Source organism: Agrobacterium sp. CG160-95, from assembly GCF_053521725.1.
Map to the genome: position 1 here is coordinate 1,049,908 of NZ_JBNWDU010000001.1, position 57,015 is coordinate 1,106,922.

Below are 57,015 nucleotides of genomic sequence, written 5' to 3' on the forward strand. Positions count from 1 at the left end.
AGGGCCGCTGGCATGACCAGCGGCCCTTTCATTTGGAACCACGGGATATTCTCAGAACTCGGTCCAGTCGTCCTGTGCCAGCGCGTTTGCGCCGCTGGTTCTTGGGCGGGAACGTTGGGTCGCAGCAGAGCGGCCCGATGCCTGTGACGGGGCGACAGGCGCACGCATTGCCGCCGCGGTGGCGCGCAATTGCTGGCTTGACTGGCTGGAATGACCGCCGGATACCGAGAAGCCGGCAACGAGCGATTTCAGCGTTTCCGCCTCGCTGTTCAGCGTCACGCTTGCCGCCGTTGTTTCTTCCACCATGGCAGCATTCTGCTGGGTGACCTGGTCCATCTGAGTGACGGCGGAGTTGATCTCCTTGAGACCGACCGCCTGCTCGCTGGCGGAGGCCGAAATCTGCCGTATCAGCTGGTTGATCTGCAGAACCTGATCGGCAATCTTTCTCATCGTCTCGCCGGCCTTGCCGACCAGCTGGACGCCCTCGCCCACCTGCCTTGCGGAGGTGTTGATCAGACCTTTGATCTCCTTCGCAGCCGTCGCGGAACGTTGCGCCAGTTCACGTACTTCCTGCGCGACGACGGCAAAACCCTTGCCAGCCTCGCCCGCACGGGCAGCTTCCACACCGGCATTCAGCGCCAGAAGGTTGGTCTGGAAAGCGATTTCGTCGATTACCCCGATGATGCGGGAGATTTCCGCCGAGGATTGAGCGATGCCTTCCATGGAACTGACGGCCTGCTGCACGACCTCGCCCGACTTGCCGGCGTCGTCGCAGGCGTTGCTGACAGCTGTCGCCGCCTGCGCTGCGTTTTCCGCACTGGAATTGACCTGCGCCGTCAGCTGGTTGAGGGCGGCAGCGGTTTCTTCCAGGCTTGCAGCCTGCTGTTCCGTGCGGTGGGAGAGATCGCTCGCAGCGCGGGTGATCTCGCCGGTGCCGTTGCCGATGCTGGCAACGGTTCCGTTGACGGTGGAAACGGTTTCCTCGAGGCTGGCGAGCGCCGAGTTGAAGTCGTTGCGCAGCTTTGCATATTCACCGGGGAACTGGTCCTCGATGCGATAGGTCAGATTGCCCTGCGAGAGCGCATTGAGACCTGCACCGAGTACGCTCACGATATGTTGCTGCATCCGGCTGTTCTCATTGCGCTCGGATTCGGACCTTTGGCGCTCCGTTTCCGCATTGCCACGCTGCACGGCGGCATCCGCTTCCATTTCGCGGATACCGGCAAGCTTCGCACGGAAGCCTTCCAGAGCCGTTGCCACCGCGCCCGTCTCATCCCTGCGGTCCTGTCCGGAAACCGGCACATCGTAACGACCGTCGCTCAGTGTTTTCACATCGGAGACCAGCGAGGCGAGCGGATTGCGGACGAAATAGCGGACGGAGAAATAGAGCGCGGCAATAACCGCCGCAAGAATGACGATCGCCCCGAGGATCATCAGATAAGTCTGTTCCTGCACCGGCGCGTTCAACGCCTGATGCGGGATATCCACCAGAACCACCCAGGTGGCATTGAGGCCCGGAACCGCAAACGGATAGACAAGGCGGTTATAGGGCGCGTCGGTATCAAGACCGAGATTTTCGATCAGGCCCTGCTTGCCGGATGTGATCGCCGCCTGAACGGTGCTTGCACCCTCTCCGTCATAGGCCTTCATGTTCTGCTCGGGCGTCGGCGGTACCAGCCATTGGCCGCCCTGCGAAATGAGTGTCACACGGCCGGTTTCGAAAGGATGCAGCGCCTGCAGCTTCTGCGACAGAGCTGCCAGAGAGATATCGACCCCCGCCACACCAATCATCTTACCATCAGACATGACGGGATAGGCAAGCGAGGTCATTGTGGTGGGCACTTCCGTGCCTTCGGCCAGATAGGGCTGGGTAATGGCGCCTTTGCCGGATTTGGCAGCGAGCGAATACCACTCCGCCGCATAGTCGTTCTTGAAGGTCGAAAACTGGATGTCGCCTTTCTGGGTCTTCGACCAGTAGGGGGCAAATGCACCCGTTGCATTGGTGCCGAGATCGAGCCTGTTGGCGATCTCGGTGGTCTGTCCGTCGAAAAGGCCCAGCTGCTCACAGAACCAGCTTCCGAAAGCGAAAGCATTCTGCTCGACATTGGCCTTGAGGATGTTGACGATGCCGGGGCGGTCCATCGATTTCGCCTGGTGCGCACGGCCGATGATACCGGCCATGGAGCGGGCAGCGCTGCCGAGTTCACCGACATCTGCGGCGATGACGTTGGCGATGGCGCGTGCCTCGGTGTTCGCCTGATCCATGGTCAGCGAATGGACACGGTCGCTGGTCTGGGAAATGAGGAAGGAATTCGATGCGACAAGGACCGTGGTGATTGCACAGCCGGTTACAAGGATCAGCTTGGTCGCAAGCGACTTCACTTTGAAATTGAACATTTTGGCCTCGATCAAATCGCCGGCCAAAAAGGCTGGCGTCAACGGATGAGAAATCTCCGTCATGGAGGCCCGCCCGCTTGGGGGCAGTGCGCTGCAACGCGACGAGGGGAAATTAGAATATCTTTGCTAATTAACCCCTAAAATTCCCCCGTCGCATCAAGCCGAAATCAGTGCTCGTAATAGGCGGATACGATGTTCCATGCATCGTCGGCGGTTTCGGCGAAATGTAGCAGCTCCATATCTTCGGGTGCAATTGTTCCGAAGTCCGCGAGGAATTCGAAATTGACGACGGAGCGCCAGAATTTCTCCCCGAAGAGAATGAGCGGGATGGGCGCCATGCGCTTCGTCTGGATCAGCGTCAGCGTCTCGAACAGTTCATCGAGCGTGCCGAAACCGCCGGGGAAGATCACCACGGCCTTGGCCCGCATCAGGAAATGCATCTTGCGGATGGCGAAATAGTGGAAGTTGAAGCTCAGCTCCGGCGTGACATAGGGGTTGGGCGCCTGCTCATGCGGCAGAACGATGTTGAGGCCGATGGACGGGCCTCCGACATCGGCTGCGCCGCGATTGCCTGCTTCCATCACGCCGGGACCACCGCCAGTGACCACGACATATTCCAGATGGTCCGATTTCGCGCCGTAGTCGGTGCAGAGCCGGGCGAACTTGCGCGCCTCCTCGTAATAAACCGAGGATTGCTCCAGATTGCGTTTCTGCGTCTCGTTGCGGGCCGCCCAAGCCTCCCCGCCGGGCTCGGGAATGCGCGCGCCGCCGAACATGACGACGGTGGACTTGATGCCCCGCTCGGTCAGCGCCATTTCCGTCTTCAGAAGTTCGAGTTGAAGCCTGACGGGGCGCAACTCCTCGCGGCAGAGAAAATCCATATCCGCGTAGGCAAGCCGGTAGGATGGGGAATCCGACTGCGGTGTTTTGGGAATGACATCGGCCTGCTGCTTGTCCGCAGAGCTACGCTTCAACGGGTCCCACACCCCATCCTTGCGCCGCAATTTGCCGTTTTTCAGTCGTGTCATTTCCAAGCCTTTCGTCTGGTGCGCCAAATCACCCAAATCACATTGACGCCTTTCCAACACTCCCTTAGATCAAATGACCAGAGCCTTCCAGCGGCGCGGGACCTTCCGTGGCCACGAACACACGCGACATTCAAGGAATTTTCCATGAGCCTTCCGGATCTCACCTCTCTCGAAACCACCATCGAAACAGCCTTCGACAACCGTGACGGTGTGAACGTATCGACAAAGGGCGAGGTTCGCGACGCGGTGAACACATCTCTTCAACTTCTCGACAGCGGCAAGGTCCGCGTTGCCGAAAAGCAGGCGGACGGGAACTGGAAAGTGAACCAATGGCTGAAAAAGGCCGTGCTCCTCTCCTTCCGTCTGAACGACATGGAAATCGTCACCGGCGGCCCCGGTGAATCCACCTGGTGGGACAAGGTGCCGTCGAAATTCGAGAACTGGGGTGAAAACCAGTTCCGCGCTGCGGGCTTCCGCGCAGTGCCTAACGCCGTCGTGCGCCGCTCGGCCTATGTGGCCAAGAACGTGGTGCTGATGCCTTCCTTCGTCAATCTCGGCGCCTATGTCGATGAAGGCACGATGGTCGACACCTGGGCGACGGTCGGCTCCTGCGCGCAGATCGGCAAGAACGTGCATCTGTCCGGCGGCGTTGGCATCGGCGGCGTTTTGGAGCCTCTTCAGGCCGGCCCGACCATCATCGAGGACAATTGCTTCATCGGTGCCCGTTCGGAAGTCGTAGAAGGCTGCATCGTGCGCGAAGGCGCCGTTCTCGGCATGGGCGTCTTCATCGGCAAGTCGACCAAGATCGTCGATCGCGCCACCGGCGAGATCACCTATGGCGAAGTGCCACCCTATTCCGTCGTCGTTGCCGGCACCATGCCGGGCAAGCCGTTCCCGAACGGCGAGCCGGGCCCGAGCCTTTATTGCGCCGTCATCGTCAAGCGCGTCGATGAAAAGACCCGCTCCAAGACCGGCATCAACGAGCTTCTGCGCGACTGATAAAAGCTGATACCATGACCACGACCGATCCCGTTGCCAATCTCGCCGCCCTCATCCGTTGCCCTTCGGTGACACCCGCCGAAGGTGGCGCGCTATCGCTGCTAGACACCCTGCTTTCACCGCTTGGCTTTGCGGTGGAAAAGATGGTGGCGACGGAAGCGGGAACGCCTGACGTTGAAAACCTCTACGCCCGGCTTGGCACGGAAGGTCCGCACCTGATGTTTGCGGGCCATACCGATGTCGTTCCGGTGGGCGACGAGGCGGCATGGAGCCATCCGCCCTTTGCCGCTGAAATTGCCGGCGGCGAAATGTTCGGCCGTGGTGCGGTGGACATGAAGGGCGGCATTGCCTGTTTCGTTGCTGCCATTGCCCGCTACATCGAGAAACACGGAAAACCGAAAGGTTCCGTTTCTTTCCTGATCACCGGTGACGAGGAAGGCCCCTCGATCAACGGCACCTCCAAGTTGCTGGAATGGGCCGCCGCCAAAGGCGAGACATGGGATGCCTGCGTGGTTGGTGAACCGACCAACCCCGACCAGCTGGGCGATATGATCAAGATCGGCCGCCGGGGGTCGATTTCGGGCCGCATCACCGTGCATGGCGTGCAGGGTCATGCCGCATATCCGCATCTGGCCGACAACCCCATTCGCGGGCTGCTGCAACTGACCCACGCGCTGATGCATCCGCCCTTCGATCACGGCACGGACGACTTCCAGCCGTCTAATCTGGAAGTGACGACCATCGACACCGGCAATGCCGCCACAAATGTCATTCCGGCGCGGGCGACGGCGTCGTTCAACATCCGTTTCAACGACAGCTGGACGGTGGAGAGCCTGCGGGCGGAAATCATCCGCCGCCTCGATGCCGCCGCTGCCGAGGGAGAACTTCGTCCCGACCGCAGCCCGGTCAAATATGAGATCGTCTGGGCGGACCGTCCGGCTCACGTTTTCCTGACACGGAACAATGCGCTCATCTCATCGCTTTCCGGCGCCGTGGAAGCCGTGACAGGCAAGGAGCCCAAGCTTTCGACCACCGGCGGCACGTCGGATGCGCGTTTCATCAAGGATTATTGCCCCGTCGTGGAATTCGGCCTCGTCGGGCAGACCATGCATATGGTCGATGAGCGTGTGGAAGTCGCCGATCTGGAGACGCTGACACGCATCTACGAGACCTTCATCGAACGCTGGTTCTCCCATGCCGACGGCAAGTGAAGTAAGGCTCTATCTGAGAGGCCTCTGGCTGCTGCTGCTCGGCGACCACACCGGCGCGCGTTATCTGGATCTTTCCGAGCGCGGCATGTGGCGGTCCTTCTACTCCGCCCTCTGGTGCCTGCCGGCCATGCTGGTGTCCTGGCTGTGGCTGCGCGCTGCGTTCCTGGCAAGCTATCCGCCCGGAACAGGAACGGGGTTCATCTTCTTTTTCCGCCTTGCGATGGTCGAGGCTATCTGCTGGATCGTGCCGCTGCTGTTGATCGGCATGCTGCTGTTCGCCTTTGGCGCACGGGAAAAATTCACCGCACTGGTCACCACCATGAACTGGCTGTCGCTGCCATTTTCCTATGCCTATGCGGTTCTGATCCTGATCGCGTTTTTTCTGCCGCCCTTGCAGGGGCTGATCGCCATCCTCTGGCTGGCACTGCTGCTGTCGCTGGTCTTCGCTTTTTCGCGGATCGTGCGCTTCTTCATCCGCGACCAGTCGTTGCTTGTCTCGGCGATCGTCATGACCCTGCTGGTGCCGGGCATGCTTCTGTCCGAGGCGCTGCAACGTTTTCTCGGCGTTTATCCGGCCTGAGAAACGAGACGGACTTCAGTCTGTGTCTTCGACCGTCTCGACCTTTGAATAGACCCGCGGCGGAATGACGTCGGGATAATCAACCTGCATGAAATAGAGACCATCCGGCGGCGCGACGGGGCCGCAAGCTTTGCGATCCCGTGCTTCCAGTGCCGCGCGCACGTCTTCCGGTGTCATGCTGCCTTCACCGGCCATTTTCAGCGTTCCGGCAAAAGAGCGTATCTGGTTGTGGAGAAAGCTCTGCGCGGTGGCGCGTATCTCGATAAGATCGCCATTGCGCGTCACATCCAGCCGGTCGAGCGTTCTGACCGGGCTGGTCGCCTGACAATGAACCGAGCGGAAAGTGGTAAAATCGTGCCGGCCGACGAGCATCTGTGCAGCTTCATGCATGCGTTCGTGGTCCAGATCTTTCGATACCCACCATGCGCGCTTGTGCTCGAGTGCCAGCCGCGCTTTCCGGCAAATGATGCGGTACAGATAATGGCGGCGAAGCGCGGAGAAGCGCGCGTCGAAATCCTCGGTCACCGCCGTTACGTCGATAACCGAGACGGCCTCTTTCGCCATGGCCAGATGGGCGTTGAGAGCATTGCGAAGCTTATATGGCGCCCAATCGCGGGAAAGATCGACATGGGCTACCTGTCCCACGGCATGCACGCCGGAATCGGTGCGGCCAGCGCCGCGAATCGACACAGTCTCGCCGGTCAGCGACCGGACGGCAGCTTCAAGCGCGCCCTGAACCGAAGGGCCGTTGTCCTGTCTCTGCCAGCCGAAGTAAGGCGTACCGTCATATTCGACGGTCATGCGGAAACGCGGCATCAGCCGAGCCTCGTTCTGGCGGGAACGGGTGTGCCACGAACGAAATCGGCAGCCGACAGCGGCTTGCCACCTGCCTTCTGCAAACGGGTAAGCCGCACCGCGCCACTGCCGCAGGCGATGGTCAGGGCGTCATCGAGCACAGCGCCTGCTTCGCCCATACCGCTCGCCAGTTCTGACGCCAGAACCTTGACGCGCTCGGCCTTACCGCCGATTTCCATTTCCAGCCAGGCGCCGGGGAAAGGCGAAAGGCCGCGGATATGGTTATGGACGTCCTGTGCCGGCCGGGAAAAATTAATCCGGGTCTCGCCCTTGTCGATTTTCGAGGCATAAACGACGCCTTCTTCCGGCTGCGCAACGAGAGGAAGATCGTCTGCTTCCAGCTTGTCCATCGCCTGCCGCATCAGCCGCGCGCCTGTCAGCATCAGGCTGTCGTGCAATTCACCTGCCGTGGTATTCTCACCGATCGTGACCTTGGCGGTCAGCGCCACCGGGCCGGTATCGAGCCCCTTTTCCATTTTCATGACCATCATGCCCGTCTCGGCATCGCCAGCCATGATCGCCCGCTGAATGGGAGCAGCGCCGCGCCAGCGCGGCAGCAACGAGGCGTGGCCGTTATAGCAGCCAAGACGCGTACCGCTCAGGATCGCCTCGGGCAATAGCAGCCCATAGGCAACGACAACAGCGACATCGGCGTTGAATTCCCTGAATTGCTGCCGGTCTCCCTCGGCCTTGAAATTTACCGGCGTCAGCACGGGCAGACCCAGCAGTTCGGCCGCCTGATGCACCGGCGATTTCTGCAGATCGAGGCCACGGCGACCGCCTGGACGCGGCGGCTGCGTATAAACGGCAACGACCTCGTGACCAGCCTCCACCAATGCACGCAGCGTGGGAACGGAAAAATCCGGCGTGCCCATGAAAATGATGCGAAGAGCCATATCGCCCCCTGCCCTCTATGCCGGTCCGTCTAAATATTTAAGACGAATCAGACCTTAGCGCGGGCTGCTTTGGTGAATTTCTTGATGACCATTTCTCGCTTCAGGCGCGAAATATGGTCGATGAACAGAATGCCGTTCAGGTGGTCGATCTCATGCTGCAGACACGTCGCCAGAAGTCCGTCCGCATCGACCGTCTGCTGCTTGCCGTCACGATCGACATATCGCACTGTCAGGGATGCGGGACGCTCTACCTCGGCATAATAATCGGGAATGGAGAGACACCCTTCCTCATATGCCGAGACGTCGTCCGACACTTTGAGGATTTCCGGATTGATGAAGACGACCGGCTTTTTCTCCTCGTCCTCGCGCGAAACGTCGATCACCAGCATGCGGCGCGGCACGCCCACCTGAATGGCGGCAAGGCCGATACCCGGCGCATCATACATGGTTTCAAGCATATCGTCGGCAAGGCGCAACACTTCGGCATCCACCTGTTCGATGGGCCTTGATTGCTGGCGCAGCACGGGATCGGGCAAAATGATAAGCGGTTTGATAGTCATGGCTTCCCATAACGTATCTCTTGCGCTGAGGAAATAAAAAATACGCGGTCGAAATGAGACCTTCGCCTGGTTTTGCCCGACTCAATTCCGCCGCATGAATGTTCTTGTTTTGATCTTACGAATCACTGGAAATCTGGTAGATTTAGCCATGAGTATCGATTTCTCTTTTCTCCTCGATCCCGCCTTGCGGGCCGGCTCCGTCGACATCAGCTTCGGCGGGCTTCTTGCGGCTCTCGTTTTCGGCCTTTCCGCTTTCTGGATGGTCACGAAAAGTCGTGGGAAAAAAGCGGAAGCCGATGGTGAAATTTCCGATCTGTTGAAGACCCAGTCGGAACTGCACGGCCGGATCGCGGCGATGGCCGAGACGCTCGGCACGCGCCAGAGCGAGATGGGCCAGACGATCAACCAGCGCCTCGACGGCATGTCGCAGCGGCTGGGCGAGACGCTGACCGAGCAGACCCGGTCGACGCACGAGAATCTAAGCCGCCTGCAGGAGCGGCTTGCGGTTATCGATGCCGCGCAGGGTAATATTCAGGATCTGGCAAAGGACGTGGTCGGGCTTCAGGCGATCCTCTCCAACAAGCAGACGCGCGGCGCTTTCGGGCAGGCGCGCATGGAAGCGCTGATCGCCGATGCGCTTCCCGCCGGGGCCTTTCAGCTTCAGCCCACGCTTTCGAATGGCTACCGACCGGACTGCATCATCAGGATGCCGAATAACGCCCCGTCCCTCGTCATCGATGCCAAGTTTCCGCTGGAGGCGTGGAATGCGCTGAAGGCGGATGAAACGCCCGAGGGCAAACGGGCTGCGACCCAGCAGTTCCGCCGCGATATGGAAGTGCATATTCGCGACGTGGCGGAGAAATATCTGATACGCGGCGAAACGCAGGATACGGCCTTCATCTTCGTGCCGTCGGAATCGATCTTCGCCGATATTCACCAGCATTTCGAATATCTCGTGCAGCGTGCCCATCGCGCCCGTGTCGTCATTGTCTCGCCATCGCTTTTGATGCTGTCGGTGCAGGTTATCCAGTCGGTGCTGAAGGACCAGCGCATGCGCGAGCAGGCGCACCTCATTCAGGGTGAAGTCGCGCTTCTCATGGATGACGTGCGGCGGCTGGACGACCGGACGCGCAAGCTGCAAGCCCATTTCGGGCTGGCGCAGAAAGATGTCGACATGATGCTGATCTCCTCCGACAAGGTGCTGGCGCGTGGCCAGAAGATCGAGGGACTCGATTTTTCGCCGACGGAAAAGGAGACCTCCCATAGCGAAATCGAGCAGGCGCGACGCTTTGCAGAGAACAGGGCAGGAACGGCCAAGTTGCGGGTGGTTGACGACGAGTGATCCCCTCGGGCAAAGTCGCCGCCTTGCTTTGAATTTCATACGGACATGCCCTGATGATTACTGTTTTCGGCTCCATCAACATGGATCTCGTCGCCACCGCCAAACGCCTGCCCAAACCCGGTGAAACCGTGACGGGAGAGACCTTTTCCACGGCGGCCGGCGGAAAGGGAGCCAATCAGGCGCTTGCCGCACGGCGCGCAGGTGCAACGGTCAAAATGGCGGGCGCTACGGGTGATGACACCTTTGCCGCGCCAGCGCTGACATTGCTGCGCGATGCCGGCACCGATCTATCGCTCGTCAAGACCGCGCCCGGCCCCACGGGAACCGCCGTAATCCTGATCGGTGAAGGCGGGGAGAACATGATCTCGGTCATTCCCGCCGCCAATGGCGAAGTTTCCGCATCCGACGCCGCAAGAGCCGTGGCGGAGATGGCAGCGGGCGATATTCTGATGCTTCAGTTCGAGGTGCCCGCACCCTCAATCGAAGCAGCACTGACGGCCGCGAAGGCTAAACGCATCACCACTATCATCAATACCGCGCCGCTGACCGCGGACGGGCCGCGCCTTGCCAGCCTTGCCGATATCGTCATCGCCAATGAGACCGAGTTCGAACTGCTGATCGGCAAAAATGGACTTTCAGCCTCCGAACGGGAAAATGAACTCAAATCCCTGCATGAGCAGACCGGCCAGACATTGATCGTGACGCTTGGTGCTGATGGCGTGATCGCCATTCGCAACGGCAAGGTCTTCAAGGCGTCCGGTCTCAAGATCGAGCCGGTCGATACTGTTGGCGCTGGCGATACATTCTGCGGTTATCTCGCCGCCAGCCTCGATCAGGGTATGGATTTCGAAAAGGCGCTGAAGCGCGCCGCAGTCGCAGGCTCGCTCGCCTGCACCCGCGCCGGCGCACAGCCTTCCATTCCGGTTGCTGCCGAAGTGGACGCGAATATCTGACGGTTCGAGCTGTTAAATGCGAATGAAAGTGAGATAGGCCGAGCTGCGGCCTTCTCTTTTCGCCTTGTTCTCATAACGCGTGCCCGGCCAGTTGGCATAGGGGGTGTGCCAGTCCTCGGCACTTGCCGCCGTCCACTCGAAACCGCCGTGGCGGGCGCAATGCTGTAGCGTCCAGTTGACGTAGGTATCGATATCGGAAGCAAAGCAGAACTTGCCACCGGGTTTCAGGACGCGATGGAAACGGGCAAGATTGACGTCGGAAACGAAACGGCGCTTCCAGTGCTTCTTCTTCGGCCAAGGATCGGGATAGAGAAGATCGATGTGATCGATCGACCCATCCGGCAGCCAATCCAGCAATTGCGTCGCGTCATCATCGTAAAGGCGGATATTCATCAACTCGCCTTCACGCACGCTTGCCAGCAGCTTGGCCATGGAATTGACGAAGGGCTCGACGCCGATAAAGCCGGTCTCAGGATTTTCAACCGCGCGGTGGACAAGGTGCTCGCCGCCGCCGAAACCGATTTCCAGACGCACCGATTTCACATCCGCCGGAAAGAGAGCGACGAGATTTTTCGGAGGCGCGCTTTCCAGATCGATTTTCAGCAAAGGCAGCAGGTTTTCGATCGTATCGATCTGCTGATTGCGCAGGGGCTTGCCCTTGCGTCTGCCAAAAAACGCTTCCGTTGCGCGCGAACGCCGCTCTTCCGTCATGTCATACTCTCAAGAACAAATAGACTAAACCCGCACAGGGCCACTTGAATGGCACTATGCGGGTTACAAATGGTGCAACCGGTATCTCTCAATCCCCGTCGAATGACAAGGCTTAGAACAAGTCCCCGCATTTTCCGGACGTAAAATCGCTACGCAATTTTACTGGAAATGCTTCAAGCGCTCAAAGCTTCCTTGAGCGGCTTCACCAGATCGAGCTTCTCCCAGGAGAAGGAACCGTCACGGCCCGCCTTGCGACCGAAATGGCCGTAGGAAGATGTTTTGGCATAGATCGGCTTGTTGAGATCGAGATGACGGCGAATGCCCGACGGCGACAGATCCATGACCTTGCGGATGGCGCCTTCGACCTGATCTTCGCTGACCTTGCCGGTACCGTGCAGATCGACATAAATCGACAGAGGCTGGGCGATGCCGATCGCGTAGGAAATCTGAATGGTGCAGCGCTCGGCCAGACCGGCAGCCACCACGTTCTTGGCCAGATAGCGGGCAGCATAGGCCGCGGAACGGTCGACCTTGGTCGTGTCCTTGCCGGAGAATGCACCGCCGCCATGGGGGGCAGCACCGCCATAGGTGTCCACGATGATTTTGCGGCCGGTCAGACCCGCATCGCCATCGGGACCACCGATGACGAATTTGCCCGTCGGGTTGATATACCACTGGCAATCATCGGCGATCTTCAGGTCACCCAGCGCTTCGCGGATATAAGGTTCGACAACTTCGCGAACCTTCTTCGAATCCCAGCTGGCATCGAGATGCTGCGTGGACAAAACGATGGATACGGCTTCCGAAGCCTTGCCGTCGACGTAACGAACCGTCACCTGGCTCTTGGCGTCGGGACCGAGTTTCGCAGCTTCGCCTTCGCCGCTTTTACGGGCGGTCGCGAGCAGCTGCAGAATACGGTGGGAATAATAGATCGGAGCCGGCATCAGGTCCGGCGTTTCCTTGCAGGCGTAACCGAACATGATGCCCTGGTCGCCAGCACCCTCGTCGCCCTGCTTGTCGGAGGCGTTGTCCACGCCCTGCGCGATATCCGCCGACTGCGGATGCAGGAGAACGTCGATCTTCGCCGTCTTCCAGTGGAAACCATCCTGCTCGTAGCCGATGTCGCGGATCGCCTTGCGGGCAGCCGACTTGAACTTCGAGGGATTGATGACCGGGTGGCCGGCAGCATCCTTGAGAACCTTGCCGTCCTTGTCCTTTTTCAGCAGGGTATCGGGAACCCGAACCTCACCGGCGATAATGACACGGTTCGTCGTCGCAAGCGTTTCGCATGCGATGCGCACGGTCCAGGGGTCGACACCCGTCTTGGATGCCTCACGATAGATGAGATCCACGATTTCATCGGAAATACGATCACAAACCTTGTCCGGATGACCTTCGGCCACGGACTCGCTGGTGAACAGGTAATTGGCACGCATGCGGGATTCCCCTCAAAGAACGGTCTTCGAGTTTGTTAGTCATTTCGGCCATGAAAGACAAGGACACAACCACATAAATATATCTTTATGTGAGAATTCCTTTCTAATTGGGCACAAAAAAACGGCCCTTGCGGACCGTTGAGTGTCCAGCGCCGTACGCTGGAAAATAAAGCAGTCGCCTGCGAGTGCTACTCAGCATCCCCTTCGGCGGCGAGCGACTTCACGAGATCAACGAGGCGGCGGCGAACCTTCGGGTCGGCGATCTTCACGAAAGCGCGGTTCAGTTGCAAGCCTTCGGCAGACGACAGGAAATCCACCACGTAATTGGAACTCGATGCTTCTGCCATGCCCGTCGTGCCGACGGCCTGATCACCCGGCGCGTCCTCGAAGAAGAAGGAAACCGGCACATTCAGAATCGCGGAAATATTCTGCAGGCGGCTGGCGCCCACGCGGTTCGTGCCCTTTTCATACTTCTGAATTTGCTGAAAGGTAATTCCGAGGCTTTCACCCAGCTTTTCCTGGCTCATGCCCAGCATGGTTCTGCGAAGACGAATTCGGCTTCCGACATGAATGTCGATGGGGTTAGGCTTTTTCTTATTTTCGGTCATCATGCGGTCCTGACACTCGGAAAGGGTTGATATCTCGTTTCATTGCTTATTCGAAGAAATGAGCTGGTATTTCGACAGCGTCTAAACTTGTTTTACGACTGACGTATTCACTATGCAATTGTAGGGGTTCCCGGTCAATTCTGGCGCCGGGCAAAACGCCAGGCAGAAAATACCGAAACGGTCAGCATGATAGAAAAAATCAACCAGAAATACGTCCGATGTATGTCGTAAGTAACAGCGTCTTTTGACCCACCACTCAAGGTGGCGTCAACAATTCCGACCCGGCCGTAATCCAACCCGGCAATAATACGACCATAGGGATCTATAACGGCTGAAATTCCGGTATTAGCGCCGCGAATCACCGGCACTCCCGTTTCAACGGCCCGTACTCTTGCCTGCAGAAAATGCTGATAAGGGCCGGGTGTATCGCCGAACCAGCCATCATTCGTGACGTTCAGGATCGCTGCGGCGCCCGCCAGACCAGGGGTCATCTCTTCGGGAAAAATGATCTCATAGCAGATCAGGGGATAGAGGGTTTTACCGGAAGGAAGCGTCAAAGGCGTGCGCGAAGACGCGGCTGAAAAGCCGCCCGGCAGGCTGATGACATTATTGATGCCGAATCCCCGTAGAATATCTTCGAAAGGGACATATTCTCCAAAGGGTGTCAGATGGACCTTGTCGGTCGCGCCGATGATCTCGCCCTGACTGTCAATCGCATAGACCGAATTGTAGTAACGCGGAGGCCGGCCGGCACCGGCATCTTCCATTCTGACCGCACCGGTAAACAGGACCTGCCCATCTTCAAGCGTCTTGGCGATTTCCGCCAGAGCGTCCGGGTTTTGCGTCAGGATGAAAGGCACGGAGGTCTCCGGCCAAACGATGATATCTGGGCGTTTTTTTCCTTCGCCGGGCGGCAGGCCCGTCAAGCGCAGATGCTCGCTGAAAATCTCGGCCCTGTCTGCATTCAGCATCTTGCGGGACTGGTCGATCGACGGCTGCACGATCCTCACGGTCAGCGCGTCCGCAGGTGTCTCCAACGGTGTCTGAAGGCGGTAAAAGCCATAACCAAAATGGCCAGCTAGCAGCAGGCTCGCCGCAATGAGACCCGGCCACATGCCTTTTTTCGTGCCGATCAAGGCAGGCGAGGCGAAGATGAAGACGGCAAGCGTGGTGATACCAAAAAGACCAAGCAGATGCGCCGACTGCATCATGATCGGTACAGGCATGATGCCATAACCGATGGCGTTCCAGGGAAAGCCAGTTGCTATGAAGCTGCGGAGCCATTCCAAAAGGCCGAATGCGGCCGCAAGTGCGGCGATACGGCCGAGACCGTCCGACCAGACGATATTGGCGGCCGCGACCGCAAAACCGTAAAACACGGCGAGAACAGCCGGAAGGCCGAGGATGGCGAGCGGTAGCGCCCAGGCGAACTCGTCAGCTTCCAACAGGAGCGCATTACCCAGCCACCACAGGCCCGCCACGAAATAACCAAGACCGAAACACCAACCGATGCCGAAAGCGGGCATGATACGGCTGAAGATGCCGCCGCCCGGCTTGCCGGTGCAGCCATCGACCAACCAGACAAGCAGGGTGAAAGACAAAAAAAGCGCCGCGAAAAAGCCAACCGGAGGTAAGGCCAGCGCTCCAACCGCGCCTGCGGCAATCGCCATCACTGCGCGGCTTTTGCCGCCGGCCAGCATTACCCTGCCTGCAAGACGCTCCATGCCATCTCCGTTTAATGCCCACCCGGAAAAGCCCAACCCCGGCATGGCCGCGCAAAGGAATTTCCCTTTAGACTCGACGTAAAGGAAAAAAGATTCGCAGTCCACAGAAGGGATGGTCGCCGGAGCACCTTGCGTCCTTTTGGACTCTTGATGACGCGTTCAAGGAGCGGAGGCGACGGGGAGCATCCCGTCGCCCACCTCAGTCAGCGTTTTGCTGGTGGGTGATGAGGCGAACATCCGGCGCGGGCAGCGGAATAACCTCATCGGCATCGGCATCGCCCGGCGCGCGGTCATCCTGCCCTTCCGAGCCATGATCGCGGACGATACGGACACCCTTGATACGCCTTGTATCCGCATCGAGAATCTGGAACTCGAAACCAGGTACGGCCCTGACCACTTCACCCTTGGCCGGAATGCGGCCGAGTGCGAAGAATATCAGGCCGCCGAGCGTATCGATTTCTTCAAGATGTTCGCGGACATCGAATTCCGGTCCGATTGCCTCGGCAAGCTCTGTAAGCTCTGCGCGGGCATCCGCCACCAGCACGTCGGCGGACAAACGCGAAAACATCGTCTCGTCCTTGTCGTGCTCGTCATCAATGTCACCCACGACCATCTCGACGATGTCCTCATGGCTGACGAGACCGTCCGTGCCACCATATTCGTCGATCACCAGGGCAAGCTGTGTTCTCTGTGCCTGCATGGTCTTCAAAAGATCGGAGGCCAGCATGGAGGGGGGTGCAAAAAGAATTTTACGCACCAGTCCGGCATCGGCGACAGTCTGTTCCAGATCCACCCGTGCCAGGTCAAAATTCGGTCGCGGCGAGCGCGGAGCCTTCGCCTCGCCATAGGCAACGCCACGCGATCCCACCCGGCGTTTGTTGCGCGCCTGCTTGGCGACATAGGCCAGCAGATCGCGAATGTGGATCATGCCCTTCGGATTATCCAGCGTCTCATCGTAGACCGGCATGCGGGAGCGCCCGGTTTCCTCAAAGAGGATCAGAGCTTCGCCGATGGTCATATTCTGGTCGAGACCGTCGATATCCACGCGTGGGATCATGATATCTTCGACCCGAACCTCCCGGAAACGCAGGATATTGTTCAGCATCGCCCGCTCTTCGGGCGAAAAGGCGGCACCGATTTCGGTGTCGTCCATCAGCGCGTCGGTCAAATCCTCGCGCAGGCGCTCGCCCTGTGACGGTTTCAGCAACCGTCCAATGCGTGACCAGATCGTCGATCTCGGCTTTGCATTGGAGTCGTTCCGTAAATGACTACTGCCCTCCTCCGAGGAGGACTGCTCGCCGTTTTCTCTGCCCTCATTGGCAGGTCGTGCAGAATGTTCGTTCATGGCTCCAGACAATATTCAAAGCGGTTCCTGTCCCGCATAAGGATCAGATAGGCCAAGCACCGCCAAAATGCGAGTCTCAAGCGACTCCATTTCTTCCGCCTCCTCCTCATCCATGTGGTCATAACCGAACAGGTGCAGGAACCCATGAACAAGAAGATGGGTCAGATGATCCTCGAAACTCTTCTCAAGTTCAAGAGCCTCGCGTTCAACCGTCTCGCGCGCGATGACGATATCGCCCAGCATCGGGCCGGGCATGCCGCCCGGTTCCAGCGGAAAAGCGGGGAAAGACAAGACATTGGTTGCCTTGTCCTTGTCGCGCCATTCGGCATTGATTTCCCGGATATTTTCATCGTCGGTAAAGACCAGCGACAGTTCCACCGGCATTTTCGGGAAGGGTTGGTTCTCTTCCCGCTTCAAAAAATCAACCGCTGCATCCAGCGCCTTGGTGGCGAAGGCAAGAAGGTCCTCTTCCGAGGACCAGCCTTCGGCCTCGACGCTGATTTGAATATCCAGAGCTGTCATTGTCTTGCGTCAGTTGCCCTTCAGGAGGCTTTCATCCGGCACCGCCGTGTGGGATTCGTACGCCCGCACGATGCGCGCCACCATCGGATGGCGCACGACGTCCACATCCTTGAAGCGCACGACGGATACACCTTCCACATCGGTGAGGATTTGCAGGGCCTCGACAAGGCCCGACTTCACGCCGCGCGGAAGGTCCACCTGGCTTGGGTCGCCGGTCACGATCATGCGGCCTTTCTCACCGAGACGGGTGAGGAACATTTTCATCTGCATGGTCGTGGTGTTCTGGGCTTCGTCCAGAATGACGGCGGCGTTGGCAAGCGTGCGTCCGCGCATGAAGGCCAGTGGCGCAATTTCGATGACGCCCGCCTGAATGGCGCGCTCCACCTTGTCACCCGGCATCATGTCGTAAAGCGCGTCGTAAAGCGGGCGCAGATAAGGATCGACCTTCTCCTTCATGTCGCCCGGCAGGAAGCCAAGGCGTTCGCCCGCTTCTACTGCGGGACGCGAGAGGATGATTCGGTCGACCGCACCGCGCTCCAGAAGTTGTGCTGCATGCGCCACGGCAAGATAGGTCTTGCCGGTGCCGGCGGGGCCGACGCCGAAAACCAGTTCGGACTGCTCCAGCGCCCGCATGTAGACATCCTGGGTGGGCGTTCGGGCAGCGACGGTCTTCTTGCGCGTGGAAATCTGCGCCATGGAGATCTTCGCCTTGCGCTCCATCGTCGGCAAGGTCAGCTGGTCATCTGCCGCCATGGCCATGCGGATCGCGCCTTCCACATCGGAAACCTCGGCAGTTCCGCCCTTGAGCAGACGCTCGTAAAGGAAATCCAGCGCCCGGCGAGCCTGATTGGTGGCAACGACATCGCCGGTGATGGCAACGGAATTGCCGCGCGGGCGCGCATCGATGTTGAGGCGTTGTTCCAGCAATTTGAGGTTCTGATCGAACTGACCGAATAGCTCTCCCGCTATCCTGTTATTCTCGAACGTGAGGACGAAGTGATTGGCGTCGGTCGCGGCTTGGCGTGGCTGGCGCGATGAAGGTGATACCAATTCATGTGCGTTCAAGCGGTCAGGCTCCTGTCCCAATCAGTGTCGGCTCCTCACTCTAACTCTCTGCCACCTCGGCAAACAAGCTGTTTGGACCCGTTGCGGTGATTCGTACATTAACAATGTCACCGATTTTCAAAGTCTTTGCATCAAGATTCACAGATTGCAGCCAGGGAGAGCGACCTATCAACTGTTCAGGCATGCGGCCGGGCTTTTCCAGCAACACATCCATCGTCTTTCCGACCAGCGATTCCGCAAATTCCTTCTGCTGCCGCAAGAGCAGCGCCTGCAATCGTTCCAGTCGCTCGGCCTTCACCTCTTCCGCAACCTGATCCGTCAGATCGGCGCCTGGCGTTCCCGGGCGTGTGGAATATTTGAATGAAAAGGCCTGCGCATATTTCACCTGTTCGATGATCGCCATCGTGTCTTCGAAATCACGATCCGTCTCGCCGGGGAAGCCAACAATAAAATCCCCGGACATGGCGATATCAGGGCGGGCGGCCCGGATTTTTTCAATGAGCTGGATATATTCCTCACCTGTGTGGCGACGATTCATCGCCTTCAGAATGCGATCCGACCCGGACTGAACAGGCAAATGCAGATAGGGCATCAGAATGCGCAGGTCGCGATGTGCGCCAATCAAGCGGTCATCCATGTCGCGCGGATGGCTGGTGGTATAACGAAGGCGTGCGAGACCGGGAATTTCCGCCAGCCGGTAAAGAAGCTCGGCAAGTCCCCATTTTTCGCCTTTCGAGCCTTCGCCCTGCCAGGCATTGACGTTCTGGCCGAGCAGCGTGATTTCGCGCACACCCGCATCCACCAGTTTCATCGCCTCATCCACGATCTGGCGCACGGGACGCGAAACTTCCGAACCACGCGTATAGGGCACAACACAGAAGGTGCAGAACTTGTCGCAGCCTTCCTGCACCGTCAAAAATGCCGTGACGCCGCGCGTACGCAGTGTTGCCTTTTCGGCCACCGGCAGATGTTCGAACTTGTCCTCAACGGCATATTCGGTCTCGATGACGCGCTCGCCGCCGCGCACCCGCTTCAGGGCGTCCGGCAGGCGATGATAGGTCTGTGGGCCGATGACGACGTCGACGGCTGGCGCACGGCGAAGGATTTCCTCGCCTTCCGCCTGTGCCACACATCCGGCAACGCCGATCACGAATTCGCGGCCCTGTTCTTCGCGCGATTTTTTCATGTCGCGCAGGCGGCCGAGCGCCGAATAGACCTTTTCAGCGGCCTTTTCGCGGATGTGACAGGTGTTCAGAAGCACCAGATCCGCCTCGCCCATATCCTCCGTCTGAACGTAACCGTCCTTCGCCAGCGCATCGCTCATGCGGACGGAATCGTAGACGTTCATCTGACAGCCATAGGTCTTGATGAAGACCTTCCTGCTGTTAGAGCCCTCGCGGGCAATCATTTCGGGGGCATCGAGGCCAAGCGTTTCCTGGGTCATGGCGGTTATCTAGTGTTTTTCACGCCCGGATTAAACAGAAAAATACCGGAAAAGCTGGAATGCTCTATTTCCGCCAGCCACCACGCAGGCTGAAAGCCAACATGGAACGGATAGAAGCGGCGATATCGGTCGCCAGACGCTTGCGGTTATCCGTGCTGTGAAACGGAACGCTGTCGCCGAATGTAACGTCGACGTCGATAGCACCTACCCTGATGATACCGAGCAGGTGCGGCACCAGAGTTATGCTGCCCGGCCAGGCCGCAATGACCCGGTGGTAACGTCCCATGGCCATGCCCTGCACCCGCGTATAGGCGATTGCGACCGGCTGCACATAGACGAGCTTGCCCGGAACCTGCTCGGCAGCCGTGGAGGCTGCGCCAAACAGCGAGGATTTGACGGCAAGCATGCGGTTACCGTCAGAGGTGGTGCCTTCCGGGAACAACACGACGATCTCGCCATCAGCCATGCGGGCGGCGATCTCGCCGACCTGCGCACCGGTGCTGCGCTTCTGCTCGCGCTGGACGAATATGCTTTTCTGCAGACGGGCGAGCCAGCCGAAGACGGGCCAGTCACGCACTTCCGTCTTGGCGATGAACACCACGTCGGCAATACTGCCGAGAACGAGAATGTCCTTCCACGAGGCGTGGTTGACCGCCAGCATCAGCGGTTTTGCCCGCTCCACATCCCCATGGACATGCACGCGGATGCCGAGGACATGGCAGGCTATGCGGTGCCAGATGCGGGGAATGCGGCGACGAAGCCGCCAGTCGAAGGCAAGGCCCAACAGTTGCAGCGGCAGCAATATAAGCGTGACGATCAGGAGAACGACCGCAATATAGGCTGTCCGGAGCCACATCATGATTGAACCGTGCGCTTGCTCACCAGCGTCTCAATGTTCGCCGGGCTTCAACGGTACACCGTAGAGTTCGAGCCGGTGATCAACGAGCTTGAAGCCGTGCTCCCTGGCGATCTTTTCCTGAAGCGCCTCGATCTCGGGTGAATGAAACTCGATGACCACACTGTTCTTCAGATCGATCAGATGATCGTGATGTTCCTCAGGCACGGTCTCGTAACGCGAGCGGCCATCGCGAAAATCATGACGCTCGATGATGCCGGCGTCCTCGAACAGCTTCACCGTTCTGTAAACGGTGGAAATCGAGATGCGCGGATCCACGGCGGAGGAACGGCGGTAAAGCTCCTCGACATCCGGATGGTCTGCCGATTCCTGCAGCACACGGGCGATGACACGGCGCTGGTCCGTCATCCGCATGCCGCGTTCGGCACAAAGTTCCTCCAGCGTTTTCGAAAGGTCTATCACGTCTTCTGGCCTTTTGAGTATTCCGGTTGAATTTCGGGGCTGTCGCCGAAAAATGCCTGTCGCAGGGAACTAGCGAAGATCGCGGCGCATGACAAGCGCCGTCGACTTCGCGCCATCCTTGGCTGTGTAATAGGCCTTGCGCTCAGCGACCGTTTTGAAGCCGAGCTTTTTATAAAGTCCCAGGGCGGAGGCATTGTTGCTGTCCACTTCCAGGAACATCGTTTCAGCACCGCGCATCATCGCCTCACGGACGGCCGATTGCATCAGGCGCCAGCCGAGGCCGGTGCGCGCGAACTTGTCGGCTACCGCAACGGTCAGGATTTCCGCCTCGCCGGCCACTTCGCGCGCAAGCACGAAACCACCGAGCGGTTTACTGAAAAATGCGTTCGTCTGCCGCGCGACGGCACCGAAAACCGAGCCTTGCGTCAACAGCCCGGAAAACTCCCCGTCATTCCAGGGGCGCGGAAAGCGCAGCGCATGCAATTCCGCCACTCCGGCGCAATCCTCATGCTGCATCGGCACGATCTCGAAATAGGGCTTCCAGCTTAGATATTCGTCAAACATAACAAGGAATCATCCGCACGCATTTACGGGTGCCACCTATCAGGCAACGCTCTGGCGTGCCAGCGCAAAACCCGTCTGCGGCCGGGCATCCGGGCCGCGAAGGTAAAGCGGTGCGGGTTTCGGCATGCCTTTCGGCTTGCGTCCACCCGCCCGCGCGACAGTGGAAATCGGAAAGTGATCGGGCCCTGACCCCGCGTCGAAACCCTGAAAAAGGGGTGCGGCGGAACCGATAATGGCGCCATCGAAACCGGAGAGAGCCGTTTTGGCATCCTCCAGAGACAAAAGCGCGGCCTCGAGGAGCGGCGATCCATCCTCTGCAAATGTCTGGAGGTAGGCTTCGCCCCGTTTGGCGTCGAGCCCGACAGCCACTGGCCGGCCGGGATTTTCCAGCAGATGATGCAAGGCGATCGTCTCAAGCGTGGTTACGCCGACTGCCTCTATGCCGAGCGACAGGGCAAAACCACGCGCGGCGGCAACGCCGACGCGAATGCCGGTAAAGGAACCCGGTCCGATCGTTACCGCGATGCGCCCGACTTTCTGAAGCGGCAGGCGTGCCTGCTGCAGAGCGCCATCAATCACAGCCATCAGCCGCTCGGCATGACCTTTTCCGATGGTTTCGCACACCTCGCCAAGCACCGTGTCGGAGGCGCTGTCGTAGACGCAGGCGGAACAGTCCACACCTGAGGTATCGAGTGCGAGAACAATCATGGCGCGGCCTGGCTTACAACGTCATACAGCTTCGACTTCGCGCACTTCCGGCACGAAATGACGAAGCAGGTTCTGGACGCCGTGCTTCAGCGTGGCGGTGGAGGACGGGCAACCGGAGCAGGCGCCCTTCATGTTCAGGAACACTGTGCCGTCGCGGAAACCACGGAAAGTGATATCGCCACCATCCTGCGCCACGGCGGGGCGGACGCGGGTATCAAGCAGTTCCTTGATGGTGGCGACGATGGTTTCGTCACCCGCTTCAAAGAACTCGCCTTCCTCATCCGACACTTCAGCCGCAATGGCAGTGCCCATGATGGGGCGGCCAGACATGAAATGCTCCATGATCGAACCAAGAATGGCGGGCTTCAGATGCTGCCATTCGGCGTCATCCTTGGTGACGGTGATGAAATCGAAGCCGAAATAAACGCCGGTGACACCCGGAATGGTGAAGAGGCGCTCTGCCAGCGGCGAGGCCTGCGCCTGCGCGGGGTTGAGAAACTCAGCCGTGCCGCTTTCCAGCACCACCTTGCCCGGCAGGAACTTGAGGGTCGCGGGGTTCGGCGTGGCTTCCGTCTGAATGAACATTATCTGTCTCCTTCGAGGTCGCCGTTCACGCCCCGCAATTTAGAATTCTTCCAAAAAATACGCCTGGCGAAGCCTTACTTCAAGCCCTGACATGATAATTACATTCAAGAAATCGTCAGCCCCAAATTCTTGCCCGAATCCGTTCCTGCCTTTCGGGGTCGAACAAAGGTCAGCAAAGGGCGTCGATTTCCTCATCCGTCAGCGTATCCGGCAGCACGGTGACGGGGATGGGGAAGGCCGCACCGCGTCCTGAGATGGAGGAGACTAGCGGTCCCGGCCCTTCCTTCGTTGATCCTGCCGCCAAAACCAGAATGGCAATATCGCGATCTTCCTCGATGAGGCCGTGGATCTGTTCGGTTGCACCGCCTTCACGGATCACCGCCTCCGGCTCGATGCCGATGGTCTCACGGACCTTCTGGGCGATCTTGGCAAGCGTTGCTTCCGCCTCCTCGCGCGCCTCGGCCCGCATGATCTGCTCGACGCCCAGCCACTGCTGGAAATCGCCTTCCGGTATCATGTAAAGCAGAACCAGTCCGCCATTGGAGTTCTTGGCGCGACGACCGGCATAATGCACGGCCCTTTCGCATTCCGGTGTGTCATCGATAACAGCGAGAAATTTGCGACGATGCCCTTCCAGACGCGACAGCCGTTTTGAAACCATTCCGCACTCCCTGTGTCCGCCGCGATCCGAAAAACCGCCCGACGGTTCGGGCGGAGATTATATCAAATCACGGCAGGCGCAAACCGCCTGCCGTGATCCGCAAGGCGATACGTGGTCAGCGCAGGAACCCGATGATGTCGCGCACCTCGTTCATCGTGTTTTCGGCGATCGCGCGCGCGCGCTCACCACCCTGTTTGAGGATGGCATCGATGTGAGTGGGATCGTCGAGAAGGCGGCGCATCTCGTTGTTGACTGGAGCCAGCACATTGACGGCAAGCTCGACGAGAGCCGGCTTGAAGGCCGAGAACTGCTGTCCGCCGAACTCTAAAAGAACCTCCGCTTTCGTCTTGTCAGACAGTGCCGCATAGATACCAACGAGGTTTTCGGCCTCCGGGCGGCCCTTCAGGCCTTCCACTTCGCTCGGCAGTGCATCCGGGTCCGTCTTCGCCTTCTTGATCTTTCTCGAAATGGCGTCCACATCGTCCATGAGGTTGATGCGCGACAGATCCGACGGATCGGACTTCGACATCTTCTTGGTGCCGTCCTTCAACGACATCACCCGCGGTGCCGGACCGCCGATCAGCGGCTCCACCATCGGGAAATAGGCATGCACCGGCTCATTGCCCACGGTGATGTCGAGCCCGAGACCGGCGTTGCGGATATGGTCACCGAAATCGATGTTGAATTTCTGGGCGATGTCTCGGGCCAGTTCCAGATGCTGCTTCTGGTCGTCGCCGACAGGAACGTGGGTCGCGCGGTAGACGAGAATGTCCGCAGCCATCAGGCTCGGATAAGCAAGCAGCCCAAGCGATACCTGCTCGGCATTCTTGCCGGACTTGTCCTTGAACTGCGTCATGCGCTCCATCCAGCCGATACGCGCCACGCAATTGAAGATCCAGGCGAGTTCAGCGTGCTGCGGCACAGCCGACTGGTTGAAGACGATATGCTTCACCGGATCGATGCCTGCGGCAATGAAGGCGGCAGCGATCGAGCGGGTCTGCGCCTTCAGGTCCGAATGAACGAGCTGGGCGGTGATGGCGTGCATGTCGACGACGCAATAGATGCAGTCGTTATCTTCCTGCAACGCCACGAATTTGCGGATGGCCCCGAGATAATTGCCGAGATGCAGATTGCCGGTCGGCTGGACGCCCGAGAAAACCAGCGGCTTGAATGCGTTCATTGTCGTCCTCGAAAAGGCTTGTGGAGGGCCCCGCCCCGTGGTTGGAATTGCACGCGCGCTTATGCACCTACAGCCCCTCGCAATCAAGCGGTTTCAGGGCGCGTCAGCCGCGCGGCTGAAGAAGATCCCAGTGATTTCCATAAGGGTCCGCAAAGACCGCGACAGAGCCATAAACCTCATGGCGCGGTTCTTCCAGAAAGCGCACGCCGCGCGCAAGCATCGTCTCGTAGTCACGACCGAAATCGTCGGTATGCAGGAAAAACCCGACACGGCCGCCGGTCTGGTTGCCGATGGCAAGACGCTGCGCTTCGCCATCCGCCTCGGCAAGCAAGAGGGCACAGCCATCGGTCCCTTGAGGCTTCACCACCAGCCAGCGTTTGCCGTCATCAAGAGGTTGGTCGGAAAGGCAATCAAACCCCAGAACCTCGCAATAAAACGTCTTTGCCCGGTCATAATCGTCAACCACGAGTGTGATGAGGGCGATGCGACGGTTTTCTGCAAAGGACATCAGCTTGTCTCCGTCTGGGCATTCTTGTTGCGGCGCTTTTTGATGGCTCTCTTGACCATGCCGAGATCGGCACCACCCGAAACGAAAGCCAGCACGAAATAAACGAGCATGGCGGAGAGCACGAGGCCCATGATGGTTCCGGCCCGGACGAAAATGGAGGAGGCGGAGGACAGCTCGAAGCTGAGATAGGTCAGCGCATAGTGAACGAAGCCCGCCATAAGGGCGGCGGCCAGCAGCAAGCGCGGAATGCGGGTAAGGAGCGGAATGTCCACATGCCAGTGACCCCGCCACAACAGCATGCCGAACAGCAGGGCGGCATTGACCCAGCCGGCGGTGATCTCGGCAATGGCGATGCCAGGACCTCCGAGACGCGGAAACAACGTCAGCGCCAGAGAGACGTTCACAACCACGGAAATCGCCGCGAAGATCATCGGGGTGCGGGTGTCCTCGCGGGCAAAAAAGCCGGGAATGAACGCCTTTATCAGCACGAAAGCCGGCAGGCCGAGGCCATAAATACCGAGGATCTGCGCGACGGTGACGGTGGCCGAAGGCGCGAAATTGCCGCGCTCGTACAGAAAGCGCACGATGGGTTCCGCCATGACGAGAAGGGCAGCGGCGGCGGGCAATGTCAAAAACAGCACGAATTCGACCGAGCGGTTTTGCAGGCTTCCCGCCTCGACCATATGTCCGCCACGCAAAGCCCGCGCCAGCTCCGGCAAAAGCACGGTGGCAACGGCGATGCCGACGACACCGAGCGGCAGCTGGTAAATCCGGTCGGCATAGGCAAGCGAGGAGATCACCCCCTCACCGGCAGACGCGATATTGGTGTTGATCAGGAGATTGATCTGGGTGATGCCGCCGGTGATCGCGGCCGGCAAAGCAAGGACCAGCAGGCGCTGGACATTCTTCGTCAGCCGGGGTCTGCGGAAACCGATCCGCATGCCGGCATTGCGCACGGCGATCCAGACGATGCCAAGCTGCACCACACCCGCCGCCATCACACCCCAGGACAGGGCATAACCCACCTGAAGCGGGTCGTAATGCTTCCACCAGGCCAGCATCAGAACACCAATCAGAATGATGTTCAGGAAGACCGGCGCAATCGCGGCAGCGAAATAACGGTGCAGCGAATTCAGCATGCCGCCCATCATCGCCGCCAGCGACATGCAGGCGAGATAGGGAAACATGATGGTTGCGAGACGGACGGTGTTGTCGAATTTCACCGGGTCTTCCAGAAAGCCCGGCGCAATAACGGTGCGCACGATGAACGGCATCGACAGTTCCATCAGGATCGTCAAAGCCAGAAGCACGGTGAACAGAACGCCGAAAACTTCTTCGGAAAAGCGCCTTGCGCCCTCCATGCCGTTCGCCTCGATTTCCTTGGCAAAAAGCGGCACGAAGGCCGAGTTGAACGCGCCTTCGGCAAAAAGGCGCCGGAAGGTGTTCGGGAACCGGAAGGCAGCATTGAAGGCATCGGCGACCGGGCCGGTACCGACGGCTGCGGCCATCAGCGTCTCGCGGAGGAAACCGAAGATACGGCTTCCGAGCGTGGCCGTGCCGACCGTGGCGAACTTTCCGATCAAGCTCATGGGAATTTCAAGCCTTTGCCGTGCGCGTGGCCGGCAGCGCCGCCACATCGGGATGGGCGATGATGCCGTTTGGCATGCGATCGCGCAATTCGTCTTCCTGCTCGCTCATCACGGCCTTCAGACGCGTGGCAATGCTGGCCTGCCGGTTGTCATTGGTGACCTTCTGGCCGAAGAGATCCGTCACGTAGAATGTGTCGATGACCTTCTCGCCAAAGGTGGTGATGCGTGCGGAATGAATATCCAGCGACAGATCGGCAATGACAGCCGTCATATCCGCCAGAAGCCCCGGCCGGTCGAGGCACTCGACCTCGATAACGGTGAACTTGTTCGAAAGCCCATTGGAAATGATGACGGAGGGCGGAATGGTGAAGGCGCTTTTCTTCCTCCGGCTCTTGGTGCGGGTGGCAATCATTTCCGGCAGGCGCTGACGACCGGACAGAACCTCTTCGATCAGCTTGCCGACATTGTTGCCGCGCCGCGTCTCGTCTTCGTCGATCGGAAATTCGCGGTTGATCAGGATCGTATCGAGCGCCCGCCCATCGGATGTGGTGAAGATTTGCGCGTCGGCAATGTTGGCGCCGGCCGCAGCGCAGGCGCCGGTAATGATCGACAGCAGGCGCGGATGGTCGGGCGCCAGCACGGTGATTTCGGTGATGGCGTGGAAGGAATGTGTGCGCACCATGGTCGACAGCGCCTTTTCCTGCTTGTCGGCCTCGCGGATGAAGCGGGTGTGACGCACCTGATCTTCCAGCGCCACCGTCAGCAGATAGGGCTCATAGTGCAGCTTGGTGTATTTGCGCCGTGCCTTGTGGCCCCAGTCTTCCAGCGCGTCGTAAAGCGCCTGACGGGCAATATGCGCCCTTTCCTTGCGTGAGACTTCCGAAAAGCCACCGGAGAGAAGCAGCTCGGTCTCGTAATAAAGCGAGCGGAGCAACTGACCCTTCCAGCCGTTCCAGACACCCGGACCGACCGCGCGGATATCGCAGACCGTCAGGATAAGCAGCATCTTCAGCCGCTCCATGGATTGCACCTTGTCGGCGAAATCGGTGATGGTCTTGCGGTCGTGGAGGTCGCGCGTCTGGGCGACCATGGACATCAGAAGATGCTGCTCGATCAGCCAGACCACCATTTCGGTCTGCTTGCCGGTCAGCCGGAAACGCTGGCAAAGCTTGCGGGCCACCCGCGCGCCGGCAATCGAGTGGTCCTCCTGCCGGCCCTTGGCCACATCGTGCAGCAGAACGGCCACATAAAGTGCCTCACGCTCCTCAACACCCGGCATCAGCTGGTTGGCAAGCGGATGGGCATCCACAGCCGTCCCCTTGTCCACCTCCGACAGTACGCCGACCGAGCGGATCAGATGTTCGTCCACCGTATAGTGATGATACATGTTGAACTGCATCATCGCGACGATCTTGCCGAATTCGGGAATGAACTTGCCGAGGACGCCAGCCTCGTTCATGCGCCGCAAGGTGAGCGCCGGATCACGCCTCGAGGTGAGGATCGCCAGAAACAGCCGGTTCGCCTCCTCGTTCTCGCGAAGCCCGTCATTGATCAGCGACAGCGACCGGGTAACGACACGCAGCGCATCCGGGTGAAGTTCGAGATTGTTGATATCGGCGATATGAAAGAGCCGGATCAGATTGACCGGATCGTTTTTGAACACGTCCGGCTTGGCCAGCGCGATGCGTCCGCGATCCTCGACGAATTCAACAGAACCGGGAATTTTGCGGACGCGGTGGGCAAAGCGGCTGAGAACACCCGACAGGCCCGGCACGTCCTTTGCCTGCCTGTCCTCCAGTGCGGCGCAGACGATGCGGGTCAGGTCACCCACGTCCTTCGCCACCAGGAAGTAATGCTTCATGAAACGTTCGACGGCGGAAAGCCCGGGGCGTGGCTGATAGCCCAGCGCATCGGCGATCTCGCGCTGAATGTCGAAGGAAAGGCGCTCTTCCGCCTTGTTGGTGATGAAATGCATCTGGCAACGGACGGCCCAGAGAAAATCATCGGCCTTTTCGAACAGCCTGAGTTCGCGCTTAGACAGGACGCCAAGCTTGACGAGATCGGCTGTATCGCGGACATGGTAATAATATTTGGCGATCCAGAACAGCGTGTGCAGGTCGCGCAGGCCGCCCTTGCCTTCCTTGACGTTCGGCTCCACCAGATAGCGCGTATCGCCCGCCTTGCGGTGGCGCTGGTCACGCTCGGCCAGCTTGGCGGCGATGAATTCCGGCCCGGTGCCGGTGACAACTTCCGACTCGAAACGTTTTTCGAGATCATCGGTCAGGGATTTTTTACCGCAGATTGCCCGCACTTCCAGAATGGCGGTGCGGATAGTCATATCGGATTTCGACAGGCGGACGCACTCATCCACCGTGCGCGTGGCGTGGCCGACCTTGAAGCCGAGATCCCAGAGCAGATAAAGCACGAACTCCACGGCCTTGTGCATATCCGGCGTGTTCTTGGCCGGCAGCAGGAACAGAAGGTCGATATCCGATCCCGGCGCCAGCGTGCCGCGACCGTAACCGCCCACCGCTGCAACGGCGATTTGCGGCGCGTCTTTCGGATAGACATAGTGGCAGGCGAGATCATAGAGGATTTCGATCAGCCGGTCCTGGAGCCAGGAGATACGTCGGGCGCAATCGATGCCGCTGCCGTCGGATTTCAGCAGTTCGCGAGCCTTTTCCCGGCCTTCCGTGCTGGCCTTGCGAAAGATCGGCAGCAGGTCTGACCTGACATCGGCGATGCGCTTGCCGTCGTTCTTGAAGATGATGTCGCATTCGCGCTTCAGCGCCGAAACATCGAGAATTTCGGAAAAATCCAGGTCCTTGATGGCCATTTATGCCGTTATCCATGTCCTGTGGGAAAGCCACCGCTTGCGATGGGATTGTCCTATAGCGAGTTTCAAAGGCGATGGACAGGCAGTCTATCCTCTTAAGCCTTGCCAAGTTCTTTCTTTAACGCATAGAGCGCGTCCAATGCCTCACGCGGCGTCATTTCGTCCGGGTTGAACCCCTTCAAAGCTTCTTCCACCTTCGATGGTCCAGCCTTGCGGGTTTCCTCACGGCGAACCGCGATCTGGAATAGTGGCAGATCGTCGATCAGCTGACTGGCCGGGTTCTTTCGATCGGCATCTTCGAGCTTCGTCAGCACCTCACGGGCGCGCTCCACCACCGATGCCGGAAGTCCGGCGAGCCTTGCCACCTGAATACCGTAGGAACGATCTGCAGCACCCGGTCCGACCTCGTGCAGGAAGATGACGTCACCCTCCCATTCCTTCACCCGCATCGTGGCATTGGAAAGGCGACCAAGTTTTTCCGACAGCACCGTCAGTTCGTGGAAATGCGTGGCGAAGAGGCCACGGCAACGATTGACCTCGTGCAGATGCTCGACCGCCGCCCAGGCGATCGAAAGGCCGTCGAAGGTTGCCGTGCCACGGCCGATCTCATCCAGAATGACAAGCGAGCGATCCGTCGCCTGATTGAGGATGGCGGCCGTTTCCACCATTTCCACCATGAAGGTCGAGCGGCCACGCGCCAGATCGTCGGACGCGCCGACGCGGGAAAACAACCGGTCTACGATGCCGATATGGGCGGCTTCTGCCGGAACGAAGGAGCCGATCTGCGCGAGGATGGCGATGAGCGCATTCTGACGCAGGAAAGTCGATTTACCGCCCATGTTCGGGCCGGTGAGCAGCCAGATCGCACCATTTTTGCCGCCCTCAGCAGCCGACAGATCGCAATTATTGGCGATGAACGGCCCGGCGGACTGGCGCCGCAGCGCCTGTTCCACAACCGGGTGGCGCCCGCCTGTGATCGCAAAGGTCATGGAGGCATCGACGATCGGGCGGCAATAGGCCTGTTCCGTCGCCAGATAAGCAAGGCTCGAGGCAACGTCGATAATTGCAAGTGCCGCCGCGCCGGCCTTGATTGCTTCAGCCTGGTGCACCACGGCCTCAACCATGCGTGCGAAGGCCTCCAGCTCCATGGTCAGAGCCTCAGCCGCGGCATTGGCGATGCGGCTTTCGAGATCGGCAAGCTCGGTGGTGGTGAAGCGCATGGCGCCGGCCATGGTCTGGCGGTGAATGAAGCGCGCCTTCGCCTCATCCGTCGCCATCATGACATCGGCGTTGCCCGCCGTTACCTCGATGAAATAACCAAGCACGTTGTTATGCTTGATCTTGAGCGATTTGATGCCGGTTTCCTCGGCATATTGCAGCTGCAGCCCGGCGATTACCCGGCGCGACTGGTCACGCAATGCGCGCACGTCGTCGAGTTCTGGACTGGCGCCCTCACGCAGAAAACCGCCATCACGCTTCAAAAGCGGCAGATCGTCGGCCAGCATCGAGCCAAGCATGGCTTCCAGCCCGCCCGGCAAAGCCTTCAGATCCGCAAGTGCGGCAGCAAGCTCCTCCGGCAATAGTCCCTGATCGAGAATGGCGGCAATTCTCTCGGCCGACGCCAGGCCCTGCCTGATCGCCCCGAGATCGCGCGGGCCACCGCGCTCAAGCGCAAGACGGGAGAGCGCGCGCGGCATATCGGCAACCTGTTTCAATGCGTCGCGCAGGCTATCGCAAAGGGATACGTCATCAATGAGATAGGCGACCGCATCGAGACGGGCATTAACCCTTTCCGGATCGGTCAAGGGAGACATCAGCCGCTCGGCCAGAAGCCGCGCACCGCCGCCCGTGACCGTGCGGTTGAGGGCATGCAGGAGCGATCCGTCCCTTTCGCCCGAGAGCGTCTTCACCAACTCCAGATTGGCGCGGGTCGCGGGATCGATGAACAGCGTGGAGGCAGCGCTTTCGCGTTCCGGCGCACCAAGCGGCGGGCGCTCGGCAATCTGGGTCTTTTCAACATAGGCAACCGCGGCAGCGGCAGCGGCCATCTCCACGCGCGAAAATGTGCCGAAACCATCGAGGGTCGAGACGTTGAAGTAACGCGCGATCCGCCCTTCCGCCGTAGCGCTGTCGAACAGAATGGCCGGCTGCGGCACGGCGACACGGCCAAGCATATCGAAAACCGGTCGCAGCTCTTCGTCATGGAACAGACTGTCGGCAACGATCAGCTCACGTGGATCGATGCGCCAGATATCAGCGAGGAGCCGCGTCAGCGTGGTTTCCGCCAAGCGGAAGACGCCGGTGGAAATATCAATCCAGGCAAGCGCAAACTGTGCCTCCGCACTGCCGCGAATACGAGCGAGCGCCATAAGATAGTTGGATTCCGTCGGCGACAGCAGCTTTTCTTCGGTGAGCGTGCCGGGCGTGACAAGCCGCACCACATCGCGTTTTACCACGGATTTCGATCCGCGCTTCTTCGCCTCGGCCGGGTCCTCCACCTGCTCGCAGACGGCGACGCGATAACCGCGCAGGATGAGCTTCTGGAGATAATCATCGGCGGCGTGAACGGGAACGCCGCACATGGGAATATCCTGCCCCATATGCTGGCCGCGTTTCGTCAGCGTGATGCCGAGCGACCGCGAGGCTTCCACCGCATCGTCAAAGAACAATTCGTAAAAATCGCCCATGCGGTAAAACAGCAGCGAACCGGGGTTGTTCGCCTTGATCTCGATATATTGCTCCATCATGGGAGTGGCCGTAGCGCGGCTCTCTTCCGAGATCAGGGAAGCGGTGGTCAAAACGTCCGTCAATGGCTTGCCGATGTCATATCGTGTTGCGGAAAGGGAGCGCCGACACTAGCGGCAATGGCCGCACCAAGACAACACACACGGCACCGCTGCCCACAGGAACATCCCGCTTGATCCGAGTTAAAACCGGTTAGCCGTTGATGCGCTCGGTCTCGCCGCCGTAATAGCTGATGTAGCGGCCGGCGATAGAGGAAACCGGCAGGACCACGAGAACATCTGTCGTGTTGAAGGCGTGGTCCACCACGGCGCCGGAGCCGAACATAGCGCCGAGACGCATATAGCCCTTGATCAGCGGCGGCATGGCGTTCAGCGCTTTGCGGGCGTTCAGCGCCTCAGCCGGTACCAGGTCCATCTCGTGATAAAGCTCGGGAAGAGCGGAAGCCGCCCACTCGCCCTTTGCAACGCAATTGTGATGCAGGAAGGACAGAGCAAGCGCGTGGGCTTCCGGCTGCACGCCGGGGAACGAAGCGCAACCGATCATGGCATCCATGCGGTGTTTCACGGCATAGGCCCAGTTGCCCTGCCACAAAAGCTCAACCGTGCGCTTGGTGCGATATTCCGGCAGCACGCAGGAGCGGCCAAGCTCCATGAAGCGCTTGCCCGGATGGCGCGCTACCAGCCCGGCGATGTCGAATTCGCTTGCGGAATAAAAACCGTTATTCGCGAGTGCAGTTTCCTGACGTAACAGACGGTAGGTACCGACGATCTGGTCCTCGCTGTCGCCTTCAATCGCCTTGTCGAGCACGAGCAGATGGTCGCAGACACTGTCCCAGGCGTCGATGTCGCGCTTGCGGCGCATGGCGTCTGCGGGAAGGCGCGCCTTCATTTCATCAACGAAAACCCGGTAACGAACGGACTGCGCCGCGTCGATCTCCCGCTCGTTTCTTGCGAGCCGCGTTTCCAGCGAGCCGATACGGCCGAAAAGCCCCTCATTGTCCTGAGCGGTGTCTGGACGAGGATGAATAACAACTTTGTTTTCACAAATGTCGTGACTGTAGATTTCGGCAACCATGGGGAATCGCTCCGCCACCAAAAGATTTTTCCTGTCATAAATCACTAATTGACGACAGAATAGTGACAAAATGCAGCCATTGCGAGTCTCTCAAGTCATGATGGCAGCAGGCGTTTCGCCTCCAGCAAGCGGCGGATTTCCTCGACCAGTCGTCTCGGGTCGGCAGGCTTGGTCAAAACCTTGGCCGCACCGGCATTCAGCAGGATTTCAGCGGTTTCAACGCTCGCATCGCCGCTGAGCACGATGAGCGGAATATTTCTTCCGCCCTTCAGCGTGCCGAGAAGCTCCGGCAGCACCTCAAGCCCCTCGCCGCCCGGCATATTGAGATCGGATATAATGAGGTGCGGCAGGCGGGTTGTGCCCGGCGCCACGGCTTGCTGCAGGGCCTGAAAATCGTCGACACCGCGCACGATGTAACCGCTTTTTTCCAGAACGGCCCGGATGATGCGCGCATTGACGGCGTCGTCCTCGGCCACGAGGATATCGATACCGCTTACCCCCTCCGTCACCCGTGACGAAAACCCCACATCCGGATGGTTGTCGTTGATGGCATCGCGCCGTTCTATGCCGCGCAGACGGCCGCAGAGGACGTCAATCAGGGACTTTTCGCGCAGCGGCCGGATCAACCAGGCGTCGAAGGACGCATGCATGGTCGACGCCCGCTCTTCGGGACTGACCAGCAATGTGCGACGGACATTCTGTTGCGGCCAATCCCTTAGCGCGTCTCTGAACAGAGGCGAAATACGCCTGTCGACAATGATATCGGTGAGATCGGCAGCTGTACCGTGCAGCTTTTCCAAGTCCTCCGGTTCGTGGATAAGAGCGCATTTACCGCCGAAAGCCTCGATCGCCTCCATCGTCACCGTCGCTGCCACGCCCCTCGGCGCGACCAGCAGGACATTGGTATGCTGCAGGCAATGGTGCCGGTCTGGGTCCGGCGTGCCGGTGGACGAACTGCCCGGACGGAATGCCAGCTTGAAGGTGCTGCCCTCACCCTTGCGGCTGAAGACCGTCAGGCTGCCGCCGAATTCCCGGACGATGCGGGCGGAAATCGCGAGCCCAAGCCCTGTTCCCCCACTTTGTTGCGACATCGGGCCTGCCTGTTCGAATTCGCCAAAGATACGGGCCTGTTCCGCTTGGCTCATGCCGGGGCCGGTGTCCTCGACGGTGATATGCAATTCGCCTTCAACCATGCGCGCCCGGATGACGACCCCGCCCACCTGCGTGAATTTGACGGCATTGCCAAGGAGGTTGAACAGAACCTGACGCAGCCTTGCCGGATCGAAATCCAGATAATCGGGCACATCCGGCGTGACGAAGGAGGTGATTTCGATGCCCTTTTCGTGGGCGCGATGCGCCAGCATCTCGACAATGCTCTCGATCAGCCGGCGCAGGTTTTCCGCACGCGGATTGAGTTTGAAACGGCCCGCCTCCATGGTCGAATAATCCAGCAGGTCCTCGACCAACTGTACCAGCGACTGACCGGACTGCTTCATGCCGTCGAGATAATTACGTTGCTCTTCATTGAGCTTCGTCTGCGACAGAAGATGGTTCATGCCGAGCATGCCGGAAAGCGGCAGACGGATCTCGTGGCTAACAGTTGCCAGCAGCCTTGCCTTTTCGGCATCGGCCTTTTCCGCGCGTAACCGGGCGTTTTCCCGCTCGCCGAGTGCCAGCCGCTCCTCGGTGACATCTCTCGCGATGCTGCTGATGAGAAGACGACTGCTTGCCAGATCGCGGGTGACGACATCGTGCCAGGAGAAAATGCGCTGACCGAACGGGGTCGCGATTTCCACGTCATAAGCGTGGGCCTTGTCGCCTGGTCGGAAAGCGATGCCGATTTCCTCACAGCTCAGCCCTTCGGGTGCCGAGCAGCCCGTCACTTCACGAAAAACCGCATTCGCCTCGACGATGCGCCGATCCATATTGCGGATGACGATGATATCGCCCATGGCCTCCTGGATCTCGGCAATCAGCGATCGGTTTTGAGTTTGGCGTAGCCGTACATCCAAATCATCTGCATATAGTTTGCCGGTATACTGGAAGGATTTGCCGAACATGGCGTAGGACAGGAGACCGACCAGCACCGCACCGAAGAAGGATGCCAAGGCGACGGTGACCGCATAAGGCACCGCAAGCGCGATCAAGGCCGCGGAGAAGGCACCCACCGACAATGACGCGGCAACGTATAGCGTGATCGATCTGGCATCTATCCCGTGCCCCGCACCGCCATGGTGAGATGTCGTGTCGACGCGATCCGCCAGCTGCGCCGGGGTGGCGGCGAGGCCATCTGAAACTTTTTCCCGCAGTCTTGCCAGTTCGCTCATGCACAACCGCTACCACGGCAGCGGTTTTGATATGTTTGGCTCAAACGCTAAAATTTTACTTTTTAGCCGCCCGGGCGTGCAGAAACTCATCGAGAATGACGCAACCGGCACCGATTGTTATGAAAGTGTCGGCCAGATTGAAGACCGCGAACGACCATGTATCGGTGTGAAACAGGATGTAGTCGATGACGTGACCGTAGAAAAAGCGGTCAAGAAGATTGCCAGCCGCTCCAGCGATGATGAAGGCGAAGCCAAGATGGGCAAAAGTCCGATCCGCCGCCGTCTTGCGCCAGAGCCACAGAACGAAGACCACGATGACGAGCCGCATGCTGACGATGAACCAGCCGTGCATGTCCGCCAGCATCGAAAACGCCACACCGAGATTATAGGTGCGGTAAAGCGCCAGGAACGGAAGGACCGGCACCATCTCCTGCAACGGCAGATAGGTCTCGACCAGTTGCTTGACGACCTGGTCCAGCACAAGGGCAGCAACGATAAGCGCGAAAGCCGGGCCGAATTTCGAAAACAACGCCGCTTTGGCCATTACTTCACCGGTGCCAGTTCGAGGAGATGTCGCCGCGCCTCGAAAAGCATGACAGCGGTTGCGATGGCGAGATTGAGACTATCGGCACGGCCCTGTTGGGGAATGCGCGCCAGTTGGTCTGCCTTGCCGGCCAGTTCAGGCGGCAGGCCGGATTGTTCGTTGCCCATCAAAAGCACGACGGGCTTTCCGGCGTAATCGATTTTTCGATAGTCCACCGACCCGGCAAGATGGGTGGCAACGACACTGACACTGGCCGATTTTTTCCATGAGAGGAATTCCTCAACCGAGGCGCGGGCAACGGGCGTAGCGAAGACCGAACCCATGGTCGCACGCACCGTTTCCAGCGAAAACGGATCGGTGCAATCGCCGACCAGAATGACACCTGAGGCACCAGCCGCATCCGCCGTGCGGATGATGGTGCCGAGATTGCCGGGATCACGCACCCGATCGAGCGCGATATAGGTCTCGCCTTTTTCCGGACGAATATCCTTCAATGGCTTCCATCTCTGGTCAAAGATGCCAACGACCATCTGCGGATTGTCGCGTCGGGTGATCGAGGCGATGACTTTTTCGCTGACTTCGAGCACCAGCCCGCCGGAAGCGACCGTCTTTACGGCCGCCTGCTCCACCAGCGGCTTGCCCTTGGCCGCCTTGGCGTAAACCAGGGTGCGGATGGTCCAGCCCAGTTCGAGCGCGTCGATAACCAGCTTCAGGCCTTCCGCCATGAAGGTGCCGGTCTCTTCCCTGCCCTTTTTCTGGGTGAGCGCCTTGATATCCTTGATGATGGGATTGGCAAGGCTGGTGACTTCCTTGACCTGGCCAACCCGGCGCGTCGTGTTTTCGCGCATGTCGTTCGTCATTTCGGCTCCCAGCGGCTGAACAGCGATGTGGAAAGCACCCGGCCCGGCGTCTTGCCATCAAGCCCGGCCTCGCGAATGACGAGCTCGCCGGATGCAACGACGCCACCGGCGCCGCGCATGATTTCGCGCATCAATTCATGCATCGAATAGAAGCTGGCCCTGATAGAATAGGCCGTCAGCACCAGACCGAGCGCTTTGGGCGACAGGATTTCCCGGCAGATATCGAGCATCAACGGAAGATGGTCGAACAATTGCCAGATTTCACCATGGGTGCCGCGGCCGAATTTCGGCGGGTCGGTGAGAATGATGTCGTAGGTGCTGCCGCGACGCTCCTCGCGCTGGATGAACTTCATCGCGTCTTCGCAAATCCAGCGGATCGGCGCCTGTTCGAGCCCGGCAAGCGCCTGGTTCTCCTTTGCCCAGCCGATAGCTTTCTTGGAGGCGTCGACATGGGTCACTTCAGCGCCTGCAGCAGCGGCGACCAAAGAAGCGACGCCGGTGTAACCAAACAGGTTCAGGACTTTCAGCGGCCGGTCAGCCGTTTCGACGGCATTTTTCAGCCATTCCCAGTGGACGATCTGCTCCGGGAAGACGCCGACATGCCGGAAGGCCGTGAAACGGCCGAGAAATTCGACGCCGAGCAGCGACAGTGGCCAGGTTTCGCCAAGTGCTGCCTTTGGAAAACGCCAACGGCCCATGCCGTCTTCATCCGTGTCGCCGGTAAAAATGGCGTCGGCATTCTGCCATACGCGGTCGGGAACCGACGGTTGCCAGAGAGCCTGCGCCTCGGGACGGACGACGCGATATTCGCCGTATTGTTCAAGCTTCAGGCCATTGCCGCTGTCGATGAGATGAAAATCACCCGCGCCACTCGATTCCAGAATAACCGGAACCTGTTCTGCGGGACGTTCGCCGGTGCGATGCTTGAGGGGCCGCGCAGGCACCTGCTCAACGGCCGGTACTGGGGCTATCTTTTCCCTCGGCGCAGATTTGGGCGCGCTGCGCACCGCGTCCGGCTCGCGCTTTTTCGGTGCCGCATCCATTCGCCGTGCCGGCTTTGCGGCATGAACCTGTTTTTTCTCGCTCCCGGCACGCACGCGATTGCCCGGCCGGCTGTCTTTTTTCTTCAATGGAAATCTTTCCGCTTCTGCCCGCGTCTTATCGCGCCAGCAAATAGCATTCCAAGCGTCGCTCGACTAGAGCCGCAACGAATGTCGGCACCATCACTTTGCCGGGAGCTGGCCCGCATTCGGAAGCTGCGCGGCTGTTGCCGCTTTGTGCCGGTTCGCCTCGTCATGCCAGCGAACGGCTTCCTTCGCCTCGATCCGGGCGCGCTTGCGATGCTTGCCCTGCGCAAACCATGTGGCGGAAGATCCCAGAAGCACACCGAAAATGACGGCCAGAAACAGGAACACGAAAAACGGCGCGGTGAAGGAAAGTACACCATCCTCCGGCCGGAACGGATTGAGCGCGAGCGTCACGGACTGACGATTGGCCACGCACAGGATGACGAGGATAATCGCCAGCGGAAGCAGGATGATGAGGTTGATGATTTTTTTCGACATCCGACATTACTCCATCGCGGCGTGCATTCCCTCGGCTCCGTTTCCGGGGCGGCGGTGAGAACGATCAATCGTCCTCTTCGTCACCCATACCGGGGTTCAGGCGCTCACGCAGTTCCTTGCCCGTCTTGAAGAAAGGCACCCATTTTTCCTCAACGAAAACCGATTCACCCGTGCGCGGGTTCCGACCGGATCGCGAAGGACGGTTCTTCACCGAAAATGCGCCGAAACCACGAAGCTCGACACGATTTCCCGCTGCCAAGGCATCGGTGATTTCATCCAGCACCGCATTGACGATATTTTCCACGTCACGGTGATAAAGGTGCGGGTTACGCGCAGCAACGATCTGCACCAGTTCAGACTTGATCACGGTTGCCCCCTGAAAGAATTGGATTTTTAATGCGGCTCAACCTGCCAAACGGAAACAAGACCGTCAAGAAACAACTTGTCCGCACCGAGCTGACCGGAGCCCGCAAATGGGATTAAATCGTCATATCCCAGAAGCTTCGCTATTTGCGCAACACTGAAAAGCGAAAAAGGCGAACTGGAAGACGGTGCGCGCCATTCCACGATCGGCAAATCCTTGGCAACACCGCGCGTTTCGAAATAGCCGCGAATTTCCTTTTCGCCGCCAAGCGTGTCGACCAGCTTGTTGGCGAGCGCCTGTCTGCCCGTGAAAATCGATCCGTCCGCCAGTTTCAACACATCCTCGCGCGGCAATTTGCGGCGATCGGCCACAAGATCGACGAACCAGCCGTAGCTGTCCATCACCATGGAACGGATCATCGTCTTCGCCTCTTCGGGCGCCTCGTGGAACGGCGAAGGCTCCGCCTTCATCGGAGAGGACTTTATTTCCTGCAGCGAGACGCCGAGCTTATCCATCAGCTGGCCGATCTGAGGATATTGAAAGATCACGCCGATAGAGCCGGTGATCGAGGTTTCGCCAGCGATGATGACGTCGCCTGCAGATGCGATCATATATCCAGCGGAGGCGGCAAGCGTGCGGACATCGGAGACCACCGGCTTCTTTTCCGCAACGCCGCGAATGGCCTTGAAGATGCGCTCGCCGCCATAGGTGGTGCCACCGGGCGATGAAATCGAAACGATCAGCCCTTTGACATTGTCACTCTTGGCAATCTTGTCCAGCCGCTCCAGAAGTTCGGTATTGTCCTGGATCAGCCCGGAGATCTGGACACGGGCAATATGGGGTCTCTCGCTTTGCTGCGGGGTGGCCCATAAAAACCGGTAGAGGCCGAAAATGCCGGCGACAAACAGAAAAACAGCGGCAATCCGCCAGAAAGTCAGCTTGCGGCGCAATCGTCTGCGATCCGCTATCGCCATATTATCCATCGAAAACCCCTGCCTTCCGGCATTTGAAGCGTAATGTAAGTGTCATGGCCATATGGTTCTTCTAGCGCGAAGCCGCAAGGAAACAATAAGGAAACCAGAATTACGATTAAATTCGCATTTCCCTTGCACCTTTCCAGACAAAAACCATATTGGCAGGACACAGCACTCATGCCAAAGACATCAAGATAAACATATAAGCTTCAGTTGCGCGCCAAAGTGGCGCCCAGGAAGTTTTCCGGACCCACTCTTATGCTCGAAAGACTCCGCCAACCCGCGCCAGCGTTTCCGCTGCCCAATGACCAGAACGGCGCTTACGAGCGCGCGCTGAGGCATTCCGCGCGCGTGAAGCGGCTGAAAATCATTCTGCCGCTCGGTGCGGCGATCATCTCGTTTGCCTTCGTCGCCGTTTCGCTCATTCGCACCTGGGCGCCCGAAGAGGTTTCGCTTGAAAGCGCAAGGATCGAAGACGGCAAGATCGTGATGGAAAAGCCGGCCGTTGCGGGCCGCAACGAGAAGGGGATCGACTACTCCATGAACGCAGACCGTGCGTTGCAGGATATCGCCAACCCCAACCTCATGACGCTCGAAAGGGTTCTGGCCGCGGTGCCTGTGAACGACAGCGTCGCCCAGGTGATCGCCAAGGAAGGCATTTTCGACCGGGCCACCAACACGCTGAAGATGACCGCCCCTTTTGACATCAATCTCAGCAATGGCATACAAGCGAAGTTCCAATCTGCGGATGTCGATCTGAAGGCTGGAAAAATGAGCAGCAAAGAGCCAGTTTCGATCAAAACAAACGACGGCGCCATTGTTGCGCAATCGATTGATATCGCGGATAATGGCAAAACTATTACATTTTCGGGGCAGGTACGCGCACGTATCGCTGCATCCAATATCAAGAATGAAGGCAAGTGAGAGCCCGGTCCAGATGATGCAAATTTCCCGTCCCGTTTCCCTTGGCAAATCCGCAGGCGTTACAGCCGCAGCTTTTGCTTTTTCCTGTCTTGCAACCGTGGCTTTCGCTCAGAACACCACCAGCAACATGACAGGCGTCAAGCTCTCCGGCGACCAGCCGATCGCTATCGAAAGCGATCAGCTCGAAATTCGGGACCAAGAGCGCAAGGCCTATTTCACCGGTAACGTGAAAGTTGTGCAGGGCACCACCACCCTTCAGGCCGGCAAGATGACGGTCAATTACAAGGGTGAAGGTTCCTCGCTCACCAGCGGTGACGCCAACATCGAGAAAATCTTCGTCGACAATAACGTCTACCTGACGTCCGAGACGCAGAAGGCAACGGCCGATCACGGCGAATTCGACATGGCGGCGCAGACCTTCATTCTGACCGGCAAGCAGGTTGTGCTGTCCGAGGGCGCGAATGTGTTCACCGGCTGCAAGCTCACTGTTCTGATGAATTCGGGGCAGGCAAAGCTTGAAAGCTGCGGCGGCCCTGTCCGGATCATGCTCGATCCGAAATCGCAGCAGAAGAAACAGTAGTCTCACCTCGTGAAGATAGCCTCGATCTCAAAAATATTTGGCGGTGGGCGCGACCGACCTGTGGACGCTGCGTCGCAGGCCGACAAGGCTCGCTATGACGGCACCCTGATCGCGCATGGTCTGACGAAGACCTATAATACACGGCGCGTCGTCAACGGCGTCTCGCTGGTCGTACGCCGTGGTGAAGCCGTGGGTCTGCTTGGCCCGAACGGCGCGGGCAAAACCACCTGTTTCTACATGATCACGGGCCTTGTACCCGTCGATAGCGGCAAGATCGCCATCAACGGCAACGACGTCACTACCATGCCGATGTACAGGCGTGCCCGCCTCGGTGTCGGCTATCTGCCACAGGAAGCCTCCATTTTCCGCGGACTGACAGTCGAGGAAAACATCCGCGCCGTGCTGGAAGTGCACGAACCTGACAGCGCCAAGCGCAGCCGCAAGCTCGATGAGTTGCTGGAAGAGTTCCACATTGCGCAGCTGCGCAAATCGCCCGCTGTCGCGCTGTCGGGCGGCGAACGTCGCCGTCTGGAAATCGCCCGTGCTCTGGCGACCGACCCGACCTTCATGCTTCTGGACGAACCTTTTGCCGGCGTCGATCCGATCTCCGTCAGCGACATTCAGAACCTTGTCAGACATTTGACCGCGCGCGGGATCGGCGTTCTCATCACTGACCACAATGTCCGCGAAACGCTCGGCCTCATTGACCGCGCCTATATCATCCATGCCGGTGAGGTTCTCACCCATGGCCGTGCAGACGATATCGTCAACAATCCGGATGTGCGCCGGCTCTATCTCGGCAATAATTTTAGCCTTTAAGCTCCCGGGCGCGAAAGATTCTTCATCGCGCCCCGCAGTGACGCTTGACCAAACATAATAAAAAAGCAATTTTTGGGCCAAGTTTCGTTGCCTGCGCAAAATTTATGAAATTTGTGGCGACGAAGAAGCTGTAAGGGGAGTTTCGCGTCCGCCATGGCATTATCTGCCAGCCTTTTGCTGCGTCAAAACCAGTCTCTCGTGATGACACCGCAACTGATGCAGTCCATCCAGCTGCTTCAGATGACGCATTTCGAACTGACGCAGTTCATCGCGCAGGAGGTGGAGCGCAATCCTTTGCTTGAAATTGCGGCAAACGACGGCGATTTGAGCAGCGATAGCCCTGTTGATGCGGAGAATTTCGGCGATGCCGACAGCGAAGGGTCCGACAAGTCCGCGCCGGTAACGGCCGACAGCGACGACTGGTACGGCGATCGCGCGGCGAATCTCGGCGAACAGCTCGACACCAGCTTCGAAAATGTCTTTCCTGACGATACCGAACCCAGAAAGCCCGACGCACCCGAACTTGCGGGGCAGTGGAAATCCATGCCCGGGCAGGAGTCAGGCGAGAGTTACGATCTCGACGACTTCGTTGCCGCGAAACAGACCCTCAGCGACCATCTCAATCAGCAATTGCCTCTCGCCATATCCTCTGTGGAAGACAGGATGATTGCCGATGCGCTGATCGGCCAGCTCGACGAGACCGGATATATCGCCGTAGATGCCGTCGAAGACGTCGCTGAACGGCTGGGGGCGGCGCCTTCGGCAGTGGAGCGCATTCTGGAGACGCTTCAGGGCTTTGATCCTCCCGGCGTGTTTTCCCGCTCGCTGAGCGAATGTCTGGCGATCCAGCTTGCCCAGAAGGACAGGCTTGATCCGGCAATGCGGGCTTTTATCGACAATCTGGAGCTTCTGGCGAAACGGGATTTCGCTTCTCTAAAAAAACTCTGCGGCGTGGATGAGGAAGACCTTCTCGACATGCTGGCGGAAATCCGCACGCTCAATCCGCGTCCGGGCGCTGGTTACGATTCGACCGTTTCCGAGACAATCGTTCCTGATATCATCATTCGCCCCTCCTCTGCCGGCGGCTGGCTTGTGGAAATCAACCCCGAGACCCTACCGCGCGTGCTCATCAACCAGACCTATTTCGCAGAGGTTTCAAGGCACAAGTCGCGCGAGGGAGAGGATCAGGATTTCCTTTCCGAATGCATGCAGACGGCCCATTGGCTGACCCGCAGCCTCGACCAGCGCGCCAGAACGATCATGAAGGTGGCGACCGAAATTGTGCGCCAGCAGGACGCCTTTCTCGTCAATGGCGTGGACCACCTTCGCCCGCTGAACCTCAAGACGGTGGCCGACGCCATCAAGATGCACGAATCCACCGTCAGCCGGGTGACGTCGAAAAAATATATGCTGACGCCGCGCGGCCTGTTCGAGCTGAAGTATTTCTTCAGTGTTTCCATCAGCTCGGTGGAAGGCGGTGACAGCCATTCTGCAGAAGCGGTGCGTCACCGCATCAAGGCGATGATCGCGCAGGAGGCCGCCGACGCAGTGCTTTCCGATGACGATATCGTCGATAATCTGAAAAAGAGCGGTATCGATCTTGCCCGCCGCACGGTGGCCAAATATCGCGAGGCGATGAACATCCCATCCTCCGTTCAGAGACGGCGCGAGAAGAAGGCCCTGGCCAGACTGTCGGCGTTCTGAGCGGTGGCGCTGGTCACGTTTTCAGGGCTTTCCAGCCGCACCATTGACTCTTGCTACGGCAAGGGCTAGAAGCCCGCCGCACACGTAAGCAAGGTCATTTGTAACGGATTCATCTCCACCGTCCATGGGCGTAAAATTCGAATGGGGGCTTTTAAAGGCCTTCGAAACGCTTGGATGCGCGCGCGGCTTGACGTAAGCTGGTACTCGCAAATCACTACAAAAAGGAAATTTTCCATGAGTGTGCGTGTATCTGGTAAACATATGGAGATCGGCGAATCTTTCCGGCAGCGGATTGAGGACAATATAGGTCTGGCAGTTACCAAATACTTCGATGGGGGGTATTCAGGCCAAGTGACCGTAGAGAAGTCCGGATCGCGTTTTGCAGCCGATTGCAAACTGCATCTCGATACGGGTGTTGTATTGCATGCGGCGGGTCAGGCAAATGATCCGCAAGCGAGTTTCGATGCCGCCGCCGAGCGTATCGAGAAGCGCCTGCGTCGCTACAAACGGAAGCTGAAGGACCATCACCACAATGGTTCCGCGGCGAACGGCGCGATGTCGGAAATCGCCTATACGGTAATGGATGCTGTCCCCGATGAGGACCACGAGGTTCCGGAAGACTACGCACCCACGATCGTTGCGGAAAGTTCGAAACAGATAAAGACGATGTCCGTCGCCAGCGCCGTGATGGCGCTCGACATGACGGACGAACCGGTTCTGCTGTTCCGCAGCCCCGGCAAGGAATATCTCAACATCGTCTACCGACGACATGACGGCAATATTGGCTGGATCGACGCGGAAACGATCAAGAGCTGAACAGTCTGACAAGACATGGGAGGCAGAGCGCGAAAGCGTATCTGCCTCCTGCATCGTCTCGATGGCATGAAGGAAAAAGAGAATGGCGTTGGCAGATTTGCTGCAACAAGATGCGATTATTCCCGCCCTCAAGGTGAATTCCAAAAAGCAATTGCTTCAGGAGCTGGCCGCAAAGGCAGCCAGAATTACCGGAGTCTCGGAACGGGAAGTTTTCGACGTCATCCTCCAGCGTGAGAAACTCGGCTCCACCGGTGTGGGGCACGGCATTGCCATTCCGCATGGCAAGCTGAGCAGCATCCATCAGATCACCGGCGTCTTCGCACGTCTTGAAACACCTGTTGATTTCGAGGCGCTGGATGACCAGCCGGTCGATCTGGTTTTCCTGCTGCTTGCACCCGAAGGCGCCGGCGCGGATCATCTGAAGGCGCTGTCGAGAATTGCCCGTGCTTTACGCGACCCCGAGCTGGTGGCCAAGCTGCGCGCCACCGATTCCGACACGGCAATTTACGCCTTCCTCAATCAGGAGCAGGCGACCGCTGCCTGATCAAAGGCTGCCGACGGTCCTTTCCATGGACAAAAAAACGCGCCCTTGAGGCGCGTTTTTTATTGGAGCATTTCAAACAAAAGCGCGTCCCGGTTTTATATCCGGACGCGCTTTAGATGAGGGAATGCCTCACGCATCCTTCTCGTTGACGGAGGCGGTGCCCGGCTCGGGCGCTGCGGCGGTCTCCACCTTCGGGCCACCCTTTGAGACGCCAACCATGGCGGGGCGCAGCACCCGGTCACCGATGGTGAAACCGGCCTGAACCACCTGCAGTACCGTGTTGTTCGGAACTGCCGTGTTCGGAATTTCGAACATCGCCTGGTGGAAATTCGGATCGAATTTCTGGCCTTCCGCATCGATCTTTTTGACGCCATGGCGCTCCAGCGTCGAGAGCATCGAGCGCTCCGTCATCTCGACACCTTCGATCAGGCCGTTGAGACCGGCTTCGCCATTGGTCTTGAGTTCGTCCGGAATGGCTTCAAGAGCGCGGCGAAGATTGTCGGAAACGGCAAGCATGTCGCGCGCGAAAGCGGCGAGAGAATAGGCCTTCGCATCCTTGACTTCGCGTTCGGTGCGGCGACGAAGATTGTCCATTTCTGCTGCAAGACGCAGGAACTTGTCGCGCAGATCGGCATTTTCGGCCCTGAGCAGTTCGATCGGATCGGGCTCGGCAGCTTCCGCCGTCTCTTCCCCTGTAAATGCGGGTTCGACAAACTCTTCGGCGACGTCCGCGTCAGGTCCGGGCTTTTTCGTATCGTCGGTCATGACGTTCTCCAGATTTGAATATTGTTGGTTGCGCCCGATATCGAGGTTTGAAGGGCAAAAATCAAGGCTTGCGGCGAAAAGCTTGCCGCATTCTCTAACCTTGCGGGCTTGTCCTATCTCTGCTTTCGGGAAAGGCGGGCCATAATTTGTGCGGTGTAGTCCACCATAGGCACGATACGGGCGTAATTGAGCCTCGTGGGACCGATGACGCCGACGGCACCCACAACGCGATTTTCCTCATCACGATAAGGTGCCACGATCAATGACGAGCCTGACAGCGAGAAGAGCTTGTTTTCCGAGCCGATGAAAATCCTGACGCCTGAGCCACTTTCTGCAAGGTTGAGGATCTCGATGAGGTTTTCCTTGCGTTCCAGATCGTCGAACAGCAGGCGCACACGATCGATATCTTCCTCACCGGCCAGACCTTCCAGCAGGTTGGAGCGTCCGCGGACGATGAGGCGGCCGAGCTTGCCCTCTTCATTGTCGCCCGCCCATATGGCGAGACCACGTTCAATGAGGTCCTGCGCGAGCGTGCCGAGTTCCGACTGCAATTCGGCACGCTGCGTCTGAAACTGGCCCCGCAGTTCCTGCAGCGTCTGCCCGGAAAGATGGGCATTGATGAAATTTGCCGCCTCTGTCAATTGCGATGACGAAATGCCGACCGGCAATTCGATGATACGGTTTTCGACCTGATTGTGGTCCCCTACCAGCACGGCAAGCGCCTTGGTGGGCTCCAGCCGGATGAATTCAACGTGCTTGAGAATGACGTCGCTCTTGGCCGTCAGCACCAGGCCGGCACCGCGCGACATGCCTGAAAGCATGCGGCTTGCCTCCGTCAGCAACCCTTCCAGCGATTGCTCGTGGCCGGCGACCGGACCGATCTGGCGGTCGATACTGGCTCTCTCATCGGCGGGCAGATCGCCCACCTGCATGAATGCGTCCACGAAGAAGCGTAGCCCCGTCTGGGTGGGCAGGCGACCGGCGCTGATATGCGGCGAATAGATGAGACCCAGTTCCTCGAGGTCGCTCATGACGTTGCGAACGGAGGCCGGTGAAAGCGACATCGGCAACAGCCGCGACAGGCTGCGCGACCCCAAGGGTTCGCCGGTGTCGAGATAGCCTTCGACGATGCGCCGGAAAATCTCCCGCGACCGTTCATCCAGCAACGATGCCTGATCTTTTGAAAGCGGTGCGGAAAAGCCCATATCATCCGTTCTTTATCGTCAAAACTCTGTCCGTACCAATATAATGCGTTGCACCGCTGCGGCAAAATGGAAATTGGCTTTGCAAAACCCCGGGGCGCGCCTTAGAAGGCAGGAACCAACATGGAGAGTGGATCATATGCGGCCTTCAGGCAGAAAAACCGATCAGATGCGCAAGGTTTCCTTCGAGCGCAATTTCTCGAAACATGCCGAAGGTTCCTGTCTGGTCAAATTTGGTGATACGCATGTGCTCGTCACCGCAAGCCTTGAGGAAAAGACGCCGCCGTGGCTGCGCAACAGCGGCAAGGGCTGGGTCACCGCCGAATACGGCATGCTGCCGCGTTCCACTCATGAGCGGATGAAACGCGAGGCCTCAGCCGGCAAGCAGGGCGGACGCACGCAGGAAATCCAGCGCCTTATCGGCCGCTCGCTGCGCGCAGTGGTCGACCTGCAGGCGCTTGGCGAGCGCCAGATCAGCATCGACTGCGACGTCATTCAGGCCGATGGCGGCACGCGCACGGCTTCCATCACCGGGGCATGGATCGCCCTGCATGATTGCCTGAAGTGGATGGAAACTCGCAACATGATCAAGGTCGAGAAGGTCCTGAAAGACCATATCGCCGCGATCTCCTGCGGCATCTTTGCAAAACAGCCGGTCATCGATCTCGATTATCTCGAGGATTCCTCCGCCGAGACCGATGCGAATTTCGTCATCACCGGCTCCGGCGGCATCGTCGAGGTGCAGGGAACCGCGGAAGGCGCCCCCTTCTCCGAAGAGGAATTCCTGACGCTGCTCGGTCTTGCAAAGGCCGGATGCAGCGAACTGGTCGCCCTTCAGAAGCAGGCAATCGCCTGAGCCGACAGGAAAACGTCATGCGCAAGCTCGATACCAGAACGATCGTTGTCGCCAGCCACAACAAGGGCAAGATCGCCGAAATCGCCGACCTGATCGGGCCTTTCGGCTTTTCAGCCAAATCGGCTGCGGAGCTGAACTTCGTGGAGCCGGACGAGACAGGCACCACCTTTGAGGAAAATGCTGCCATCAAGGCGCTTGCGTCTGCGAAGGCGTCCGGCCTGCCGGCTCTGTCTGACGATTCCGGTCTGGTGATCGATGCGCTGGATGGCGCGCCGGGCGTTTACACCGCCAATTGGGCTGAAACGGCTGACGGTACGCGCGACTTCGCCATGGCCATGCAGAAGGTCGAGGATGCGCTTGCCGAACGCGGTGCAACGAAGCCGGAAGACCGCACGGGCCGCTTCGTCAGCGTGCTGTGCCTTGCCTGGCCGGACGGGCATGTCGAATATTTTCGCGGCGAGGTGGAAGGCACGGTGGCGTGGCCACCGCGCGGAACAAGCGGTTTCGGCTATGACCCCATCTTCAAACCGGAAGGTTACGACACCACATTCGGTGAAATGACCGCAGACGAAAAACACGGCTGGAAGCACGGCGATGCGTTTGCGCTCTCCCACCGTGCCCGCGCGTTCAAAAAATTCGTCGAAACCTGTCTGGAGGCATGAACCCGATGACCGGGGAGCACCAACTTTCTGCCCCCGGCGCGTCGCTTCTGCCGGATACGGGCGATCCCGGTTTCGGGATCTATCTGCACTGGCCCTTCTGTGCGGCCAAATGCCCCTATTGCGATTTCAACAGCCATGTCCGCCACCGCCCGGTGGATCAGGAACGGTTCACTGCGGCGTTCCTCAGCGAAATGGCAAAGATGCGGGCGCTCAGCGGTCCGCGTGTCGTTACCAGCATTTTCATGGGCGGCGGCACACCTTCGCTGATGGACCCGCAGACCGTAGGCGCGCTTCTTGATGGCGTTTCGCGCTTCTGGCATGTGCCTGATGGTATCGAGATCACCATGGAGGCCAATCCTTCAAGCGTCGAGGCGGAGCGGTTTCGCGGTTACCGGGCAGCCGGCGTCAATCGCGTCTCGCTCGGCGTCCAGGCGCTGAACGACCGGGACCTGAAGTTCCTTGGCCGTCTGCATGATGTTGCCGATGCGCTTAAAGCCATCCGGCTGGCGCGGGAAATTTTTCCGCGCATGTCCTTCGATCTGATTTACGCCCGCCCGAACCAGACGGTGGCCGAATGGGACGCTGAGCTGAAGGAAGCCGTCTCCTACGCCGTCGACCATCTGTCGCTCTATCAGCTCACTATCGAGGAAGGCACGCCGTTTTACGGGCTGCACAAGGCTGGCAAGCTGATCGTACCGGATGGCGAGCATTCGGCGGTGCTTTATGAAGCGACGCAGGAAATCACCGAGCGTTACGGCATGCCGGCGTACGAGGTTTCCAATCACGCCCGCCCCGGTGCGGAAAGCCGCCATAACCTGACCTATTGGCGTTATGGCGATTATGCCGGTATTGGACCCGGTGCGCATGGACGCCTGACCAATGGCGCCTCCAAGCTCGCCACCGTCACCGAGCGCCATCCCGAAACCTGGCTCGAGACCGTCGAGCGTGAAGGCCACGGCATGGTCGATCAGGAGCTTCTCGGCGTCGACGAACAGGCAGACGAATTGCTGCTGATGGGCCTTCGCCTGCGCGAAGGCATTGATCTTGCTCGCTGGAGCGATCTCTCCGGCCGCGAGCTCGACCCGGAGAAAGAGGAATTCCTCCTGCAACACGGCTTCGTGGAACGGATCGGCAATTCCCGCCTGCGCTGCACTCCTTCCGGCATGCTTATTCTGGATGCCGTGGTCGCCGATCTCGCCTGCTGACCGGCAGCCTGCCTGGTCCTGAGCCAATCAACAACCGAGAAACCAATAAAAAAGCGGCCCAAAGGCCGCTTTTTTCATGCGTTGTTTTCGTTGATCAGGCGCTTCAGCAGCTCAACCTCGTGGCCGAGCTTGGTGTCGCCGGAAATCAGATCCTCGATCTTGCGCACCGCGTGAAGAACCGTGGTGTGGTCGCGACCGCCGAAACGGCGACCGATCTCGGGAAATGAGCGCGGTGTCAGCATCTTGGCCAGATACATGGCGATCTGGCGCGGCTTGACGATGACGCGGGTGCGACGGTTGGAAACCAGCTCCTGCCGCGACACATTATAATGCCTGGCGACGATGCGCTGAATATCCTCGATACGGACGCGCTTGGCCTCCCCACTACCGACGAGGTGCGACAGCAGCTCATCGACACGGTCAACCGAGAGGTTCGGCTCGAAAGAGCGTCGGAACATCAGCTGGTTGAAGGCGCCTTCAAGCTCGCGTCCGCTCGCTGTCACGCTTTTGGCCACATGGGTCAGTATTTCGTCCGAAATCTCGAAAGACGGATCGTCCTGACGCGCAGAACCCATGCGACGGTTGAGCATTTCGTAGCGCATGTCGTAATCGGGACCTTCGATCTCGATGGCCATGCCACCCTGAAGGCGCGAACGGACACGCGGATCAAGCGATTCCAGCTCCCACGGCGCGCGGTCAGCGGCCACGACTACCTGCTTGGCGCTGTCGAGCAGCATGTTCAACAGGTGGCAGAATTCGTGCTGGATCATCTTGCCCTGCAGGAACTGCATGTCGTCGATGACAAGAAGGTCGATATTGCGCAGGGTGTCCTTCAGCGTCAGCGCATCATTGTCGCGGATCGCGGTCGCAAAACGCCACATGAAATATTCGGCCGTCAGATAGACCACACGCGGGTTGCGCGGGCTGTCGATGGCGGCATTGGCAATCGCCTGCAGAAGGTGTGTCTTGCCAAGCCCGACACCCGCATGAATGAACAGCGGATTGAAGCGCACAGCACCGGCACCCGCTTCAGCGATCGTCTTTGCCGCCGCAAGCGCGACGCGGTTGGACGAGCCCTCGACAAAAGTGTCAAAGGTGAAACGTGTATCGAGCGGCGAACCGAACAGCGGCCCGGAGCTACCCTGCCGCAGCGTCGCCTGCGCCGCCGCAGGCTGTGCAGAAGGTGCTGTCGCCGGCTGCGACGGAATGAAGGACTTGTTGCGCGCAACCGCGCCCATGTCCTGAACGGGCTGCACCCGTTCCTCGACCTGCGCGGGGCGGGCCGGGCGGCTGGCGGAGCGGACAAGAATTTCCACCTTCAGCACGTCCGGATCCTCGCTTTGGACGAGACTGGTGATCAGATCCATATAACGGTTGTTGATCCAGGACTTCAGAAAGGTCGTCGGAACGGTAAAACGGACGACGCTTTTCGAAACGGTGTGGAGTTTGAGCCGTGCAAACCAGCTTGCATAGACCTCGGGACCAACCTGTGCCTTCAGCCGCGCGCTAAAACGTTCAAACAGCGCATCGTGCTTCATTGCCGATTTATCCCCTGCCGCTTCTGAGCAAGCTGCATCACGAGCCTGTGGTGCGCGGTCCCCATCGGCCACCGCACCCATCGCCAAATTCAATTGCATATTGCCGCCTTTCAAATTGCCAATCATAGCCTGACGATCAAAAAACGATCGCCAGAGATCCCCCTCGTATTATTTCCCGCCTCCAGCACTCCCCTCGAAAGAGCGTCAAAGACTACTACTTGTTTGCGAGCCGGTTATCCCATTTCCCTCCCCTTCATGGAGAGGCCTGCGACACGCTAAAAACGCTCCTTTCGCTACAACTGTAAGGCGCATTCTTAAGGACAAAAAGCTCCAGCCCGTTCCGAGACCGAAACGGCACAAAAAGCTCAATGACCTGAGAAAACGGACCTCGAAAGGCCCGCCAGCAAGAAGGTGAATATCGTCGATACGATCATCGAGATAATCTGTGGACTGAGATCCGCACCCCTTGTTGAAATGCATTTAGGCAGGATCGTGGGGAGAGATCAATGGCGTTTTTTCTGCAAAAACTCAGATCGACCATTGACTCGCAATGGTCGTTTTGCATCACCGGCAAGGTCCGAAGCAGAATCGCTTATGAATCAATGAGATTCAATTTTGGCATTTTTCGATAGCCCGTTTTGGCAAAAAAATAAAAATCTTCTTGACTCAAAACTGGCTGCGACTTCCGTAGAGAAAGCTTCCCATTTTTCGGGAGACCTCCGGCAATCCATTGTTTTTATTCAGTTTTTCTTGTCGCTCATCTGACACGCGTTTGTCACGTTACGGCAGGAATGATTAACGTAGGGTTAGAATCACAAAAAGCCCGGTCAAAAGACCAGGCTTTTTGAATAGTTAATTGTGATTAGCCGGATTAGGCGGAAAGAGCCTTAACGCGCTGGGCAAGACGCGACACCTTACGGGATGCCGTGTTGCCATGCAGAACGCCACGCGTCGCTGCGCGCTGGATCTCAGGCTGAGCTGCCTTCAGAGCTTCGGTGGCTACTGCCAGATCGCCCGAAGCGATAGCTTCCTCGACCTTGCGGATGAAGCCGCGAACGCGCGAACGGCGAGCCTTGTTGACTGCGGTACGGCGAGCGATCTTGCGGGTCGCCTTTTTCGCCGAAGTTGTATTGGCCATGTATGCCTCTCTTCGAATTCAAACCAAATTCCGCAACCAGAGGATCGGGTCGTTCGAAGACCTCACTTAACCCAAGAATGCGGGAGTAATTTCGGACAAGCCGGATGGCTTTCCTTAACCGTGGGCGGGCATATACCGCTAAAGCGTACGCCCGTCAACGCGCAAATGGCGGAAAACGCCGATATTCCGAATCCTTAGCGATTCCGGAAAGCGGGTTTGCGCTTTTCAACGAAGGCCGCCATGCCCTCCTTCTGATCCGCTGTTGCAAAGAGCGACTGAAAGGATCGCCTTTCATATCTCAGCCCTTCCGAAAGAGGAACCTCGAAGGAGCGATTGACGCTTTCCTTGGCCATGAGAACGGAAGCGCGAGACAGCGAGGCGATGCGCGTGGCGGCATCCACCGCCTCATCCATAAGATTTGCCGCGGGGACGATCCGCGAAACGAGGCCGGCGCGCTCTGCCTCGGCTGCATCCATCATGCGGCCGGTCAGAACCAGATCCATCGCCTTCGCCTTGCCCACCGCCCGCGTCAGCCGCTGCGAGCCGCCCATGCCGGGAATGACGCCAAGCGTGATTTCCGGCTGGCCGAATTTCGCCGTGTCCGAAGCGATGATGAAATCGCACATCATTGCCAGCTCACACCCGCCGCCCAGCGCAAAGCCGGAGACTGCGGCAATGACCGGCTTGCGGGTCGATGCGACCTCGTCCCAGCCGCCGAGAAAGTCGCCGACATAGGCATCGACAAAATCCAGCCCCTGCATTTCCTTGATGTCCGCGCCAGCGGCAAATGCCTTTTCCGACCCCGTTATAATGATCGCGCCGATGGAATCGTCAGCAGAGAACGAGGAGAGAATGTGCCGAAGTTCCCTCAGAAGCACCGAATTGAGGGCGTTGAGCGCCTTGGGCCGGTTGAGCGTGATGACGCCCACCTCGTCGCGCTTCTCGACCAGTATCGTTTCATAATCCACGGCAGTCTCCCTCGCCATTATTCCGCCTCAGCTACTTCTGGCAGGCCGCGCAATAAAAGGTCGAACGACCGGCCTGCACTATCCTTTCAACCGTACCCCCGCAGCCGGGTGTACGGCAAGGCTGGCCTTCCTGATCGTAGACTGAAAAGGAATGCTGAAAATAACCGAGCGTTCCGTCCGTCTGTATATGGTCGCGCAGGGAAGAGCCGCCGGCAGCGATTGCGTCCGCGATCACGTCCCGGATCTTCTCCGTGAGATTGATGAGCTGCGGCTTCGGCTCTCCCGTTTTGGTCACCAGCGTTCCCGCCGCCCGCAAAGGCGAGAGATGGGCACGCCACAGCGCCTCACAGACATAGATATTGCCGAGGCCCGCAATGACCTTCTGGTCCAGCAGCGTGCTTTTTAACGGCTGGCTTTTACCCTGGAACCGGCTCGCGAGATAATCCGCGCTCAGCGCGTTGCCGGTCGGTTCCGGTCCCAGCTCCGCAAAAGCGGGGTAGAGGTCGAGCTTGTTGCGCTCCACCAGATGCATGAAGCCGAAGCGGCGCGGGTCATTATAGATGACGCAGATGCGCTCTTCGCCCTTATCCAGATGAAAGACGACATGATCGTGCTTGCCGTCCTTCGAGCGGGCATAATGAAACGCGCCGGGCGCGTTCCTATTCCCTGCCTCATCTGCCGCCGCCTCGATACGGAACGAGCCGGACATTCCAAGATGGGCAACGATCGTCAGCCCGTCTTCCAGCTCTATCAAGAGATACTTCGCCCTGCGCCCGAGCGATATGATCGTCCTGCCCTCGATCAGGCCCGCGAAGTCCTCCGGGAACGGAAAGCGCAGATCGGGACGGCCAAGGTGGAGCTTGCGGATTCTTGCCCCTTCCATGGTGGGCGCGAGGCCGCGTCTAACGGTTTCGACTTCTGGCAATTCTGGCATCTGGCTTATCCGGCAGTTTATCGTTAGGACCATGTGGTCTATACAATGCACGCGAAATGTCGCGCCCAGGCGATGCGGCAACAGATAGCGTCGCCATGGCGTTTCCGCTATGGTCCGCCACGCAATTAATATGGAGACAGACGATGACCGACGCCCGTACCACTGCCCAAGGCGGCATGGAAACGTCCTATGGCTTCCACAAAGTGGACGAAGGCAAAAAGCAGGGGCTGGTCAACGATGTCTTCCACAAGGTGGCCAAGCGCTACGACATTATGAACGACGTGATGTCGGCCGGCCTGCACCGGCTGTGGAAGGACGCCATGGTGTCCTCGCTTTCACCGCGCAAGGACGCCTCTTATAAGGTGCTTGACGTAGCTGGTGGCACCGGCGATATCGCTTTCCGCATCGTGGAAGCCTCCAACCGTCTGGCGCATGCCACCGTTCTCGATATCAACGGCTCGATGCTTGCCGTTGGCGAGGAGCGCGCTGCAAAACGAAAGCTCTCCGACAATCTGACCTTCGTTGAAGCAAATGCCGAGGAGCTGCCCTTCGAGGCGAATACCTTCGACGCCTATACGGTCGCCTTCGGCATTCGCAACGTACCGCGCATCGACGTTGCGCTGAAAGAAGCCTACCGCGTGCTGAAACGTGGCGGGCGACTGCTGGTGCTGGAATTTTCCGAAGTGGAAATGCCGCTACTCGACCGCGTCTATGATGCATGGTCGTTCAACGCCATTCCGCAATTCGGCAAGATGATCACCGGTGATGCCGAGCCCTATCAATATCTGGTCGAGTCTATCCGCAAATTCCCCAATCAGGAGGATTTCGCGACGATGATCCGTACCGCCGGCTTTTCGCGCGTGACCTATACAAATTACACCGGCGGTATCGCCGCCCTGCATTCCGGCTGGAAGCTTTAAGACCATGCCCGGCAAAAGCAGGAGACAAGCATAAGCATGAGCACTTTGGGCGCATATTTCCGCCTCGCAAGGGTTGGCTGGGTTCTCGTGCGCGAAGGCGTCGTGCTGGCCTTGCCATCCGATGACCTTCCTGCCTCCGCGCAAGTGATGAAGGCGTTGCTGAAGCCATTCGCCCGCAGCAAGGCCAAGCGGGCGCAGCGTAGCGACCGGCTGGCGGTAGCTGTCGAGCGGCTTGGCCCGTCCTATGTGAAGATGGGACAGTTTCTGGCCACAAGGCCGGATGTGGTCGGCGCCGACTTCGCCGACGATCTTGCGAGCCTGCAGGACCGCATGGCATTTTTCCCCGCAGCCGCGGCCAAGGCTAACATCGAAGGTTCGCTCGGGCGGTCTGTTTCAGAACTCTACACGGAATTTGGCGATCCGATCGCCGCCGCTTCCATCGCCCAGGTTCACCCGGCGATAGTGGATACGCCGAAAGGGCCGCGCAAGGTCGCCGTCAAGGTCATTCGCCCCGGCGTTCGCCAGCGCTTCCAGAACGATCTGGAGGCGATGTATCTGATCGCCGACCTGCAACAGCGTTTCGTCCGCTCTGCCCGCCGCCTGCGGCCGGTGGAAGTCACTCGCACGCTGGAACAGACAACCAAGATCGAGATGGATCTGCGGCTTGAGGCCGCCGCCCTTTCCGAACTTGCCGAAAATACCAAAGAAGACCCCGGATTCCGCGTTCCGGAGGTAGATTGGGAACGCACCGGCCGCGATGTCGTCACCATGGAATGGATCGACGGCGTCAAGATGTCGGATATTGAGGGACTGAAGGCTGCCGGTCACGATCTCAACAAGCTGGCTGATACCCTCATCCAGTCCTTCCTGCGGCACACGTTGCGCGACGGCTTTTTCCATGCCGACATGCACCCCGGCAATCTCTTTGTCGATCCGCAGGGCATGATCGTAGCCGTGGATATGGGCATTGCCGGGCGGCTGGGCAAAAAAGAACGCAGGTTCCTTGCCGAAATCCTCTACGGCTTCATCACCCGCGATTACATGCGCGTCGCGGAGGTGCATTTCGAGGCCGGTTATGTGCCGGGCCATCACGACAAAGCCAGCTTTGCGCAGGCGATCCGCGCCATCGGCGAACCGATCCACGGCCAGCCGGCCGAGACGATCTCCATGGGCAAGTTGCTGACGCTACTGTTCGAAGTTACCGAGCTCTTCGACATGGAAACGCGCCCGGAACTGGTGATGCTGCAAAAGACCATGGTGGTGGTGGAAGGCGTATCCCGCATGCTCAATCCGCGTTTCAACATGTGGAAAGCGGCCGATCCGGTCGTCAGCGGCTGGATAAGAGACAATCTTGGCCCGAAA

Annotated in this window: 54 protein-coding genes (1 of these 54 only partly in view); 16 read left to right on the forward strand and 38 right to left on the reverse strand. The window is 58.9% G+C overall.

All coding sequences use genetic code 11. The annotated features are described in order from the left end of the window. Positions 1-51: 51 nt before the first annotated feature. Positions 52-2,397, reverse strand: a complete 2,346-nt coding sequence (locus tag ACQZ63_RS05215; protein WP_026330650.1) for a methyl-accepting chemotaxis protein — start codon at positions 2,395-2,397, stop codon at positions 52-54. A 167-nt stretch (positions 2,398-2,564) separates the two neighbouring features. Continuing rightward, positions 2,565-3,425 (reverse strand): LOG family protein, encoded by an 861-nt coding sequence (locus tag ACQZ63_RS05220; RefSeq protein ID WP_034501844.1) that lies wholly within the window; start codon positions 3,423-3,425, stop codon positions 2,565-2,567. Positions 3,426-3,569: 144 nt separating this feature from the next. Here ACQZ63_RS05220 and dapD point away from each other — a divergent pair, with 144 nt between their 5' ends. Genes dapD through ACQZ63_RS05235 form a run of 3 tightly spaced genes read left to right on the forward strand, consistent with a single transcriptional unit; the run spans position 3,570 to position 6,215 of the window. Beyond that, positions 3,570-4,424, forward strand: coding sequence for a 2,3,4,5-tetrahydropyridine-2,6-dicarboxylate N-succinyltransferase (dapD, locus tag ACQZ63_RS05225; protein WP_003514821.1), 855 nt, complete (start codon positions 3,570-3,572; stop codon positions 4,422-4,424). Positions 4,425-4,438: 14 nt separating this feature from the next. Next, positions 4,439-5,635 carry a succinyl-diaminopimelate desuccinylase gene (dapE, locus tag ACQZ63_RS05230; protein ID WP_113555574.1) on the forward strand — a complete coding sequence of 399 codons (1,197 nt, stop codon included), beginning with the start codon at positions 4,439-4,441 and terminating at the stop codon, positions 5,633-5,635. Further along, on the forward strand, positions 5,619-6,215 hold the full coding sequence (locus ACQZ63_RS05235; protein ID WP_111804317.1) for a hypothetical protein: 597 nt from the start codon (positions 5,619-5,621) through the stop codon (positions 6,213-6,215). Before dapE ends, ACQZ63_RS05235 begins: the two co-directional genes overlap by 17 nt. 15 nt (positions 6,216-6,230) lie before the next feature. On the opposite strand, the gene truA is transcribed toward ACQZ63_RS05235, so the two are convergent. From truA to def, 3 genes are read right to left on the reverse strand one after another with little or no spacing between them, the layout of a single operon-like run. Then, on the reverse strand, positions 6,231-7,031 hold the full coding sequence (truA, locus tag ACQZ63_RS05240; RefSeq protein WP_113555575.1) for a tRNA pseudouridine(38-40) synthase TruA: 801 nt from the start codon (positions 7,029-7,031) through the stop codon (positions 6,231-6,233). After that, positions 7,031-7,966, reverse strand: a complete 936-nt coding sequence (gene fmt / locus ACQZ63_RS05245) for a methionyl-tRNA formyltransferase (protein ID WP_113555576.1) — start codon at positions 7,964-7,966, stop codon at positions 7,031-7,033. Before fmt ends, truA begins: the two co-directional genes overlap by 1 nt. A gap of 47 nt (positions 7,967-8,013) precedes the next feature. Further along, complete coding sequence (gene def, locus ACQZ63_RS05250; protein WP_003514812.1) at positions 8,014-8,526, reverse strand: peptide deformylase; 513 nt, start codon at positions 8,524-8,526, stop codon at positions 8,014-8,016. A gap of 148 nt (positions 8,527-8,674) precedes the next feature. On the opposite strand from def, the gene ACQZ63_RS05255 reads away from it, so the two are divergent. Together ACQZ63_RS05255 and ACQZ63_RS05260 are read left to right on the forward strand one after the other, a co-directional pair. Beyond that, positions 8,675-9,868, forward strand: coding sequence for a DNA recombination protein RmuC (locus tag ACQZ63_RS05255; protein ID WP_003514811.1), 1,194 nt, complete (start codon positions 8,675-8,677; stop codon positions 9,866-9,868). A gap of 53 nt (positions 9,869-9,921) precedes the next feature. Further along, positions 9,922-10,821 carry a ribokinase gene (locus ACQZ63_RS05260; protein ID WP_013635377.1) on the forward strand — a complete coding sequence of 300 codons (900 nt, stop codon included), beginning with the start codon at positions 9,922-9,924 and terminating at the stop codon, positions 10,819-10,821. Positions 10,822-10,833: 12 nt separating this feature from the next. Here the strand turns inward: ACQZ63_RS05260 and trmB are convergent, their stop codons facing one another. The 27 genes from trmB to sppA form a co-directional block, all read right to left on the reverse strand. Beyond that, positions 10,834-11,532, reverse strand: coding sequence for a tRNA (guanosine(46)-N7)-methyltransferase TrmB (gene trmB / locus ACQZ63_RS05265; protein ID WP_111782848.1), 699 nt, complete (start codon positions 11,530-11,532; stop codon positions 10,834-10,836). A gap of 173 nt (positions 11,533-11,705) precedes the next feature. Continuing rightward, positions 11,706-12,968 carry a methionine adenosyltransferase gene (gene metK, locus ACQZ63_RS05270; protein ID WP_003514808.1) on the reverse strand — a complete coding sequence of 421 codons (1,263 nt, stop codon included), beginning with the start codon at positions 12,966-12,968 and terminating at the stop codon, positions 11,706-11,708. Between the two features lie 188 nt (positions 12,969-13,156). Continuing rightward, positions 13,157-13,576: a helix-turn-helix domain-containing protein gene (locus tag ACQZ63_RS05275; RefSeq protein WP_003514807.1), complete on the reverse strand. Its 420-nt coding sequence runs from the start codon at positions 13,574-13,576 to the stop codon at positions 13,157-13,159. Positions 13,577-13,710: 134 nt separating this feature from the next. After that, positions 13,711-15,300 (reverse strand): apolipoprotein N-acyltransferase, encoded by a 1,590-nt coding sequence (gene lnt / locus ACQZ63_RS05280; RefSeq protein WP_113555577.1) that lies wholly within the window; start codon positions 15,298-15,300, stop codon positions 13,711-13,713. A 199-nt stretch (positions 15,301-15,499) separates the two neighbouring features. Further along, complete coding sequence (locus tag ACQZ63_RS05285) at positions 15,500-16,645, reverse strand: hemolysin family protein (protein WP_003514803.1); 1,146 nt, start codon at positions 16,643-16,645, stop codon at positions 15,500-15,502. Between the two features lie 15 nt (positions 16,646-16,660). Then, on the reverse strand, positions 16,661-17,167 hold the full coding sequence (gene ybeY / locus ACQZ63_RS05290) for an rRNA maturation RNase YbeY (RefSeq protein WP_003514801.1): 507 nt from the start codon (positions 17,165-17,167) through the stop codon (positions 16,661-16,663). Positions 17,168-17,176: 9 nt separating this feature from the next. After that, positions 17,177-18,232: a PhoH family protein gene (locus ACQZ63_RS05295; protein WP_026330651.1), complete on the reverse strand. Its 1,056-nt coding sequence runs from the start codon at positions 18,230-18,232 to the stop codon at positions 17,177-17,179. 40 nt (positions 18,233-18,272) lie between these two features. Beyond that, a complete protein-coding gene (miaB, locus tag ACQZ63_RS05300; protein ID WP_003514798.1) occupies positions 18,273-19,676 on the reverse strand; it encodes a tRNA (N6-isopentenyl adenosine(37)-C2)-methylthiotransferase MiaB in 1,404 nt (467 codons plus the stop codon). A gap of 64 nt (positions 19,677-19,740) precedes the next feature. After that, the gene (gene olsA / locus ACQZ63_RS05305) at positions 19,741-20,535 is read right to left on the reverse strand and encodes a lyso-ornithine lipid O-acyltransferase (RefSeq protein ID WP_448799098.1); all 795 of its coding nucleotides are present in this window, start codon (positions 20,533-20,535) and stop codon (positions 19,741-19,743) included. Between the two features lie 30 nt (positions 20,536-20,565). Beyond that, positions 20,566-20,994 (reverse strand): Fur family transcriptional regulator, encoded by a 429-nt coding sequence (locus tag ACQZ63_RS05310; protein WP_003514787.1) that lies wholly within the window; start codon positions 20,992-20,994, stop codon positions 20,566-20,568. A 69-nt stretch (positions 20,995-21,063) separates the two neighbouring features. Then, complete coding sequence (locus ACQZ63_RS05315) at positions 21,064-21,558, reverse strand: GNAT family N-acetyltransferase (RefSeq protein WP_003514785.1); 495 nt, start codon at positions 21,556-21,558, stop codon at positions 21,064-21,066. A gap of 39 nt (positions 21,559-21,597) precedes the next feature. Continuing rightward, positions 21,598-22,266, reverse strand: a complete 669-nt coding sequence (tsaB, locus tag ACQZ63_RS05320; protein ID WP_065703738.1) for a tRNA (adenosine(37)-N6)-threonylcarbamoyltransferase complex dimerization subunit type 1 TsaB — start codon at positions 22,264-22,266, stop codon at positions 21,598-21,600. Between the two features lie 21 nt (positions 22,267-22,287). Beyond that, on the reverse strand, positions 22,288-22,851 hold the full coding sequence (locus ACQZ63_RS05325) for a NifU family protein (protein WP_003514783.1): 564 nt from the start codon (positions 22,849-22,851) through the stop codon (positions 22,288-22,290). Positions 22,852-23,020: 169 nt separating this feature from the next. Further along, positions 23,021-23,512 carry a universal stress protein gene (locus ACQZ63_RS05330; RefSeq protein WP_003514782.1) on the reverse strand — a complete coding sequence of 164 codons (492 nt, stop codon included), beginning with the start codon at positions 23,510-23,512 and terminating at the stop codon, positions 23,021-23,023. Between the two features lie 115 nt (positions 23,513-23,627). Next, positions 23,628-24,692, reverse strand: a complete 1,065-nt coding sequence (trpS, locus tag ACQZ63_RS05335; RefSeq protein ID WP_003514781.1) for a tryptophan--tRNA ligase — start codon at positions 24,690-24,692, stop codon at positions 23,628-23,630. A 103-nt stretch (positions 24,693-24,795) separates the two neighbouring features. Further along, positions 24,796-25,200: a VOC family protein gene (locus ACQZ63_RS05340; protein WP_019564425.1), complete on the reverse strand. Its 405-nt coding sequence runs from the start codon at positions 25,198-25,200 to the stop codon at positions 24,796-24,798. Further along, positions 25,200-26,789 (reverse strand): murein biosynthesis integral membrane protein MurJ, encoded by a 1,590-nt coding sequence (gene murJ / locus ACQZ63_RS05345; protein WP_003514779.1) that lies wholly within the window; start codon positions 26,787-26,789, stop codon positions 25,200-25,202. The genes ACQZ63_RS05340 and murJ overlap by 1 nt, the downstream gene beginning before the upstream one ends. A 7-nt stretch (positions 26,790-26,796) precedes the next feature. Beyond that, entirely contained in the window at positions 26,797-29,625 is a 2,829-nt protein-coding gene (locus ACQZ63_RS05350) for a [protein-PII] uridylyltransferase (RefSeq protein ID WP_113555578.1), read from the reverse strand. A 95-nt stretch (positions 29,626-29,720) separates the two neighbouring features. Continuing rightward, entirely contained in the window at positions 29,721-32,372 is a 2,652-nt protein-coding gene (gene mutS, locus ACQZ63_RS05355; RefSeq protein ID WP_111782852.1) for a DNA mismatch repair protein MutS, read from the reverse strand. 190 nt (positions 32,373-32,562) lie between these two features. Beyond that, positions 32,563-33,444 (reverse strand): l-ornithine N(alpha)-acyltransferase, encoded by an 882-nt coding sequence (olsB, locus tag ACQZ63_RS05360; protein WP_003514771.1) that lies wholly within the window; start codon positions 33,442-33,444, stop codon positions 32,563-32,565. 95 nt (positions 33,445-33,539) lie between these two features. Next, positions 33,540-35,771, reverse strand: a complete 2,232-nt coding sequence (locus ACQZ63_RS05365) for a hybrid sensor histidine kinase/response regulator (protein ID WP_111782853.1) — start codon at positions 35,769-35,771, stop codon at positions 33,540-33,542. Between the two features lie 55 nt (positions 35,772-35,826). After that, entirely contained in the window at positions 35,827-36,315 is a 489-nt protein-coding gene (gene lspA, locus ACQZ63_RS05370) for a signal peptidase II (RefSeq protein ID WP_113555579.1), read from the reverse strand. Then, on the reverse strand, positions 36,315-37,175 hold the full coding sequence (locus ACQZ63_RS05375) for a TrmH family RNA methyltransferase (RefSeq protein WP_111782854.1): 861 nt from the start codon (positions 37,173-37,175) through the stop codon (positions 36,315-36,317). The genes lspA and ACQZ63_RS05375 overlap by 1 nt, the downstream gene beginning before the upstream one ends. After that, a complete protein-coding gene (locus ACQZ63_RS05380) occupies positions 37,172-38,305 on the reverse strand; it encodes a class I SAM-dependent methyltransferase (RefSeq protein WP_038489658.1) in 1,134 nt (377 codons plus the stop codon). The genes ACQZ63_RS05375 and ACQZ63_RS05380 overlap by 4 nt, the downstream gene beginning before the upstream one ends. 93 nt (positions 38,306-38,398) lie before the next feature. Further along, positions 38,399-38,740, reverse strand: a complete 342-nt coding sequence (locus ACQZ63_RS05385; protein ID WP_003514766.1) for a LapA family protein — start codon at positions 38,738-38,740, stop codon at positions 38,399-38,401. A 64-nt stretch (positions 38,741-38,804) separates the two neighbouring features. Continuing rightward, positions 38,805-39,131 (reverse strand): integration host factor subunit beta, encoded by a 327-nt coding sequence (locus ACQZ63_RS05390; RefSeq protein WP_219256707.1) that lies wholly within the window; start codon positions 39,129-39,131, stop codon positions 38,805-38,807. A gap of 2 nt (positions 39,132-39,133) precedes the next feature. After that, entirely contained in the window at positions 39,134-40,087 is a 954-nt protein-coding gene (sppA, locus tag ACQZ63_RS05395; protein ID WP_038489656.1) for a signal peptide peptidase SppA, read from the reverse strand. 249 nt (positions 40,088-40,336) lie between these two features. On the opposite strand from sppA, the gene lptC reads away from it, so the two are divergent. The 6 genes from lptC to ptsN all read left to right on the forward strand — a co-directional run bounded on the left by lptC (position 40,337) and on the right by ptsN (position 45,465). Next, positions 40,337-41,002 carry an LPS export ABC transporter periplasmic protein LptC gene (lptC, locus tag ACQZ63_RS05400; protein WP_003514764.1) on the forward strand — a complete coding sequence of 222 codons (666 nt, stop codon included), beginning with the start codon at positions 40,337-40,339 and terminating at the stop codon, positions 41,000-41,002. Positions 41,003-41,015: 13 nt separating this feature from the next. Next, a complete protein-coding gene (locus tag ACQZ63_RS05405; RefSeq protein ID WP_003514763.1) occupies positions 41,016-41,582 on the forward strand; it encodes an LptA/OstA family protein in 567 nt (188 codons plus the stop codon). Positions 41,583-41,591: 9 nt separating this feature from the next. Beyond that, positions 41,592-42,401 carry an LPS export ABC transporter ATP-binding protein gene (lptB, locus tag ACQZ63_RS05410; protein ID WP_003514762.1) on the forward strand — a complete coding sequence of 270 codons (810 nt, stop codon included), beginning with the start codon at positions 41,592-41,594 and terminating at the stop codon, positions 42,399-42,401. A gap of 153 nt (positions 42,402-42,554) precedes the next feature. Next, positions 42,555-44,105, forward strand: a complete 1,551-nt coding sequence (rpoN, locus tag ACQZ63_RS05415; RefSeq protein ID WP_026330653.1) for an RNA polymerase factor sigma-54 — start codon at positions 42,555-42,557, stop codon at positions 44,103-44,105. A 234-nt stretch (positions 44,106-44,339) separates the two neighbouring features. Continuing rightward, positions 44,340-44,921, forward strand: coding sequence for a ribosome hibernation-promoting factor, HPF/YfiA family (gene hpf / locus ACQZ63_RS05420; RefSeq protein WP_003514759.1), 582 nt, complete (start codon positions 44,340-44,342; stop codon positions 44,919-44,921). Positions 44,922-45,003: 82 nt separating this feature from the next. Further along, complete coding sequence (gene ptsN / locus ACQZ63_RS05425) at positions 45,004-45,465, forward strand: PTS IIA-like nitrogen regulatory protein PtsN (protein ID WP_003493488.1); 462 nt, start codon at positions 45,004-45,006, stop codon at positions 45,463-45,465. Positions 45,466-45,594: 129 nt separating this feature from the next. Here the strand turns inward: ptsN and grpE are convergent, their stop codons facing one another. After that, the gene (grpE, locus tag ACQZ63_RS05430; RefSeq protein ID WP_003514756.1) at positions 45,595-46,230 is read right to left on the reverse strand and encodes a nucleotide exchange factor GrpE; all 636 of its coding nucleotides are present in this window, start codon (positions 46,228-46,230) and stop codon (positions 45,595-45,597) included. 113 nt (positions 46,231-46,343) lie between these two features. Beyond that, positions 46,344-47,435, reverse strand: a complete 1,092-nt coding sequence (hrcA, locus tag ACQZ63_RS05435) for a heat-inducible transcriptional repressor HrcA (protein WP_003514754.1) — start codon at positions 47,433-47,435, stop codon at positions 46,344-46,346. A gap of 136 nt (positions 47,436-47,571) precedes the next feature. Between hrcA and rph the strand changes: the two genes are divergently transcribed. The 3 genes from rph to hemW are packed head-to-tail and all read left to right on the forward strand — an operon-like array spanning position 47,572 to position 50,155. Beyond that, positions 47,572-48,288, forward strand: a complete 717-nt coding sequence (gene rph, locus ACQZ63_RS05440) for a ribonuclease PH (protein WP_003514752.1) — start codon at positions 47,572-47,574, stop codon at positions 48,286-48,288. A 17-nt stretch (positions 48,289-48,305) separates the two neighbouring features. Next, on the forward strand, positions 48,306-48,950 hold the full coding sequence (rdgB, locus tag ACQZ63_RS05445) for an RdgB/HAM1 family non-canonical purine NTP pyrophosphatase (protein ID WP_003514751.1): 645 nt from the start codon (positions 48,306-48,308) through the stop codon (positions 48,948-48,950). A gap of 5 nt (positions 48,951-48,955) precedes the next feature. Continuing rightward, complete coding sequence (gene hemW, locus ACQZ63_RS05450) at positions 48,956-50,155, forward strand: radical SAM family heme chaperone HemW (RefSeq protein WP_003514749.1); 1,200 nt, start codon at positions 48,956-48,958, stop codon at positions 50,153-50,155. Between the two features lie 74 nt (positions 50,156-50,229). Here the strand turns inward: hemW and dnaA are convergent, their stop codons facing one another. The 4 genes from dnaA to mutM all read right to left on the reverse strand — a co-directional run bounded on the left by dnaA (position 50,230) and on the right by mutM (position 54,733). Continuing rightward, the gene (gene dnaA / locus ACQZ63_RS05455) at positions 50,230-51,693 is read right to left on the reverse strand and encodes a chromosomal replication initiator protein DnaA (RefSeq protein WP_003514748.1); all 1,464 of its coding nucleotides are present in this window, start codon (positions 51,691-51,693) and stop codon (positions 50,230-50,232) included. An 871-nt stretch (positions 51,694-52,564) separates the two neighbouring features. Beyond that, positions 52,565-52,831 carry a 30S ribosomal protein S20 gene (gene rpsT / locus ACQZ63_RS05460; RefSeq protein WP_003493474.1) on the reverse strand — a complete coding sequence of 89 codons (267 nt, stop codon included), beginning with the start codon at positions 52,829-52,831 and terminating at the stop codon, positions 52,565-52,567. Positions 52,832-53,025: 194 nt separating this feature from the next. Beyond that, positions 53,026-53,799: an enoyl-CoA hydratase gene (locus tag ACQZ63_RS05465; protein WP_162763595.1), complete on the reverse strand. Its 774-nt coding sequence runs from the start codon at positions 53,797-53,799 to the stop codon at positions 53,026-53,028. A 31-nt stretch (positions 53,800-53,830) separates the two neighbouring features. Next, a complete protein-coding gene (gene mutM / locus ACQZ63_RS05470) occupies positions 53,831-54,733 on the reverse strand; it encodes a bifunctional DNA-formamidopyrimidine glycosylase/DNA-(apurinic or apyrimidinic site) lyase (protein ID WP_111782858.1) in 903 nt (300 codons plus the stop codon). A gap of 143 nt (positions 54,734-54,876) precedes the next feature. Between mutM and ubiE the strand changes: the two genes are divergently transcribed. Continuing rightward, positions 54,877-55,653, forward strand: a complete 777-nt coding sequence (ubiE, locus tag ACQZ63_RS05475) for a bifunctional demethylmenaquinone methyltransferase/2-methoxy-6-polyprenyl-1,4-benzoquinol methylase UbiE (RefSeq protein WP_080799684.1) — start codon at positions 54,877-54,879, stop codon at positions 55,651-55,653. A gap of 36 nt (positions 55,654-55,689) precedes the next feature. Further along, positions 55,690-57,015, forward strand: the 5' portion of a protein-coding gene (gene ubiB / locus ACQZ63_RS05480) for a 2-polyprenylphenol 6-hydroxylase (protein ID WP_113555581.1). 249 nt of this gene lie beyond the right edge of the window; 1,326 of the gene's 1,575 nt are visible here — the first part of the coding sequence; the start codon lies at positions 55,690-55,692; the stop codon falls past the right edge of the window.

Bases quoted from the DNA above. Each gene is read 5' to 3' on its own strand.
- ACQZ63_RS05215 (WP_026330650.1), bottom strand. From the start codon at position 2,397: ATGTTCAATTTCAAAGTGAAGTCGCTTGCGACCAAGCTGATCCTTGTA.
- ACQZ63_RS05220 (WP_034501844.1), bottom strand. From the start codon at position 3,425: ATGACACGACTGAAAAACGGCAAATTGCGGCGCAAGGATGGGGTGTGG.
- dapD (WP_003514821.1), top strand. From the start codon at position 3,570: ATGAGCCTTCCGGATCTCACCTCTCTCGAAACCACCATCGAAACAGCC.
- dapE (WP_113555574.1), top strand. From the start codon at position 4,439: ATGACCACGACCGATCCCGTTGCCAATCTCGCCGCCCTCATCCGTTGC.
- ACQZ63_RS05235 (WP_111804317.1), top strand. From the start codon at position 5,619: ATGCCGACGGCAAGTGAAGTAAGGCTCTATCTGAGAGGCCTCTGGCTG.
- truA (WP_113555575.1), bottom strand. From the start codon at position 7,031: ATGCCGCGTTTCCGCATGACCGTCGAATATGACGGTACGCCTTACTTC.
- fmt (WP_113555576.1), bottom strand. From the start codon at position 7,966: ATGGCTCTTCGCATCATTTTCATGGGCACGCCGGATTTTTCCGTTCCC.
- def (WP_003514812.1), bottom strand. From the start codon at position 8,526: ATGACTATCAAACCGCTTATCATTTTGCCCGATCCCGTGCTGCGCCAG.
- ACQZ63_RS05255 (WP_003514811.1), top strand. From the start codon at position 8,675: ATGAGTATCGATTTCTCTTTTCTCCTCGATCCCGCCTTGCGGGCCGGC.
- ACQZ63_RS05260 (WP_013635377.1), top strand. From the start codon at position 9,922: ATGATTACTGTTTTCGGCTCCATCAACATGGATCTCGTCGCCACCGCC.
- trmB (WP_111782848.1), bottom strand. From the start codon at position 11,532: ATGACGGAAGAGCGGCGTTCGCGCGCAACGGAAGCGTTTTTTGGCAGA.
- metK (WP_003514808.1), bottom strand. From the start codon at position 12,968: ATGCGTGCCAATTACCTGTTCACCAGCGAGTCCGTGGCCGAAGGTCAT.
- ACQZ63_RS05275 (WP_003514807.1), bottom strand. From the start codon at position 13,576: ATGACCGAAAATAAGAAAAAGCCTAACCCCATCGACATTCATGTCGGA.
- lnt (WP_113555577.1), bottom strand. From the start codon at position 15,300: ATGGAGCGTCTTGCAGGCAGGGTAATGCTGGCCGGCGGCAAAAGCCGC.
- ACQZ63_RS05285 (WP_003514803.1), bottom strand. From the start codon at position 16,645: ATGAACGAACATTCTGCACGACCTGCCAATGAGGGCAGAGAAAACGGC.
- ybeY (WP_003514801.1), bottom strand. From the start codon at position 17,167: ATGACAGCTCTGGATATTCAAATCAGCGTCGAGGCCGAAGGCTGGTCC.
- miaB (WP_003514798.1), bottom strand. From the start codon at position 19,676: ATGACCCAGGAAACGCTTGGCCTCGATGCCCCCGAAATGATTGCCCGC.
- olsA (WP_448799098.1), bottom strand. From the start codon at position 20,535: ATGATGTGGCTCCGGACAGCCTATATTGCGGTCGTTCTCCTGATCGTC.
- ACQZ63_RS05315 (WP_003514785.1), bottom strand. From the start codon at position 21,558: ATGTTTGACGAATATCTAAGCTGGAAGCCCTATTTCGAGATCGTGCCG.
- tsaB (WP_065703738.1), bottom strand. From the start codon at position 22,266: ATGATTGTTCTCGCACTCGATACCTCAGGTGTGGACTGTTCCGCCTGC.
- ACQZ63_RS05325 (WP_003514783.1), bottom strand. From the start codon at position 22,851: ATGTTCATTCAGACGGAAGCCACGCCGAACCCCGCGACCCTCAAGTTC.
- ACQZ63_RS05330 (WP_003514782.1), bottom strand. From the start codon at position 23,512: ATGGTTTCAAAACGGCTGTCGCGTCTGGAAGGGCATCGTCGCAAATTT.
- trpS (WP_003514781.1), bottom strand. From the start codon at position 24,692: ATGAACGCATTCAAGCCGCTGGTTTTCTCGGGCGTCCAGCCGACCGGC.
- ACQZ63_RS05340 (WP_019564425.1), bottom strand. From the start codon at position 25,200: ATGTCCTTTGCAGAAAACCGTCGCATCGCCCTCATCACACTCGTGGTT.
- murJ (WP_003514779.1), bottom strand. From the start codon at position 26,789: ATGAGCTTGATCGGAAAGTTCGCCACGGTCGGCACGGCCACGCTCGGA.
- ACQZ63_RS05350 (WP_113555578.1), bottom strand. From the start codon at position 29,625: ATGGCCATCAAGGACCTGGATTTTTCCGAAATTCTCGATGTTTCGGCG.
- mutS (WP_111782852.1), bottom strand. From the start codon at position 32,372: ATGATGGAGCAATATATCGAGATCAAGGCGAACAACCCCGGTTCGCTG.
- olsB (WP_003514771.1), bottom strand. From the start codon at position 33,444: ATGGTTGCCGAAATCTACAGTCACGACATTTGTGAAAACAAAGTTGTT.
- ACQZ63_RS05365 (WP_111782853.1), bottom strand. From the start codon at position 35,771: ATGAGCGAACTGGCAAGACTGCGGGAAAAAGTTTCAGATGGCCTCGCC.
- lspA (WP_113555579.1), bottom strand. From the start codon at position 36,315: ATGGCCAAAGCGGCGTTGTTTTCGAAATTCGGCCCGGCTTTCGCGCTT.
- ACQZ63_RS05375 (WP_111782854.1), bottom strand. From the start codon at position 37,175: ATGACGAACGACATGCGCGAAAACACGACGCGCCGGGTTGGCCAGGTC.
- ACQZ63_RS05385 (WP_003514766.1), bottom strand. From the start codon at position 38,740: ATGTCGAAAAAAATCATCAACCTCATCATCCTGCTTCCGCTGGCGATT.
- sppA (WP_038489656.1), bottom strand. From the start codon at position 40,087: ATGGATAATATGGCGATAGCGGATCGCAGACGATTGCGCCGCAAGCTG.
- lptC (WP_003514764.1), top strand. From the start codon at position 40,337: ATGCTCGAAAGACTCCGCCAACCCGCGCCAGCGTTTCCGCTGCCCAAT.
- ACQZ63_RS05405 (WP_003514763.1), top strand. From the start codon at position 41,016: ATGATGCAAATTTCCCGTCCCGTTTCCCTTGGCAAATCCGCAGGCGTT.
- rpoN (WP_026330653.1), top strand. From the start codon at position 42,555: ATGGCATTATCTGCCAGCCTTTTGCTGCGTCAAAACCAGTCTCTCGTG.
- hpf (WP_003514759.1), top strand. From the start codon at position 44,340: ATGAGTGTGCGTGTATCTGGTAAACATATGGAGATCGGCGAATCTTTC.
- ptsN (WP_003493488.1), top strand. From the start codon at position 45,004: ATGGCGTTGGCAGATTTGCTGCAACAAGATGCGATTATTCCCGCCCTC.
- grpE (WP_003514756.1), bottom strand. From the start codon at position 46,230: ATGACCGACGATACGAAAAAGCCCGGACCTGACGCGGACGTCGCCGAA.
- hrcA (WP_003514754.1), bottom strand. From the start codon at position 47,435: ATGGGCTTTTCCGCACCGCTTTCAAAAGATCAGGCATCGTTGCTGGAT.
- rph (WP_003514752.1), top strand. From the start codon at position 47,572: ATGCGGCCTTCAGGCAGAAAAACCGATCAGATGCGCAAGGTTTCCTTC.
- rdgB (WP_003514751.1), top strand. From the start codon at position 48,306: ATGCGCAAGCTCGATACCAGAACGATCGTTGTCGCCAGCCACAACAAG.
- hemW (WP_003514749.1), top strand. From the start codon at position 48,956: ATGACCGGGGAGCACCAACTTTCTGCCCCCGGCGCGTCGCTTCTGCCG.
- dnaA (WP_003514748.1), bottom strand. From the start codon at position 51,693: ATGAAGCACGATGCGCTGTTTGAACGTTTTAGCGCGCGGCTGAAGGCA.
- rpsT (WP_003493474.1), bottom strand. From the start codon at position 52,831: ATGGCCAATACAACTTCGGCGAAAAAGGCGACCCGCAAGATCGCTCGC.
- mutM (WP_111782858.1), bottom strand. From the start codon at position 54,733: ATGCCAGAATTGCCAGAAGTCGAAACCGTTAGACGCGGCCTCGCGCCC.
- ubiE (WP_080799684.1), top strand. From the start codon at position 54,877: ATGACCGACGCCCGTACCACTGCCCAAGGCGGCATGGAAACGTCCTAT.